The sequence below is a fragment of the Umezawaea endophytica genome (assembly GCF_025061645.1).
Classification (GTDB): Bacteria; Actinomycetota; Actinomycetes; order Mycobacteriales; family Pseudonocardiaceae; genus Umezawaea; species Umezawaea endophytica.
Genome location: NZ_JANYMP010000016.1, coordinates 1 through 57671, shown reverse-complemented (window position 1 = coordinate 57671; position 57671 = coordinate 1). Strand labels below are relative to the sequence as shown.

The window sequence follows — 57671 nt, the reverse complement described above, 5'->3', positions numbered from 1 at the left end:
ATGGAGCGCTTCACGCCCTCGCGCTACACCGGTGCGATGCGGCTGTTCGCGGCCGTGGAGGACCTGACCGAGGCCGAGGTCGGCGAACTGGCCGACGCCTGGGCACCGCACGTGGACGGACCGGTCGAGCTGCACGCGGTCCACTGTGGACATGAGTACATGATGCACCCCGAACCGCAGGCGCTGATCGGCGCGGCAGTCGCGGCGGACCTCCGCCGGGTGCTCGAATCCGAGATCGGAGTTGGGGAGTCGTGAGCACCACCACCGTCGCAGGCAGCGACAGCCGAGCACAGGGGCCCGCGGGCCCGGTCAAGCCCGGCATGCCGTCCGGTCCGCTGGCCACGATCACCGAGGTGCTCGCCATCGGCGGGCGGCGGATGCGCCGCCTCAAGCGCAACCCCGGCAGGCTCGTCGGCATCACGCTCAACCCGCTGATCACGATGATCGCGCTGGGCTACCTGTTCCAGAGCGCCATCGAGATCCCCGGCAGCAACAACTACATGGAGTTCATCTTCGCGGGCGTCGCGGCGCAGGTCGGGCTGGCCAGCATCGGCCCGACCGCCGTCGCGGTGTGCCTCGACCTCCAGGGCGGGCTGATCGACCGGTTCCGGTCGCTGCCGATCTCGCGGTCCGCGGTGTTGGTCGGGCACACGCTGGCGGACCTGGTGATCACCATGATGGGCTTGGCGATCGTGGTGGGCGTCGGCATGCTGTTCGGCTGGCGCGCGCACTCGGACTTCCTGTCGGTGCTCGCCGGGTTCGGCCTGCTCGCGGTGTTCATGTACACGATGCTCTGGGTCGGCGTGCTGCTCGGCATGGTGTCCAAGAACCTGGAGACCATCGAGTCGATCTCCGGCATCGTCGCGGTCGTCTTCTCCTTCATGTCCAACGGCTTCCTGTCGGTGGACAAGCTGCCCGGCTGGATCCGCCCGATCGCCGAGTGGAACCCGGTCAGCGCCGTCATCACCGCCCTGCGCCACCTGTGGGGCAACCCCGTCACGGTCTCGCCCAGCTTCCCGTCCGAGCACCCGACCGCGGTCATCGTCATCTCGCTGGGCCTGCTGTTCGTGGTGACCACCGTGCTCAGCGTCCGCCGCTACCGCACCGCCTCCGCGTGACCTCCCTGCCGAAGGACTGAAGAGATGACCGCACCCGAGCGGACCGTCGACGCACTGGCGCTCGACCTGGCCGACCCGCAGACCTACGTGGACCACGACCCGGTCTGGCTGTGGCGGGAGATCCGCGACCGCAACCCGATGCACTGGAACGAGCCGAAGAACGGGGTGCCCGGCTTCTGGGCCGTCTCCCGCTACGCGGACGTCGTCTCGGTGTACAAGGACACGAAGAACTTCACCTCCGAACGCGGCAACGTGCTGTCGACCCTCTTGCAGGGCCACGACTCCGCCGCGGGCAAGATGCTGGCGGTCACCGACGGCGCGCACCACCGGGCCGTGCGGAACCTGATGCTCAAGTCGTTCTCGCCCCGGCTGCTCGACCACGTGGCCGAGCTGGTCCGGCAGCGCACCCGCGACCTGTTCGCGGGTGTCGTCGGCACAGGTCAGTTCGACTTCGCCTCCGACGTCGCCGACAACATCCCCATCAACACCATCGGCGACCTGATGGACGTGCCCCAGGCCGACCGGCAGCAGCTCGTGGAGTGGAACAACAAGACCCTCGCGCGGCACAGCTCCGAAGACGGCGAGATGGAGGAGTGGCTGGCGCGCAACGAGATCCTGATGTACTTCGGGAGCCTCGCTGAGCAGCGCCGCCGCAACCCCGGTGACGACGTGGTGTCCGCGCTGGCCACCGGGCTGGTCGAGGGCAAGCCGCTGCCCGACGACGAGATCGTCTTCAACTGCTACAGCCTCATCCTCGGCGCCGACGAGTCCAGCCGGATGTCGTCCATCGGCGCGATCCGGGCGCTCGCCGAGAACCCCGAGCAGTGGCGGGCGCTGAAGGACGGCGACGTGAGCATCGAGAGCGCCACCGAGGAGGTGCTGCGCTGGACGACCCCCGCCATGCACTTCGGCCGCCGCGCGGTCGCCGACGTGGAGATCGGCGGCGCGACGATCCGCGAGGGCGACGTCGTGACGCTGTGGAACAGCTCCGCGAACTTCGACGAGGCCGTGTTCCCCGGCGCGGAGAGGTTCGACCTGGCCCGCACGCCGAACAAGCACCTGGCCTTCGGGTTCGGCCCGCACTTCTGCCTCGGCGCCTTCCTCGGCCGGGCGCACGTGGGAGCGGTGCTGGGCTGTTTGCGCGACACCGTGTCGGACATCCGGCTGCCCGCCGAACCGACGCGGCTCTACTCCAACTTCGTCTACGGGTACAGCTCCTTGCCCGTCGAACTGGTCCCGTAGTGCGCTGGTGCGCGCGCGGTGGTGGATCAGGAATCCGTCAGTGCCCGGTCAGCGCCCCCGGACAGCATTGGCCGCGGGGCACCGGGGAAGAAGTTTCGAGCCAACGGGAGTGCCGAAGTGACGAACCCCTTTGACGACCTGAACGGGTCGTTCCTAGTGCTGGTCAACGACGAAGGCCAGCACTGCGTGTGGCCCGCGTTCGCCGCGGTGCCCCCCGGCTGGACCGTGGCGCTCGGCGAGGGCACCAGGGAAGCGGCCCTGTCCTACATCGAGGAGAACTGGACGGACATGCGTCCGAAGAGCCTCCGCGACCAGTCCGCCACCCGCGCGGGCTGACCCGGTTCGGTTGAGTGAGCGAGGAGTGCACGTGGACGTCGCGATCCAGGTCGAAGGCCTGACGAAGCGGTACGACGAGCACCAGGCGCTGGGCGGCATCGACCTGTCGGTGCGCCAGGGTTCGGTGCTGGGGCTGCTCGGCCCGAACGGCGCGGGGAAGACGACCGCCGTGCGCGTCCTCGCGACGCTGCTGGAGCCCGACGGCGGCCGTGCGCTGGTCGCCGGCTACGACGTGGTGAAGCAGCCCGTCGAGGTCCGCAGGCGGATCGGGCTCGCGGGCCAGTACGCCGCCGTGGACGAGCTGCTGACCGGGCGCGAGAACCTGGTGCTGCTGGGCACGCTGCTGCACCTGGGCCGGGCGGGCGCCCGCCGCAGGGCCGTCGAGCTGCTGGAGCGGTTCGACCTGACCGCCGCGGCCGACCGCCCGGTGGAGACCTACTCCGGTGGCATGCGGCGCAGGCTCGACCTGGCGAGCTGCCTCATCGCGGACCCGGCCGTGCTGTTCCTCGACGAGCCGACCACCGGCCTCGACCCGGCCAGCAGGCAGTCGCTGTGGACGACCGTGCGCGGGCTGGTGTCCGACGGCGTCACGGTCCTGCTGACCACGCAGTACCTGGAGGAGGCCGACTACCTCGCCGACCAGATCGTGGTCATCAACTCCGGCAAGGTCATCGCCGACGGCACCCCCGACGAGCTCAAGCGCAAGGTCGGCCAGGAGTGGCTGGAAGTCGTGGTGGCACTGCCGAACACGGTCGAGGCGGCGGTGCGCGTGCTCGCGCCGATCGCCGTCGACCACCCGACGTCCGACCCCGTCAAGGGCGTGATCGCGCTCCAGCTCCGCGATGGCATGGACGGGATCGCCGCGGCCGCGGTGGCGCTCAAGGAGGCGGGCATCGAGGTCGCGGACTTCGCCATGCGCCGCCCGACGCTCGACGACGTGTTCTTCAACCTCGTGGGACACGCCGCCGAATAGGTCCGACACGTTTCGACCGAAGACTGGGGAGTGAGATGTTCGACCACCCGAGGACGACCACACGACGGATCGAGAACTTCTCCGGCAGCAGGGCGCTGTCGATGGTCAGGACAACCCCCCGACGCGCCGACGCGGGTCGGGGGGACGTCTGATGGGCGGCGTGCTCGTGAGCGTGCACGTGGTCGCGGTGCTGGCGGTGGTGCTTGCCGCGGCACTGGTGGGAAGGACGGCGGCGCGCGCGGTGCGCCAGCCGGAAGTGATCGGCGAGATCCTGGCGGGGCTGTTGATCGTCCCCGCCGTGGCCGCCGTCGCCGGGCACGGCGCGTTGGCGGGACTGCTGCCGCCCGACGTGCTCGACGTGTTGAAGCACATCGGCAAGATCGGCCTGGTGCTGTTCCTGGTGGGCGTGGCCCACGAACTGCGACGGGGCAGCGGGAGCCTGGGGTCCCGCACCGTCGGCTGGGTGACCCTCGGCTCGTTCGTCCCGGCGCTGCTCTCGGGGCTCGTCTTCGCGGCCTGGGTGCTGTGGTCGGACGACGAGGCGCTGCGCGGCGGTGCCCCCGCGCTCTCGCTCGTGCTCATGATCGCCGTCGCGCTCAGCGTGACCGCCGTGCCGGTGCTGGCCCGCATCCTGGAGGACCGGGACCTGATGGCGGGCCGCAACGGCAAGCTGTCGATGGCCGCGGCCGTGTTCACCGACTCCACCGCGTGGCTGCTGCTCGTCGTCGCGCTCGGCACCGCGTCCGGCGGCTGGGGCGGGGTGGTCCGCTCGGTCGTCGTACTCGCGATCGGTGTCGCCCTCGCGCTCCTCGGCCGCGTCCTGTTGCGCGGCAGGACTTCCAACACCCTCGCGGCGCGGTTCCCGAGGCTGATGTCCGTGGTCGTGGCCGTCGTCGCGCTGGCACTGGCGATCGAGATGGAGAACTGGGGACTCACCGCCGTGTTCGGCGCGTTCATCGTCGGCCTCTCGATGCCGAACGGCGAGGACGCGCACCTCTGGGAGGGGATCACCCGACCGGTCGCGTCGCTGGGACGCCTGTTCGTCCCGGTCTTCTTCGTCGTCGCGGGCATGGGCCTGTTCTCCACCCCCACCGCCGAACTGCCGTGGGTCGCCGCGGTGCTGGCCACCGTGCTCGCCATCGCGGGCAAGGTCGGCGGCAGCTACCTCGGCGCCCGGCTGGGCGGCGAGAGCAGGCGCGACTCGATCACCATCGGCGTCATGATGAACACCCGCGGCCTCACGGAGATCGTGGTGCTGCAAGCGGGGTACAGCGCCGGACTGCTGTCGGCGGGCCTGTTCCTGGCGCTCGTGATCATGACGCTGATCACCACCGGCCTCACCGGGCCGCTGCTGTCGCTCATCGACCTGCGCGCCCGCCGCACGGCGCCGCGGCCGGTCCTGGAACCGCAAGGTGGTACGCAATGACGCAATCACCGGCCCAAGCGCTGTCCGAGCTCCCCGTGGCGGACTTCCGGTCACTGATGGCGCGGTTCCCCACCGGCGTCGCCGTGGTCACCACCACCGGGGACGACGGCTCCCCGCGCGGCATGACCGTGTCGTCGGTGTGCAGCGTGACCCTGTCCCCGCCCACGCTGCTGGTGTGCCTGCGCTCCGGGAGCCCGACCCTGGAAGCGATCCTGGACAGCTCCAGCTTCACGGTGAACTTCCTGCACGGCCGCGCGCAGACCGTGGCCGAGCTGTTCGCCTCGGGCGACCCGGACCGCTTCGACCTGATCCCGTGGGAGATGCCGCCCGCGGCGGCGGGCCCGCACCTGCACGAGGACGCCCACTCGATGGCGGACTGCCGGGTGAGCCGCACCGAGCACGTCGGCGACCACGTCGTCGTGTTCGGCGAGGTCTTCTCGGTCTCCGAACGCCACGAGCACGGCCCGCTCGTGTACGGCCTGCGCGAGTACCACTCCTGGCCGGGCCGCTGACGGACACCGGTCCGGCGGAACCGCGGAGGCGTCCCCCTCGCCTCCGCGGTTCCGCTTCACCCGACCGGATCGCCGGCGGGTGCGCCGACCGGCCGATCAGCCCTGGCGGAACGCGTCGATCGTGATCTGCTCCACCGTGCCGCCGTTCCGGTCGGAGGCCTTGGCGCGCAACGACACCGGTCCCGTCGAGTGCCGCAGCACGGCCGTGCGCCGGTCTCCCGCGCCGGTCAGCGCCAGTGGCAGCCACGTCCGCCCGCCGTCGTGCGACACGTCCACCTCCAGCGAGCGGAGCGCGGGCACGTGCGCCACCAGCACGGGTCCGCGCACCTCGTGGCGGACCGACGGCAGGCTGCCCACCCACCCGGCGGCCGAGGTGAACGTCCAGATCGCGGACGTCCTCGGCGCCAGGTCGGCGAAGTCCCGTTCCGCCTCCGCGGCGAGCCGGTACGTCGCCGGTTCCGGTGGCACGGCGAAGAACCGCGGACCGAGGTCGGGGGAGTCGCCGATCAGCACCCCGTCGCGGGACAGTTCCAGGTGGGCGCGCCGGTACGCCGACGTGCCCTCGTGACCGGCGTCGTCGCCGTGCAGCGCCGGTTCGACCACGAGCACGTCGTCGAGCCGGACCACCCGCGCGGCGGGCCGGGCAGGTGGGCGGTTCCAGCGCTCGACCGACCGCCGCCCCGGCCGGTGGACCACGGGCGCCGCCGTCTGGGTGGTCGGGTTCGCGCGGTCCTCGGGGCCGTGCTCCTCCAGCACGTTCGCCCACGCCGTGTCGCCCGCGTAGCGCTCGACGCGGGTGAACGGCGTCGACGTGTACTCGACCGGATCACCGCCGAACCGGAACGGCGGCAGGTCGACGACGGTGGTCTTCGTCGCACGCCTGCCCCGCGCGACCGCGTCGTGCTCGGCGCGCACCTCGGCCAGTTCGCCCTCGGCCACGGCGTGCCGGAAGCCGGTGAAGAACGTGCCGTCGCGCCGCCACCCGGTCGCGTAGACGACGGGGCTGTCCGTGCTGCCGCCGGTCGGACCCGGTCGGGCGAACCGCGCGCCCACGACCGCGGCGAACCCGTCGCCCGGCACCGCCGGTCCGGTGTGCGCGGTGTACAGCGCGGTGACGTCCGGCGTGCCCACGACGACCCCCGCCGGGCCGCGGCCGAGGTGGCGGCGGTAGGCGACCGACGCGCTGAGCCCGACTGCCCGCGGATCGGGGACGGTGACCGACACGGGTTTGGCGACACCGGCGTCCACCACCACCTCGCGGTCCTGCGAAACGGCGAGGTCCGGGGTGACCAGCACGCTCGTGGAGGGCACCTCGCGGCCGGGACGAGGAGTGTCCACGATGGAGTCGACGTGGTAGTGGCCCTTCGGCAGCGACGTGGTCACCCTGCCGTCCGGGCCCGGCGCCAGCAGCCGGAACACGTCGTTGTCGACGCCCAGCACCAGCGTCAAGGCCGCGGTGGTGGCCGCCCCGTCGCGGTCGCGGTGGACGAACTCGACCCGCACGTCGTCCGCGGCGGACGTGCGCACGTCGTACGACCGCGCTCCGGCGGTGAGGTCGTACCGCTGCCCGTCCACCTCCAGGTGCCGGTACGCCTGCGACCGGACCTCGTCGGCCCGCTGCTCCGCGACGGCGGGTGCGGCGCCCAGCAGCAGGAGCAGCACGGCCGCGCCCGTCCACGAGGCCCTCACCCGGTGCCCCCGCTGGAGGCGTTGCCGGTGGACGTCGGCTCGGTGGAGCTCGTGTCCGGGTCCTGCAAGGGTTCTCCCGGCTCCGCGACGCGGCCGATCTTGTACCGCACGGCCCCGGTGCTGTCCTCGGAGATGCGCAGCACCAGGGTGCAGTCGGCGGGCCGGACCGCGCAGTCCACGCCCGGCGGGGCCTCCACGTCGCTCGACGACCGGACGGTCCCCCTCCCGCCGCCCCAGCCCTCGATCATCACGCCCACCAGCCTCGGCGAGACCGGCACCAGCGTGATGTCGGCGTCCAGACCGACCGCCCGGAACGCCTTGGCGAACTCGGCCGACTCGGCGAGCGGGTCCTTGATCCGGGCGACGAAGTAGCCGCCCTCCAGCCGCACCTCGATCGCGGAACTGGCGTACGACGTCGCCCCGCCCGGCCCGCCGAGCAGCACGGCACCCGCGGCCAGCGCCACGGTCAGGCCCGCCGCCGCGACCAGCCGAAGGGTCCTGGACCGGCGCGGGACGACCGGTTCCGCCACGATCGCGGTCAGCAGGGAGCGGGCGGCGGCGGTGGAACCCGCGCCCGCCAGGTCGGTGTCGTCGACCCGCGCCAGGCGGGCGACCGGGTCTTCCGGTGTGGTCACTGGATCCTCCTGATCAGCACGGGTTCGCCCGCTCCGGTCGACGCGAGCGCGCGGTTCAAGCGCTTGCGGGCGCGGTGCAGGCGGATGCGGACGGCGTTGCGGGAACACCGGAGCAGCACGGCGATCTCGCCGTGGTCCAGGCCCTCCCACGCGACGAGCGAGAGCAACTCCCGGTCGTCGGCGGGCAGGGTCCGGAAGGCACGCCGGACGGCGTCGTCCTCGGACGGCTGCTCGTAGAAGCCGGTGACCTCGGCGGCCAGCGCGGCAGACAGGTCGGCGCGGCGGGCGGCGCCCCGGCGCTGGTTGGCCAGCACGTTGCGGGCGACGCCGTAGAGCCAGAGCCTGGTCTGGTCGCCGGGCGGCACGGAGTCCAGCCGCCGCCACGCGATGGCGAACGTCTCGGCCACCACGTCCGCGGCGTCCTCCTGGCAGTCGCACCGGCGCAGCGCGTACCCGAGGAGGTGGGCGAACGTCGCGGTGTACACCGCTTCGAAGCGGGCTGTTCGTTCCTCGTCCACTGGGCGGGCTTCTCCTCTCTCCCCCGCAGGGGTCGACATGTCCCCTACATGTCGGGAGAGGGGCGGGCATTTCCGCCGGAGGTCAGCCGTCGCCGTGCACGCGCTGGTGCAGCGACTCCATCCGGTCGTCGAGCTGGGCGGCGATGAGGGCGGTGCTGGTCAGCTCGTCGAGGAAGTCCGACGGCGCCTGGTCGTCGAACTTGTAGAACAGCTTGTGCTCCAGGGTCGCCCAGAAGTCCATCGCGATGGTCCGCACCTGGACCTCGACCTTCACGTGCTCCACCCGGTTGGACAGGAACACCGGGATCCGCACGATCAGGTGGAGGCTGCGGTACCCGTTCGGCTTGGGGTTCGCGATGTAGTCCTTGGACCGCAGGATCTCGACGTCGTGCTGGCGGCGCAGCATCGCCTCGACCCGGTAGACGTCCGAGACGAACGGGCACACGACCCGGACGCCCGCGACGTCGTGCAGGTGCTCGGCGATCAGCGACGGCTCGGCGGGCAGCCCCTTGCGGCGGAGCTTCTCGATGATCGCTTCGGGTCGCTTGATCCGGTTGGTGATGTGCTCGATCGGGTCGTGCTGGTGGACGAAGTCGAACTCCTCGCTCAAAATGCGCAGCTTGGTCATCAGCTCGTCGATCGCGAACTTGTACACCAGCAGGTGCTTCCCGAGGTCGACGGGGACGGGCTCGACCACCCCCACCCGCACACCGTTGTCCATGGGTCAAGGGTACCGGCGCTGTTGGTCCAGACCATCACGTGACCTGCGGCTTACGACCGCGCGACCATGTTGCGAGCCGCAACAAACCCCGTCCGCGTCGTGATCAGCACGTGGCCGCTGGGTGGGGTGGACGTCCTGCCCGCGGACTCCCGCCAACCCGACATGCCGCCGACCCGGACGCGGGCCGTGAGCAGGTGACCGATCACGGCGGTGGTCGGTGCGCGCTGGCCGTGTGATGCGGCCGGTGCCGGCGGTCGATCGCGGCGGTGGTCGGTGAGCACCGGCCCCACGACGTGGCCGGCGTCGGCGTCCACTGCCTCGCGCCGTGCCAGTGCCGGCGGCCGATCGCGACGGCTGACGACGTCCACTGGCCCGCGTCTCGGGGCCTGTGCGGGTGTGGGTGGTGGTGACCTGATCGCCCTCGCGCGGGTCCGGTTCGCGTGCCGGCCCGCCGCTCCCGCCGTCGCCGGGGGAGGTGACCCCTCTTCCGCTTCCGGACCTGGCGCCGCGTGTCATCACACGCGGCGCCAGGGCTCGGGGGAGGGTGCGGGATTCGAACCCGCGTTCGGTTGTTACCGATCCCGCCTTAGCAAGGCGGTGCCTTGAGCCGCTCGGCCAACCCTCCGGGAAAAGAGGTCGACGAATTGGCGGAATGTGATTCCGCGGGTGTTAGTGAAAAGAGCCGCTCGATTCGCGTTGGGCGAACGGCGGCTCCGCGTGGTGGCGGTCAAGCCGTCAGCAGGCGGAACCTTCGCTGGTCAGGGCCTTGCTTGCGCTTCGGCCGGGGAGCTGGCACCCGACCGTCAACGGACGGCGGTCGGGGTTCGAGTGGTCGATGGGGAGACCCGTACCCCATCCGTGCGTGTCCGTCATGTGGTCCTCCAGGAAGCTGTTGACCATCACTATCCCGTGCATTTCGCGGGGGTGTCAATTGTTTTGGCCGGATTCGTGACCCGGATCGGCGCCCCTGTTCCGGTCCCCGTCGTCCCGAGGGGTGCGCGGGGGGTTGTTTCGGACCCCGCCGGGTGGCGGCCGGAACGGGCAGTCGACGTATCCATCCCGACCCCGCGGATCGTTGCCGAAGCGAAGGGGTTCCCACTGGTCGTTCGGTGTGCGAACAGCGACCTGATCCGCCCCGCGCGACTCCGGGGGAAGCACCCGCCTGCCGGGTTGTTCGCGAATCGTGACGTTTCCATTAGGTGACCGGAAACCCGCTGTCGAGGGCGGTGGCGCTCGTGGCCCGCGCTGTCCCCTTGCTCCGAAGAGTCCAGCGACGTTGTTCCACGGGGGTGATCCGGGTCGCATTCAGCCGCCTCGAACGGCCCGTCTTTCGTAGAGTATAAATCTTCTTTTTCGTAACCTTGTTATAGGACTAAGAGGGCAATACCAGCACGTCCGGAGGTCCGCTCGGCACGTAGGGGTCCCTTTGATATATAGCATTTGTCTTAGGGGGAGACCAGGGGGCTTGAGAATCCAAGTGGCGCTGCTACCATTTCGGCGCCGGCCCTGGTTCGGCTTTCACCGCACATTAGGCAATGAGCCCGGCGTTCCGGGTGGTGCACGATCCGAAGGGCAGAGGTCGATGGCTGAAGGAAAAGTGGTCCTGCTCTTCCCTGGGCAGGGCGCTTTCGATGGTGAGCTGCTCCGCGCGGCTCACCGGGAACATCCCGAGGTCGCGCAGGTCTTCACCGCCGTCGACCGGGTCGCCGAGGAGATGTTCGGCCGCCCGCTTTCCCCCGTCGTGTTCGGTCCCCGTCCGGTGGACATCACCGATCTGCTCCGCGACGACGCGTGGGTGTCTCAATTCGCGATCTACGCGAGCGATGTCGCGACGCACCTCGTGCTGGCCGCGCAGGGCCTCCGGCCGGACGTCCTGATGGGCCACAGCCTCGGCGAGATCGCGGCGCTCGTCGCCGCGGGCGCGTACTCGATCGAGGACGGCGCCCGCGTCGTCGCCCACCGGGTGCTGGCCGTGGAAGCCGTCTCGCCGGACGGGTACCTGGTCGCGCTGAGCACCCCGCGCACGCGCGCGCAACTGCTCGTGGACCTCGTCGGTGACCCCTTCGTCGCCGTCGCCGCGGAGAACGACGACCGCCAGGTCGTGGTCAGCGGGGCGGCGTCCGGGATGGACACGCTCCAGGTCGTCGCCCGCCACCTCGGCATCGGCTCGGTGCGGCTCAACTCGCCGTTCCCGTTCCACTCGCCGGTGCTGCGCCCGGCCGTCGCCGAGTTCGCCGACCGCATCCGCGGACTGCCCCGGCACCGCATGGACGTGCGCGTCTACTCCCCGATCCTGCGCCGCTACTACAGCGAGGAGGACGTGCTGGCCGACCTGCTGGCCGGTCACCTCGTCCAGCCGGTGGCGTTCGCCGACGGCCTGCGCCGGGTGCACGCCGACGGCGGCCGGGTGTTCGTGGAGGTCGGCGCGCTGACCACGTTGAGCAAGCTCGTGACGGCCGTGGTGCCCAACGGCACGACCTCGCTGTCGACCCTCGCGCGCGGCCGGGACGAGGTGCTGGCGCTCACCGGCGCGGTCGCGGCGCTGCGCGCCGCGGGCCTGCTGAAGGGCGAGTCGGTGCGGCGCATCGGCGAGACCCTGGCCCCCGGTGTCGACCCCGCGGTGTTCGCCGCGTTCTGGGCCGAGCACCGCGGCGAGATCGCCGACCTCGTGGCCGACCGGCTGGACGCGTTCACGTCCGGGCACGACCCGGTCACCCCGCCCGCGCCCATCCGACTCGTGCCGCTGCCGGTGGAACCGCAGGAGCCCCCGGTGGTCAAACTGGCCGCCGTGCCCAGCGTGAAGATCGACCGCGAGAACCTGCTGGTGGAGGTTCGGTCGGTTTACGCCACGGCGTTGGAATACCCCGAAGAGGTCTTCACCGACGACGTCCTGCTGGAGGCGGAACTCGGTGTCGACTCGGTCAAGCAAATCGAGTTGATGACGCGCGTCGCGTCCCGCTACGGCATTTCCGAGCTGGCTCGGGGAGTTCGACTCGCCGACTACGACACGATGGGCAAGATCGTCGACTTCGTGCTCGCCGCCATCGTCGAAGGCCACCTCGATTACCCAGTTGCCGCCACCAAGTAACGGGATGAGCACTATGCGTGAGCTCACCGGGAAACTCGCCTTGGTGACGGGCGGCGCGCGGGGAGTGGGCAAGGCCATCGCCGCGGAACTCGCATCCCGCGGCGCCCACGTTCTGATCAACTATTTCCACTCGCACGACGCCGCCAAGCGGACCAGGGCGGAACTCGAGGCGACCGGTGCCCGCGTCGACCTCCTGCGCGCTTCGATAGCCAGGGAGGATCAGACCACCAGGCTGTTCGACGAGATCCGCGAAAGATTCGGCCACCTCGACATCCTGGTGAACAACGCGGCCGACGGAGCGCTCGTCCCGGTCGACGAGGTGACCGACGAGCTGCTGGACCGGGCGCTCGACACCAACCTCAAGGGCGGACTGCGGTGCGCCCGGCTGGCCGTGCCCCTGATGGCCGGTCGCGGCGGGTCGATCGTCACGGTGTCCGCGCTCGGTGGTTCCCAAATGGTGATGGCGAACTACCTTGCTTGCGCCCCCGCGAAGGCCGCGGCCGAGGCGGCCATGCGCTACCTCGCGGTCGAGTTCGCCCCGCTGGGCATCCGGGTCAACGCGGCGTCGGCCGCGATGCTCGTGAGCGACGTGGCCGACCAGTTCCCCGACGCGCGGGACATGCAGCGGGTCATCGCGGAGGCCACCCCGTCCGGCAGGCTCGGCACACCGGAGGAGTTCGCCCGCGTGGTGGCGTTCCTCGCCTCCGACGACGCCGCGTGGATCACCGGCCAGGTCATCCTCGCCGACGGCGGTCTCAGCCTCGGCGCCGCGACCCTCGCGCCGCGGCGGACGAGGCCCGTCGCGACACCGGAGCCGCCCGTCGCGGAACCGGACCCCGTCGACGACCACGACGACACGATCGCGATCGTCGGCATGGGCATGGCCGTCTCGGGCGCGAACGGGCCGGACGAGTTCTGGCGGCTGCGGCTGGACGGCGCGGAGCTGTTCACGCCCACCCCCGACGACCGCTGGGAACGGGCGAGCTTCCACTCGCCCGACCACTCCCGCGAGGACAAGGGCTACCAGGACAACGGCGTCTTCATCACCGGCTTCACGCCCGCCGACGGCGCGGGCGTGCCGTCCGGGCACGCCGACGACGAGCTGACGACCCGCTGGCTGCGGCACTCGCTGGTGCAGGCGCTCGACGGCGTCACCACCCGCCGCGACGACCGCTTCTCGTTCCTCGTCGGCTACACCGCCGACGGCAGCCAGCACCTGGAGGAGGCGGGCGTGCTGGCGGCGGCCACCGGGCTGTCCGCCGAGGTGCTGGCCGAGCTGCCGCTGACCGACGTCGAACGGGGCGCACTGCACGACGGTGTCGCGGAGGCGCTGCGCACCCGGTACTGGCGCGGCGTCGAGGAGCCGTCGCGGTTCCTGCCGCACCGGGTCGCCGCGCTCGCGATGAAGGGCCTGCTGCCCGAGGGCACCGAGACCACGATGGTCGACACGGCGTGCTCGTCCTCGTTGTACGCCATCGACATCGGCGTGAAGGGCCTGCTGATGGGCAAGCAGGACGTGGCCGTGTGCGGTGGCGCGTTCGCGCTCGCCCCGCGCGGCACGGTGCTCTTCGCCAAGCTCCAGGGCCTGTCCAGCCGCGGCGACGTGCGGTCGATGGACGCCGACGCCGACGGCGTGGTCTTCGCCGACGGCGCGGCGGTCGTGGTGCTGAAGAAGCTCAGCCGCGCCAAGGCCGACGGTGACCGCGTGCTGGCCGTGGTCGAGGCGGTCGGCTCGTCGTCCGACGGCCGGGGCAAGGCCGTCTACGCGCCCAACGCCGACGGGCAGGACCTGGCTGTGCGCCGCGCCCTCGCTGGCCGCGAGCGCGGCGGTGAGGACGTCGACTGGGTCCTCGCGCACGCCACCGGCACCCCGGCGGGCGACCTGGCCGAGTTCTCCACGCTGCGCAAGCACTTCGGCACCACGGGACCGACGGCGGTCACGTCGAACAAGTCCCTCATCGGCCACACCGGGTGGGCCGCGGGCGTGGTGTCGGTGATCGAGGCCGTGCTGGGGCTGCGGCACGAGACCATCCCGCCGCAGCACCGGTTCTCCGCCGCGCCGGAGGAGTTCCGGATGGCCGAGACCGGCCTGACCGTGCCGCTCGCCGCCCGGCCGTGGCCGCGCGCCGGGGCGACCCCCAGGACGGCGGCGGTGTCCGGCTTCGGGTTCGGCGGCACCAACGCCCACGTGCTGCTCCGCGACCACGTCCCCGGCGCTCCTGCGCGCACGGCGCCCGACACCGACCGGCCGGTCGTCGTGGTCGGCTGGTCCGGCCACCTGCCCGGACTGTCCACTTCGGACGACGTCGTCCGCTGGCTGCACGGGGGCCGCGCGCCGGACGACAGCTTCGGCGAGTTCTACCCGTCACCGCCGTTCGCCGAGGTCCGGCTGCCCGCCTCCACCGTCCGCACGGTCGACCGGTGCCAGCTCATGGCCCTGCACTGCGCCCGCGACCTGCGCGAGCAGCTCGGTGACCTGTGGGAGAAGGGCGCGGAACGCGCGGGCGTGGTCGTCGGCAACCTCGGCCCGACCCGTTCGGCGATGCTCTACGCCACTCGCTGCTACCTCGACGACATCGCCGCCGGACTGGCGGCCGACCCCGCGCTGGGCCTGCCGCCGGAGTTCACCGAAGCCCTGTCCGCGCGGGTCCGCAGGCTGGTGCCACCGTCCAACGAGGACTCGTTCCCCGGCATGATGGCGAACGTGATCTCGGCCAGGACGGCCAACTACTTCGACCTCAACGGCCCCAACATCACCCTGGACTCCGGCCTGTCCTCCGCGCTGAGCGCGCTGGACGTGGCGCACCGCTACCTGGCGGCGGGGGAGCTGGACTTCGCGCTGGTGGGCGGGTTCAACGGCAACGCGCTGCCCGAGTACCGGGCGCTGCTCGGCGACCTGGTGAGCCCCGGCGAAGCACTCGCCGAAGGCGCCTTCCTGTTCGCGCTGACGACCGAGGAGACCGCGGCGGCCCACGGCCTGCCCGTGCTGGCGACGGTGGACGCGCACGGCGACGCCCGCCGCACCGTCGACGCGGCGGAGTACTCCCGCTACACGGGCGCGGCGGGGGCGGTGGCGCTGGCCCGCGCGCTGACCGGGCCCGCCGGTCCGGTGAGCGTGGTGTGCGACGGCGTGCGCGTGGACCTGACGGTGGCGGAGAAGGCCGCCGGTCTGCTGCCGCCGGAGTTCACCGACCCGGACGCCCCGCCCCCGGAGGTCAGCCGGTACGTGCCGGAACTGCGGCCCGCGCCCGCGCGCGACGTCCGCCCCGAGATCCCGTTCTTCCCGCCCGGCGTGGTCGTGCTGACCGACGACCCCGACCTGCTCGCCTCGGTCGACGTGCCGGACCACGCCGTCGTGATCTCCACCCGGCCGCTGCGCGAGGCCCGCGCGGGCTGGCACGAGCTGACCGAACGCACCCCGCTCGCCGTCCGCAGCCTGCTCTCCGGGTCGTCCGCGCGGCACCTGCGGCTGGTCGCCGACCTCGGCGCGGTGTCGACCTCGGCCGCCGTGCTCGCGGGCGACGACCGGCTCACCGCGCTGCACGAGGCGGCGTTCCTGGTGGTGCAGGAGCGCTACGACGTGCTGGCCGCGGGCGACAGCTCGTTCCTCTCGTTGCTGCTCGGCGCCAGGCCTGACGGCCGCGACCACCCGGCGCACGGCCTGTTCGCCGCGCTGGTCAAGTGCACCTTCCACGAGCTGCCGCGCTGCCACACGTTCGGCCTGTTCACCGCGGGCTCGGACCTGGCGGCGGCCGTGCGCCGGACCGAGCGGGAGAGCGCCGCCGAACGGCTGTACCCGGTCGTGGTGCTCGACGCGGACCCCGCGGGCGGCACGGTGCGCAAGACGCTGGTGCTCGTGCCGGAGGCGGTCGACCTGCCCGACCCGGCGGGCGCGCTGCTGTCGGAGGACTCCGTCGTGCTGGCCACCGGCGGCGCGCGCGGCATCACCGCGGAGGTCGTCAAGGAGCTGGCGCGCACGTTCCGGCCGCGGCTGTACCTGTTGGGCAGCAACCCGTTGGACCGCTACGGCCCCGAGGTGTTCGAGGGCACCGACGAGGAGTTCGCCGCCGGGCGCAGCCACTTCATCCGCGCCGAGCTGGCAGGCCGCCGCGGCGCGCTGGTGGCCGGGCTCAACCGCGAGTTCGACCGGATGGTCGACGCCCGCGCCGCGCACCGCAACATCGCCGAGATGGTCGAGCACTGCGGCGCGGACCGGGTCACCTACCTCACCTGCGACGTGACGGACCCGGCGTCGGTGGAGGCCGCCGTCGCCGCCGTGCTCGCCGCGCACGACCGGATCGACCTGGTGATCAACGCGGCGGGCCGCAACCGGTCCGCGCTGATCCCGGACAAGGACCTCGCCGAGTTCCGCGCCATCCGCGACCTCAAGGTCGACGGCTACCGCAACCTCAAGAGCGCGCTGAGGACCCGGCCGCCCGCGCTGTGGTGCAACTTCGGCTCGCTGCTCGGCCACTTCGGCCTCGCGGGCGAGCTGGACTACGGCTCCGGCAACGACTTCCTCGCCTCGGCGGCCGACCACGCGGCCACCCTGTCCGGCACCGACGAGTTCACCGTCGGCTGGACCCTGTGGGACGGCGTCGGCATCGGCGCGGACGCGCTGGCCCGCTCGTACTTCAAGCGCGGCGGCCTGTACACGCACATGGCGATCAGCGAGGGCGTCCGGCACTTCGTCCGCGAGCTGCACGCGGCCAACCGGCACCCGTTCGTGCTGCACATGGGCGACGCGGAGCTGGAACTCGGCCGGAAGCTGTACCCCGGCTACCTCGAATCCGCGGACCTGGGGCCGCCGACCGAGGTCGTGCGCGAGTTCGACCCCGAGTCCGTCCCGGACGTCGCGCACCACCTGGTCCGGGGCACGCCCACCGTGCCCGCGAGCTGGGTCACCGCGCTCGCCGCCGAGGCCGCCGCGCGGCTCGTGCCGGACCAGGAGGTCATCGGCTTCACCGACCTGCGGTTCGACCACTTCGTGCAGGCACGGCCCGCCGGGCCGAAGCGGATCTCCGCGCGCCTGCTGGAGCAGGGCGACGGCGTGACGACGGTGCGGGTGCGGATCACCGTCGACGTCGTGTCGCCCGGCGGTGTCCCGCTGGTCGAGGACCGGCTGCTGAGCAGCGTCGTCGTGCGCCTCGCACGGGAGTTCCCGCGCGCGCCGCACTGGGAGGCGTGGCCGCAGGACGACGAGGTCGCCCTGCCCGACCCGTACCACCTGGCGTCCTCGCCGGTGCTGCTGACCGGACCGTTCGTGGCCACCACGGACACCCGCTGGCACCCGCAGGGCAAGCGCGCGAGGTTCGCGCCCACCGCCACGCGCCCGTCCGGGTACGGCGTCCCCGCCGTGCTGCTCGACGCCATGATCCGCACCGAGGCGCTGGCCCCGGTCGACGGCCTGCTGCCGGTGGCCGTCCCCGTGTCCATCCGCCGCATCGACCTCTACCAGCGGGCCGACGACCACGACCTCGTCGTGCGGCACGGCGGGCTGGAGCTGTACGCCACGCCCGCCGAGTCGACCGTCGGCCGGTCCGCGCCGGTCAACCGGTTCGTCGCCACCACGGCCGACGGCCGCGTGGTGGCCCAGATCCACGACGTCGAGGCGACCGCGCTCGGGCACGTCGACCCGCTCACCGCCGCGCTGACGCAGGCGTGACCGTCCACGAGGAGAACCCCGGTGGCTGACCAGGTAATCGCGCCCGGCCCGAAAGGCAGCCAGCTCGGCCGCTTCGACCGCGACGCCATCGGGTTCGTGACGGCGATGGAGCAGGAGCACGGCGGGATCGTGCGGATCTCGCTCGGCCCGTTCGTGGTGCACCTGGTCAGCGATCCCGACGCGGTCAAGCACATCCTCCAGGACAACGCGAAGAACTACGTGCGGGGCAAGTTCTACGGCAACTTCGACCTGTTCTTCGGCCGCGGGATGCTCACCACCGACGGCGCGGAGTGGCGCGAGCGCAGACAGGTCAGCCAGCCGTTCTTCCACAAGCCCCGGCTGGTGGAGAAGTCGCCCGCCATCACGGAGTGCGCCGAGGACCTGGTCGCCGGGTGGGAAGGCGCGGCCGACCGCGGCGAGGTGGTCGACGTGACCGACGACGTGATGACGCTGTCCATGGGCGTGTTCGGGAAGATGTTCCTCGGCGTCGACCTGAGGCCGTACTCCGCCGAGCTCCAGCCCGCGACCCTGTTCGCCATGCAGGCGGTGTTGCGCAGCGGTTCCGTGTCGCAACTGCTGCCGCGCTGGGTGCCGACCCGCTACCGGCGGACCTCCACCCGCCACCGGGCCACGCTCGACCGCGTGATGGACGAGGTGGTGGAGCGGCACGTGCGCGGTGAGGTCGAGGAGCACACCGTCGTGTCCGCGCTGCTCGCCGCCCGCGATGAGCACGGCGATCCGTGGCCGCGCGAGGCCGTGCTGGCGGAGCTGAAGACCCTGTTCCTCGCGGGCCACGAGACCACCGGGTGCAGCATCGTCTGGACCCTGCACGCCCTGTCCCGGCACCCGGAGGTGCGCAGGCGGCTGGAAGCCGAGGTGGCGGAGGTCCTGGGTGGACGGACGCCGACCGTCGACGACCTGGCGGACCTCCCGTACCTGAAGCAGGTCGTGTCCGAGTCGTTGCGGCTCTACCCGGCGGTGTGGTCCTATCCCCGTGACGTGGTCGCCGACGACACCATCGGCGGCTACCACGTCCCGGCGGGCAGTTCGGTGCTGCTGTCGTCCTACGTGACGCAGCACAGCCGAAGCCTGTGGGAGAACCCGGAAGCGTTCGATCCGCAGCGGTTCTGCCCCGCGCACCAGGTCGCGGACCGGCCGAAGTACGCGTACTACCCGTTCGGGGGCGGAGCCCGCAAGTGCATCGGATTCGAGGCGGCGCTCATGGAGGTCCAGCTCGTCGTCGCCACCGTCGTGGGGCGCGTGCGGGTGGATTCGACGCCCGGCAGGCCGATCGGCATGTGGCCGAAGGCGTCGCTGCGCCCGATGCCGAACGTGCTGATGACCGCGTCCCGCGTGCCGTCGTGAGCACCCGCCGGTTCGCCTGGCATCCGCGCCGGACGTCCACACCGGACCCCTCGCCCGCGGAAGCGCTGGCGGGCAAGCGGATCCTGCTGATCGGCGGCACGGACGAGACGCTGGCGGCGGTCGGGGCCGAACTGGTCTCGCACGGCGTGGTGCTCGTCGGCCAGGGGCACCTGCGCGACGCGGACGACCGGCCGGACGGGATCGTCGACCTCACCCTGGACGCCGGGTTCTCCGCCGACTGGTGGCCCGCCCTGCTGCGCACGATCGGCGCGATCCGCGGCTGCTACGACGCCTGGTCCGAGGAGACCGACGCCGCCAGGACCTGCTACGTCGCCGTCACCTACCTCGGTGGCCGGATGGGGTACCGGGGCGTGAGCGACCGGCCGTGGGGCGGGCTGTGGGCCGGGCTGGCCAAGACGCTGCACCAGGAACTGCCGAACCTGAACACCAAGGTCGTGGACGTCGACCCGGCCGACGTCGCGGACCTGCCGTCGATCCTGGTGCGCGAGCTGTACCGGTGGGGCCTCTACGAGGTCGGCTATTCCGGCGGCGTCCGGTACACCCTCGCGCCCCGCCGTGAGGACGGCGCGGAGCCGACCGTCGACCTCGACGCGTCGGACGTCGTGCTGGTCTCCGGCGGCGGCCGGGGCATCGGGTTCGCCGCCGCGACGACCCTGGCCGCGACGCACGGCTGCCGGGTGGTCGTTACGGGCAGGCACCCGCTGCCCGGCCCGGACGACGCGTGGGGCGCGCTGGACGACGACGGGTTCAAGGCGCACCAGCGGGACCTGTGGATCAGGGCCAGCGCGGAGGGCACGCTGGCCGCGGTCCGCGCGGAGACGACCAGGATGGCCCAGCGGCGGGTGCTCGCCGCCAACGTGGCCGCGGCGCGGGCCGACGGGCTGCGCCTGGACTACGAGGTCTGCGACTTCACCGACCGCGCGCAGGTCGACGCGCTGCTGGCGCGGCTCGGGCCCGCGCTGACCGGCGTGGTGCACAACGCGGGCGTCGATCTGGCCACCCGGCTCCCGAGGATGTCGGACGACGACGTCCTGAAGACCGTGGCCACCAAGGTCGACGGCTTCGCGCACCTGTTCGACGCGCTGCGCGACCGGCCGCTGAAGTTCTTCTGCAACACCGGGTCCATGAGCGGACGGCTCGGCGGGATGGTCGGCCAGATCGCCTACGCGGCGGCCAACGACGGCCTGACCAGGCTCGGGCTCTGGGCCGACGCGCGCGCTCCGTTCCCCGTTACCACGCTGTGCTGGCCGACGTGGGAGCGGATGGGGCTGATCACCAACTACGACGCGGCCGTCCGGTACATGACCGCCATCGGCGCGGAGGAGGGCGTCCGGCGCTGGTCGGCGGAACTGCTCGCCCCCACCCACGGCGAGGTCACGTTCCTCGGCGCGCTCGGCAGCGCGCTGAACCCCGTGCAGGTGCGCGGGTTCCCGCTGCACCGCGAGGTGCCGGAGTTCGCCGCCGTCTACCCGCGGATCTTCCACCTCGGCACGCCCGTCGGCTTCCGGCCGGGCGTCGAGTTCGTCGCCGACGTGCTGTTCGACGCCGCGAGCGCGCCCGTGCTCACCGACTTCACCGTGTCCGGCCACTCGGCCGTGCCGGTGGGCGTGCTGCTGGAGAACGCGCTCGCGTCCGCCGTGTGGGTCCACCCGGCGGGCGACGAGCCGCCGGTGGCCTGGATCGGCGACATCGCGGTGTGCCTGGAGGGCCTCCGGCTGGACGGGGGAGCGCTCGGGCTGCGGCGCACCGCCACGTTGTCCACTGTGGACGGTGGACTGGTGGTGGACGTGCGGTACGACCGGCCGGGACTGGGCCCGGTCGCCGAACTCCGCCTCGGCTACGAGCCGCTGGCGGTCGACGGCCCGCCGGTCGCGGTCCGCGCCGCGCGCGAGGCGGCCGTTCCGGGGCCCGGCCGCTGGCTGGGCGCGGTCATCCCGGTCGCGACCTGGCACGAGGGCCCCGGCCCGGTGGACCGGACCGCCGTGGTGCGCGAGCCGACGCCCGCCGACCTGTGGACCGTCCCGCTGACCCCGCCGCTCGCGCTCCCGTTGGCGGCGCTGGAGAACATCGTCCGGTCGGTGCTGCGCGTGCGACCGGGCCGGGTGCTGCGGATCACCAGGCTGGTGCCGCACGGTCCTCCGCCCACCACCAGCCGGATCGACGGCGACCCGGTGCGGGGGCGCTGGCACGTCGTCGACCCCCAGGACGGTCGACCGGTCCTCACCGCGTCGACACCCACTTCCCCCACCCATCCGGAGGACCTGATGCCCACCACCGTGGACCCCGAAGTCGTGCACCGCGAAGTCGCGGAGATCCTGGTCCGCGTGCTGGGCGACTACGGCGTGCCCGCGGGGTCGATCACCCGCGACACCGACCTGCACACCGACCTCCAGTTCGAGAGCATCGGCACGGACCTGCCGGTGCTGCTGGGGCAGCTCGGCGCGTTCTACGGCGGCCGGGTGGACGTGTTCTCGTTCCTCCGGGGCCTCGACCTGGACCAGCTCATCTCGCTGCGGGTGGGGACGCTGGTGGACGAGGTCGTGGCGCAGTTGCGCGCCAACGCCGACCCGGTCCTCGCGCCGCCGCCGTCGTACCCGCTCGCGGTCCGGCCGCCTGCCCCGTCCGGTGGGGACGGGGTGGCCCGCCGGTTCCTGTTCGTGGTGCCGCCGATGACCGGTCACGTGAACCCGACGATCGGGGTGGCCGCCCGGCTCGTGGAGCGCGGCCACACCGTCGCGTGGGCAGGGTACGAGCCGCTGCTGCGCCCGGCGCTGGGCCCGGACGCGGTGGTGTTCGACTGCGCGGTGCCCCCGGCGGCCGAGCGCTGGACCGAGCGCGGGCCCGAGGTGCGCAGCATGCGGTCGATCAAGGTCATGTGGGAGGAGTTCCTGGAACCGCTGGCGCACGCCATGGTGCCGGGGGTGCGGGCGGCGGTGGAGGAGTTCGCGCCGGACGTCGTGGTGGCCGACCAGCAGGCGCTGGCGGGCGCGCTGGTCGCGGGGGCCGCCGGGCTGCCGTGGGCGACGTCGGCCACGACGCCCGCCGAGCTGATCGACATGGAGGCGGGGCTGCCGAAGGTCCTCGACTGGCTCCAGGGGCTGTTCGCCGGGCTGCGCAAGGCTTACGGCGGACCGTCGGCGGACCTGAGGTACTCGCCGGACCTCGTGCTGGCCTACACGACCGAGGACCTGGTCGGCCCGATCCCCCGACGTGAACCCATCGCCTACGTGGGCCCGTCGCTGCACCCCCGACCGTCCGCCGTGGACTTCCCGTGGGACCGGCTGGACCCGCACCGGTCGCTGGTGCTGATCAGCCTGGGCACGATCAGCGTGGGCGCCGGGTCTCGGTTCCTCAAGGAAGCGGTCGAGGCGGTGCGGGCCCGCTCGTCCCGCGTGCAGGCCGTGGTGGTCGACCCGACCGGCGAGGTGGGCGCGTCCGACGACGACGTGCTGGTCCTGCCCGCGGTCCCGCAGTTGGAGCTGCTGGGGTCGGTGGACGCGGTGATCTGCCACGCGGGCCACAACACCGTCTGCGAGGCGCTGAACCAGGGGCTGCCGCTCGTCGTCGCCCCGATCCGCGACGACCAGCCAATCGTGGCCGCCCAGGTGGAGGGCGTCGGCGCGGGCGTGCAGGTGCGGTTCGGGCTGGCGGAGGCGAGGCACATCGGCGCCGCGCTGGACGCCGTCCTGGACGACCCCGCCTACCGGACGGCGGCGGGCCGCGTCCGGGCCGCGTTCCACGACGCGGGCGGCGCCGCCACGGCCGCCGCCCACCTGGAGTCCTACGCCGCGCGGGGGTGAGAACACACCCGTGCCCGCCCCCGACGAGGTCGGAGACGGGCACGGGTGGGGAGCGGTCTAGTCGGCTTGCCAGCCCTGCGAACCGCCGAGGCCGTAGAGCAGGCGCTCCATGACCTGCGGGTCGACCTCCGTGGCCTCCGGCGGCAGGCCCTCGGCCGCGGGGGAGCGGCGGGGTTCGCGGCGGGGGAGCGGGACGGCCGAGGCGGTCATGCCGGTCGGCAGCGGCATCTCGCACCAGAGGAGCGTGCAGCCGTCGTCCAGTTGCAGGATGCCCGCGTGCCTGCCCTTGAGCGCGTTGGTGGGCGCGGGTTTCGGGGCGTACGGGTCGATCTCGACCTCGAGGATCAGCATGTTGCCGGACAGCCGCAGGCGCAGGGTGATGAACCGGGGCGCCCGGTGGTTGGCGGTGTCCACGACGGACGCGACCAGGTTGCCCAGCACGTGCGCGGCCTCGTCCTGCATGGGGCGCAAGGACCATTCGGCCAGTGAGAACCGCGCGAAGAGTTCAGCGCAGTTCACCGCGCTGGGTAGCGCGACGAGCTGGAGATCGTCGACCTGCTCGGTACGGGCGTTCACCTGGCTCCTTCCGTCATGCGCTGCCGGCGCGAGTGGTGGCCGGAATCGTGCCACAACCGGGTGATGAAGTGGTACGCCGGTGTCTTGGTTAGATACGCAGGGTGGGACTGGTTCGTTCGCACCAGTTTTTCCGGCATGGCCCTGACCTCGGTTGGAGCAGTCGCTAGGTGTTCTTCTACCACCTGTGACCCTCCCTGACCAGGTGCTACCGGTCGCGCGGGCCGACCGGCGGCGTTCCCGGTCGGCCGAGGTGGGCCGTGACCTGGTGAATGGTGACCGGACCGGCCGGGGCGAGTCGAAAATCCGTCCGGTCGTCCCGTCGGTGCGCCAGACCCGCGTCGGGCACCGTTGCCGAAACCGTTCTCCACGTGTTGCCCGACTGATTCGTCACGGTCACCGCGAACTGGTAAGCGCTAACCACGGTGCCGTGCGACCCCGTGTCGGGGAGTGGTACAGCGCGGAGTGGGGCCGACCACCTCCTCGGCTCCGGTCGGGGCGACTGCGCCGGGGAGGTGTGCATCGATCCGACGTGTTGGCCTCCACCGCCGGTGCTAATGAAGGGCTCCACCACGTCGGACGGGTGCGTCGAGAGTTCTGGGCCGGGTTGTGGGACCGCTGGCAAGCCCGGTGTGGCCGCGACGAGTGGGAGTTCGGAGCGCAAGGCTGGAATTCGTGACGGCATGGAAGTCCCAGGAAATGGTGACATCGTTGTCAATAGGCGGCACGACAATGCGTTGGCGCGCTTTCTGTCGAGTCGAATTAGTCCAGTGCCCAGCCTAATCGATCCTGTATAGCGCGTGGTCAGAACCGCGTCAAGCAGTCTGACGACCGGAAATTCCCGATGGAGCAAGGAGTGCTGGGCTGGGTGGACTAGTTCTGGACGTCCGCGGTCGCCGTACGTCCGGCGGCACGCTAATGACTACTCCATTAGTGGGACATGGGGACGTGAACTGTTGCTTGTGCGGGACCGGCTGAGCCTTAATTCACGGGTCGTTACCCGCACGAAATCGGTAGTTGACAAGCATTCGAGTGGCGCGATTCGTTGATCCGACCGACTAACCGGCGGTGACCGTGCACCCTTCCCCAGTCCTCCGATCTCTGGCCTCGGCGCAGCCCGCCGACCAGGCCGCCGTGCGCCGCAGCAACCTCGCGCTGGTGCTGCGGCACCTCGGCGCCCGCGGCTCCCGCTCCCGAGCGGGCATCGCGGCCGACACCGGGCTGAACAAGGCCACCGTGTCGAGCCTGGTCGCCGAACTCGTCGACCGCGGCCTGGTCCGCGAGGGCGAGCCGCACCGGGCGGGCGCGGTCGGCAGGCCGGGCAAGGACGTCGCGCTGGACGGGCGGTGCGTCGGCGGGATCGGCGTCGAGGTCAACGTCGACTACCTGACCGCGGTGGTGCTCGACCTGACCAGCACGGTGCTCTTCGAGCAGCGCGTCGCGCTGGACGTGCCGTCGCTGCCGCCGGAGGACGTGCTGGACGCCGTGGCAGGGCTGACCTCCCGCGCCATCAGGGAGTGCGAGCGCCGCGACGTGCTGCCCGTCGGCGTGACCGTCGCCATCCCGGCGCTGGTCGACGTGGCGGCCGGGGTCGTCGCGTTCGCCCCGAACCTGCGCTGGCGGGACGTGCCCGTGGTGCGCGGGCTGGCCGACCGGCTCACCGGACCGCTCGCCGAGCACCCGATGCCGATCCGGGTCGCCAACGACGCGAACCTCGCGGCGCTGGGCGAGCACGCGATGGGCGGCGTCGCGGGCACCGCCGACCTGGTCCACCTGACCGGCGGGATGGGCGTCGGGGCCGGGGTGATCTCCGGCGGGCGGCTCCTCGGTGGCGCTGAGGGGTTCTCCGGCGAGGTCGGGCACATCCAGCTCGACCCGGCGGGCCACGAGTGCGGCTGCGGCCGTCGGGGCTGCTGGGAGACGCTGGTCGGGATGGCCGGGATGCTCCGGCTCGCCGCGGACGCCGACGACCCGGTCAGCGACCCGGCGCTCGGCCTCGACCAGCGGCTCGACATGATCCGCTGCCGGGCGGAGACCGGTGACCGGCGCACGCTCGACGCGCTGGAGCGGGTCGGCGCCGGGCTCGGCGTCGGCGCCGCGATCCTGATCAACTTCGTCAACCCGCGGGCGGTGGTCCTCGGTGGCTACTTCGCCTGCCTGGGCCCGTACCTGCTCGGCCCGATGAGGGCCGAGCTGCGGGCCCGCGTGATCGCGCCGGACATCGGCGGCTGCCGGGTGGAGCTGTCGACGCTCGGCTTCGCCGCCGCCTCGCGGGGTGGCGCGAACGCGGCGCTGGAGGCGGTCTTCGACGACCCGGCGATCGTGCCGATCCGGTCCGCGGCACGGGTCAGCGCGACCGGCAGCGGGTGACGGGGGAGCGAACCGTCCTGTCCGGACGCTCCGAGGGAGGGGTTGGGTTGTGGTTCGACGGGTACTGGTCCTGGTACTGGCCGCGCTGATCGGTTTCGGCGGCGGCACGGCGTCGGCGCTCGCGCGCTCGTCGGCCAGGCACGCGGAGTTCGGCGCGCTCGTGTTCAGCAAGACGGCCGGGTTCCGGCACGACTCGATCCCCGCGGGCGTCGCGGCGATCCAGGCCCTCGGCGTCGAGCACCACTTCGACGTGGTCGCGACCGAGGACGCGGGGGCGTTCACCGACGAGAACCTGGCGAGGTTCCAGGTGGTCGTGTTCCTGTCCACCACCGGCGACGTGCTGGATCCCGCGCAGCAGGCCGCTTTCGAGCGGTACGTGCGGAACGGCGGCGGGTACGCGGGCGTGCACGCGGCGTCCGACACCGAGTACGACTGGGCCTGGTACGGCCAACTCGTGGGCGCGTACTTCAAGCAGCACCCCGCGCCGCAGCGGGCGACCGTGAAGGTCGAGGACCCGGCGCACCCGTCGACGGCGGGCCTGCCGAGCCGGTGGAGCCGCTCCGACGAGTGGTACGACTTCCGCACGAACCCGCGCGGCACCTCGCACGTGCTGGCGTCGCTGGACGAGAAGACCTACACCGGCGGCACGATGGGCGCGGACCACCCGATCTCCTGGTGTCGCGACCACGACGGCGGCCGGTCCTGGTACACCGGCCTCGGCCACACCGCCGAGTCGTTCTCCGACCCGCTGTTCCTGGCCCACCTGCTCGGCGGCCTGCGCACCGCGGCGGGCGTCGAGCAGGCCGACTGCGCGGCCGACCTGGACAGCGGGTTCGAGAAGGTCACCCTGGACGACAACACCTCCAACCCGATGATGCTGGAGGTCGCGCCGGACGGCCGGGTCTACTACGTCGACCGGCTCGGCGAGATCAAGGTCATCCGCCCCAACGGCGGCGGCCTGGCGACCGTCGGACGCCTGGACGTGTTCACCGCCAACGAGAGCGGCCTGCTCGGGCTCGCGCTCGACCCCGACTTCGCCACCAACCGGTGGGTGTACCTCTACCACTCGCCGCCGGGCGTCGACGTGGACCGGTTGTCCCGCTTCACGATCCGCGCCGACGACACGCTCGACCCGGCCAGCGAGGAGGTCGTGCTGGACGTGCCGGTGCAGCGCGCCGAGTGCTGCCACCACGGCGGCGGCATGGCGTTCGACCGGTCGACCGGTGATCTGTGGCTGGCCAACGGCGACAACACCAACCCGTTCGCCTCCGACGGCTACACGCCGATCGACGAGCGTTCCGGCCGGTCCACGTGGGACGCCCAGCGCACCTCGGGCAACACGAACGACCTGCGCGGCAAGGTGTTGCGCATCCACCCGGAGGACGACGGCACCTACACCGTGCCCGCGGGCAACCTGTTCCCGCCCGGCACGGCGAAGACCCGGCCGGAGATCTACGCGATGGGCTTCCGCAACCCGTTCCGCGTCGGGGTGGACCCGAAGACGCACAAGCTGCTCGTCGCCGACTACGGGCCGGACGCGAGCACCGCCTCGCCGACCCGCGGCCCGGAGAACACCGTGGAGTGGACCATCCTCAACGGGGCGGGCAACTACGGCTGGCCCTACTGCGTGGGGAACAACAAGCCCTACGTGGAACACGACTTCGCCACGGGCGCGTCCGGTGCCGCGTTCGACTGCGCCGCGCCGAAGAACACCTCGCCCAACAACACCGGGCTGACCGACCTGCCGCCAGCGCTCGCCGCGACGGCCTACTACCACTACAACCCCGACCCGGCGTTCCCCGAACTGGCGGGCGGCGCGCCGATGGCGGGCCCGACCTACCGGTACGACCCGGAGCTGGCGTCGGACCGCAAGTGGCCCGCCTACTGGGACGGCAAGGCCGTCTTCGGCGAGTGGACGCAGGACGACCTGTACTCGATGCAGCTCACGCCCGACGGCGGCGAGCTGGTCGACGTCAACCGGATCTTCCCGTCGTTCGGCTTCAAGAAGCCGATGGACTTCGAGTTCGGCCCGGACGGTGCCTTGTACCTGATCGAGTGGGGCTCGGGCTTCGGCGGTGACAACACCGACTCCGGGATCTACCGGATCGACTACGTGCGGGGCAACCGCGAGCCGGTCGCGAAGGCGAGCGCGGACCGGACCAACGGCCCGGCGCCGCTGGAGGTCCGGTTCTCCAGCGACGGCTCGCGCGACCCGGACGGCGGCGAGATCACCTACGCCTGGGACTTCCAGGGCGACGGCGCGGTCGACTCGACCGAGGCGAACCCCGTCCACACCTACCCGGCCGTCGGCAACTTCACCGCCACGCTCACCGTGACCGGCGCGGGCGGCAAGTCCGCCAGTGCCAGCGTGCCGATCACCGTCGGCAACACCGCGCCGACCGTGGAGCTGGTCCTGCCGCCCAACGGCGGGCTGTTCGAGTTCGGCGACCGGATCAGGTACTCGATCACCGCCACCGACCCGGAGGACGGCACGGTCGCGTGCTCCGAGGTGGGGCTCCAGGCGATCCTCGGCCACGACTCGCACGGGCACCCGCTGGACCAGTACACCGGGTGCGAGGGCGAGGTCCAGACGACCCTGTCGTCCGGCCACAGCGACGGCGACGACATCTTCTACGTCCTGGAGGCCTCCTACACCGACCACGGCGGCGCGGACGGCGCCCGGCCGCTGACCGGCCGCGCGCAGGTCGTGCTGCACACCAAGCGCAAGGAGGCCGAGTACTTCACGACCACCGGCCGGGTGACGGGCGGCACGGGCAGCGGGGACGCCGGTTTGGTGCGGGAGGACGCGTCCGACCCGCTGGGCGGCGGGCAGGACATCGGCGGCATCGAGGACGGGGACTACTGGACGTTCGACCCGATCAGCCTGTCCGGCATCGACGGCGTCCGCTTCCGGGCCGCGTCCGGGTCGGGCGGCGGTCGGATCGAGGTCCGGGCCATCTCCGGTGACGGCCCGCTGCTGGGCGCGGTCGACGTGCCCGCCACCGGCGGCTGGCAGAGCTACCGCGACTTCGAGGTGCGGCTCGGCCCGCCGCCCACCCTCAGCGGTCCGCTGTTCTTCGTGGTCCGCAAACCCGACGGCAGCAACGACGGCGGCGGCCTGGTCAACGTGAACTGGGTCGACTTCCTCGGTCGCGGCGTGACGCTCAACCAGCGGCCCGACGTCACCGCGACCGCCACCCCGACCAGCGGCGTGGCACCGTTGGCGGTGGCCTTCCACGCCACGGCGACCGACCCCGAGGGCGACACCCCGCTCACCTACGCGTGGGACTTCGGCGTCGCGGGGGCGCCGAAGCCGACGACGGCCGACGCCGAGCACACCTACCAGCAGCCGGGCGAGTACGACGCCACCGTCACCGTGACCGACTCGAAGGGCGCGGCCCGCACGCGGCACGTGCACGTCGTCGTGGACGGTGCCGGTCCGGGTTGCCTCTCGGGCAAGTCCGACGCGTTCGGCGACGCCCAGCTCGACCGCTCCCGCTGGTCGGTCGTGCGGGAGGACCAGGACCTCCGGCTCGCGGGCGGGGCGCTGCACATCCCGACCGCCACCGGCGAGATCTACGGCGGCGACAACAGCACGCCGGTGCCGAACATCGTCGTGCAGCCCATGCCGTCCGGTCCGTGGCAGGCCACCACGAAGGTCAGCCTGGTCGCCCGGAACGCCTACCAGCAGGCCGGTCTGGTGCTCTACGGCGACGACGACAACTACGCCAAGGTGGTGCTCAGCGCCGCCGGGACGAACGACGCGGCCAACCGGCGGTTCCAGTTCATCCGCGAGGAACGGGGAGTGCCCAACGAGGTCGGGGACTCCAACACCCCGCCGCTCGGCGCGGCCTACCCGGACACCGCGCACGTCCGGTTCACCAGCGACGGCACCAGGCTGACCGCCGCGCACTCCCGCGACGGCGTGACGTGGACGCCCATGCCGCAGGTGGACAAGCTGATCGCGGGCATCCCGAACCCGCGGATCGGGCTGATGTCGTTGGCCAGCACCGGGAACCGGCCCGTGGTCGACGCCGCGTTCGACTGGTTCCAGCTCGAGCAGGGCACGCCGGGCGCCGACGAGTTCGACGGCCCCTCGCTGGACACCTGCCGGTGGGACACCGTCGTGCGGCCGGACCCGACCGCCACGCGGCTGGCGGGCGGGAACCTGGAGATCGACACGAGCCGGGGTGACATCTTCGGCGGGGACAACTCCGCGCCGAGGAACTTCATCCTCCAGACCCCTCCCGCCGGTGACTGGACCCTGGACACGAAGATCGACGGGAGCGCGTTCGACGAGGCCTACCAGCAGGGCGGCCTGATCGCCTACGCCGACGACGGCGACTACGTGAAGCTCGACCTCGTCACCACCAACCAGCCGGGGCAGCCGGTGAGCAGGCGGATCGAGCTGCGCGGCGAGATCGGCGACGTCGTGCAGGACCCGCAGCCGGAGATCGTCGCGGACCAGGGCGTCCGGTGGCTGCGACTGTCCAGGCAGGGCACCGAGTTCCGCGGCTACGCGTCCTCCGACGGTGTGGCGTGGACGGAGGTCGGCGCGGTCGTCAACACCGCCGTCGGCTCGGCGAAGGTGGGCCTCTACGCCTTCGGCGTCGGGCAGACGGCCTCGAAGACGGCGAGGTTCGACTTCTTCCACCCGACGTGGGGCCAGGCCGTGGACACGACCCCGCCGGTCACGGTCGCCGCCACGGATCCGCCCGCGCCCGGTCCGGCGGGCTGGTTCACCGGCCCGGTCTCGGTGGTCCTCACCGCGACCGACGACCGGGCGCTCGACCGCACCGAGTACACGGTGGACGGTGGGCCCTGGTCGCCGTACACCGCTCCCGTCGCGGTCGCGGAGGGCGGCCACACCGTCTGGTACCGGTCCGTCGACCGGGCGGGCAACACCGAGACCGCGAGAACGCTCGACGTGCGGGTCGACACGGTCGCGCCGTCCACCAGGGCCACCTTCGCCGACCCCGGCGACGGCGGGTGGCACCGGGGCGCGGTCCCGGTCGCGCTGACCGCCACCGACGCCGGTTCGGGTGTCGAGTCGGTCGAGTACGCGCTGGACGGCGGCGCCTGGACGGCTTACACCTCACCGGTCGTGGTCACCGGCGAGGGCACGCACACGCTGCTGTACCGGGCGAGGGACCGCGCGGGCGCGGTGGAGGCGGACAGGGCCGCGACGGTGAAGATCGACGGCACGGCACCGGTGCTGCTGGTCTCCGGCATCGCGGACGGCCGGATCCACGGCGACAGCCAGGACCTGCGGATCGGCTGGCAGGCCGTCGACAGCACGTCCGGCGTGCGGACCACCGTCGGCAGGCTCGACGGCGAGGTCTACCGATCCGGTGCGCTGCAACCGCTCTACGAGCTGTCGCTGGGCATCCACCGGCTGGTGGTCGCGGCGACCGACCAGGCGGGCAACCGGACCACGCAGGAGATCACCTTCGGCGTGACCACGTCCAGCCGGGACGTGGCGAACCTGATCACCCGCTTCCAGGTGACCGGGTGGCTGAGCCAGGCCGACGCGGCCGCGCTCCAGACCCGGTTGACCGAGGTGCGCAAGGCCGAGGCGAACGGCGACGACGCCAGGACGATCGCCGAGCTGCGCACGTTCCGCGCGCTCGCGGTCGTCCAGGTGTCCGAGGTCGGTGGTGTGCTCGTGCGCGACACCGACGCGCTCATCGCCGCGCTGTCCGGTCCGCTGCCCGCCCTGCGACAGGAGTAGGGCGCGATGACCGGGACGCGATGCGTCGGAGCGGAGGGGTCGGCGACCGGTCCGGTCGTCGGAAAAGCAGGCGCGTCCCCTCCGGTGCTCGGGGGCGCGTCGCACGGCGGTCGTTCGGCGACCGCCTGCTCGGCGCACCTGGCGGCGGCCCGTGACCCGGTGCCGCGCCAGGTGTCCCGAACGGCGTCCGGGAAGGAGTTACCGCGATGACCGCGCCGTGCTCCGGTGACGGGATCGCCGGACTCGCGGAGGTGCCGGACGTCCTCGCGTGGTCGCGGCCGGCCGACGGGCGCGCGGCGTGGGACTCCCTGGCGTTCCCCAGGGGTGCGACGAGCGGTCCCGGCCCGGCGGACGGGGGCGAGCCGTGAGGTTCCGCCACGCCGACGGCACCGCGGTGCACGTCGCCTACTGCTCCAACGTCCACGCCGCCGAGAACCTGGCGGGGGTGCTCGACCAGCTCAGCCGGTTCGGTGAGCCGGTGCGCGAGCGCCTCGGCGTCGACCGGCTCGGCCTCGGGCTCTGGTTCGCCCGGCCGGTCGCGTCCGAGCTGATCGCCGACCCGCGCGCCGTGGCGAAGCTGCGGGCCGAACTGGACCTCCGAGGCCTGGAGGTGGTGACCCTCAACGGGTTCCCATACCGCGGCTTCCACGCCCCTGGGGCCAAGCACGCCGTGTACCACCCGGACTGGGCCGATCCCCGGCGCACCGGCTACACGCTCGACGTGGCCAGGCTGCTCACCGCGCTGATGCCCGATGACGCGGTGCGCGGCAGCGTCTCGACGCTCCCGCTGGGCTGGCGCGACCCGTGGACGCCCTCCCGGTCCATCCGCGCAGCCCGCCAGCTCGACCTGCTGGCCGACGGGCTGTCCCGGCTCGACCGGCCGGTCAGGGTGGGCTTCGAACCCGAACCCGGCTGCGTCGTGGAGAACACCGGTCAGGCCGTGACGCACTTCCGCGACACCGACACCACCAGGCTCGGGGTCTGCCTGGACACCTGCCACCTCGCGGTCGCGTTCGAGGACCCGGCACGGGCGCTCGACGCGCTGACCGCCGCGGGCCTGCCCGTGGTGAAGGTGCAGGCCTCCGCCGCGCTGCACGTCCGGAACCCGCGCGACCCGGCGACCCGGTACGCGCTGTCGACCCTCGTGGAGCGCAGGTCGTTGCACCAGACCAGGGAAGGCGCGCCGTACGGCGTCGACGACCTGGACGCGGCGCTCTGGGGTGGGCTGCCAGGGCACAGGCCGTGGCGGGTGCACCTCCACGTGCCGCTGCACGCCGACCCGCGCCCGCCGCTGTCGACCACCCGCGACGTGCTGCGGGCGACGTTGCGGGAGCTGTTCGGCGGCGCGCGGGCGTGGACCGACCACGTCGAGGTCGAGACGTACACGTGGCAGGTGCTGCCCGACCGGCCGGTCGGCGAAGCGGGCCTCGTCAAGGGCCTGGCGGCGGAACTGGGCTGGGTGCGCGACGAGCTGCGGTCGCTCGGCCTGGTGGAGGTGGGCGGATGAGCCCGCTCGTCGACTCGCGACACGGGGAACAGCTCGACCAAGTCCTGACCGGCCGCGGACCTGCACCCGCGGACCGCCCCTTCGGCGGTCCGGACGCACCCGGACCCCTCCGCGAACACGGCGTCGAACGGCCACGAGCCCCAGTCGACGTCGCTTGCACGAGCACCGACCCGCACGTTTCCCGGGTACCACCGACGGCCGGGCACCACCCGGTCGCCGGGCGGTTCCCCCTGCCGGAAGAGGAAACCCTGCCATGTCCGGACCCCCACCGGTGTGGGCGCGGGCGCTCGGCGCGTCACTGCTGATCGCCTCCCTGCTGGTCCCCGTCCCCGCCAAGGCCGACATCCCGGCCGCCGACTACCAACAGGTCCAGCTCGCCGTCGGCTCGGCGAAGCTGGGCGAACCGATGTCCTTCACCGTCCTGCCCGACCGGTCGGTGGTGCACACCGCCCGCGACGGCACAGTCCGCGTCACCAACGCCGCGGGCAACTCCACGACGGTGGCGGCGAAGCTGAACGTCTACACCCACGACGAAGAGGGCCTCCAGGGCGTCGTGGCGGACCCGAACTTCGCGTCCAACCGCTACCTCTACCTGTACTACTCGCCACGACTGTCCACACCGGACGGTGACGCGCCGACGGACGGCACGGAGGCGCAGTTCGCGCCGTTCAAGGGCGAGCTGTACCTGTCGAGGATCGTGCTGAAGACCGACAACACCCTCGACCTGGCCAGTGAGAAGATCGTGCTGCGGGTGCCGAACGACCGGGGGCAGTGCTGCCACGTCGGCGGCGACCTCGACTTCGACGCCGCCGGGAACCTGTACCTGACCACGGGTGACGACACGAACCCGTTCGTCTCCGACGGCTACTCGCCGATCGACGAGCGCACGGGCCGCAACCCGCAGTTCGACGCGCAGCGCACCTCGGGCAACACCAACGACCTGCGCGGCAAGGTGTTGAGGATCAAACCGCAGGCCGACGGCACGTACACGATCCCGTCCGGCAACCTGTTCGCGCCGGGCACCGCGCAGACCCGTCCCGAGATCTACGCGATGGGCTTCCGCAACCCGTTCCGGATGAACGTCGACAAGGCCACCGGCGTGGTCTACCTCGGCGACTACGGGCCGGACGCGGGCGTGACGAACGCGAACCGCGGACCGAGCGGGCAGGTGGAGTTCGACCGGATCACCAGCGCGGGCAACTACGGCTGGCCGTACTGCACCGGCTCGAACAGCACCACCGAGACGTACAACCGGTTCACCTTCCCCAGCGGGCCGTCGGGGGCGAAGTACGACTGCGCCACCGGTCCGACCAACACCTCGCCGCGCAACACCGGGCTGGCGAAGCTGCCGGTCCCGCGCGCGGCGTGGATCAAGTACGCCGGGGACGAGGGGTCGCCGCCGGAGTTCGGCAGCGGCTCGGAATCGCCGATGGGCGGTCCGGTCTACCGGTTCAACCCGAACCTCAACTCCACCACGAAGTTCCCGCAGTCCTTGGACGGCAAGTACTTCGCGGGCGAGTACGGCCGCCGCTGGATCAAGGCGATCGGCGTCAACGCCGACGGCTCGCGGGGCGCGATCGAGGCGTTCCCGTGGAGCGGCACGCAGGTCATGGACATGAACTTCGGCCCGGAGGGCGCGCTCTACGTCTTGGACTACGGCACCGGGGCGAACGACCAGGCCCTGTACCGGATCGACTACAAGGGCAACACGCCACGGCCGCCGACCGCGAAGGTGGCCGCGGACAAGGTGTCCGGCGCGATCCCGCTCACCGTGGCGTTCTCCTCGGCGGGCAGCGCCGACCCCGAGGGCGGCGCGCTGACCTACCGGTGGGAGTTCGGCGACGGCGGCACGTCCACCGCCGCGAACCCGTCGCACACCTACACCACGGCCGGGTCGTACTCGCCGAAGCTGACCGTCACCGACCCGACCGGGCTCACCGGTTCGGCGAGCGTGCTGGTCACGGCGGGCAACACCGCCCCGACGGTGAACCTCCAGCTACCGGGCAACGGCGCGCTGTTCTCCTTCGGCGACACCGTCCCGTTCCAGGTGAGCGCCAGCGACCCGGAGGACGGTCCGGTCGACTGCGCACGGGTCAAGGTCACCTACCTGCTCGGCCACGACGCACACCGCCACCAGATCACCCAGAAGACCGGCTGCTCCGGCACGATCCCGGTGCCGGTCGACGGTGAGCACGACGCGGCGGCGAACATCTACGGCGTCTTCGACGCGGAGTACACCGACAACGCGGGGCTGACGTCCCACGGTGTCAGCATCCTCCAGCCCAGGCACCGGCAGGGCGAGCACTTCGGGGCGCAGCAGGGCATCCAGGTCGCCGACCACGCCACCGCCGAAGGCGGCAAGACGATCGGCTACACCGACAACGGCGACTGGATCTCCTTCACGCCCTACGTCCTGGCCAACGCCATCTCGGTCACCGCGCGGGTCTCGTCCGGCGGTCCGGGCGGCACGCTGGAGGTCCGCGCGGGCTCGGCCACCGGCACGCTGCTCGGCTCGATGGCGGTCGGCAACACCGGTAACTGGGACACCTTCGTCAACGTCAGCACCGCGCTGACCAACCGGCCCAGCGGGTCGACGACGTTGTTCCTGGTGTTCAAGGGCGTGACCGGGCAGGGCAACCTGTTCGACGTGGACTCCGTCAGGTTCACCACGAACGGGAGCCGGATCGAGGGCGAGTCGTTCACCTCGACCGGCGGCGTGGAGGCGGCTCCGCACGCCCCGGCCAGCGGCGGCGCGACCGCCGGGTACATCAACACCGGCGACTGGGCCGGGTACTCGTCGGTGACCACGGCGGGCGTCCGGACGTTCAGCGCCTCGGTGTCCTCGGCCGGGACGGGCGGCGCGATCCAGATCAGGTCCGGCTCCCAGACCGGGACGGTCCTCGGTTCGGTCGCGGTGCCGGTCACCGGCGGGTGGGAGACGTTCCAGACGGTTTCCACGACCCTCACCGGAACCGCGACCGGGCCGTTGTTCCTGACCTTCACCGGTCCGGGCGCCGTGGGGGACTCCGCGTTCGACGTCGACTACTTCACCATCTCCGGCTGAAGGGCTGAGGACGATGCGCAGACTCCCCGTGCTCGCGGCGGCGGCACTACTGTCGGCCGGTGTGGTCATGACACCGGCGGCTCAAGCCCAAGCGCCCTACCAGGTCCTGGTCTTCTCGAAGACCGCCGGGTTCCGGCACGACTCCATCCCGGCGGGCATCCAGGCGATCCGGGACCTGGGCTCCGCCAACGGGTTCACCGTCACCGCGACGGAGAACGCGGCGACGTTCACCCCGACCGAGCTGGCGAAGTACGCCGCCGTGGTGTTCCTCAGCACCACCGGTGACGTCCTCGACGGCACCCAGCAGTCGGCGTTCGAGTCCTACGTCAACTCCGGCGGCGGTTTCGTCGGCGTGCACGCGGCGGCGGACACCGAGTACGACTGGCCGTTCTACGGGCAGGTGGTCGGGGCGTACTTCCTCAGCCACCCGAACATCCAGCAGGTCAACGTGAAGGTCGAGGACCGGGCACACGCCGCGACCGCGCACCTCGGCCCGGTGTGGACCCGCACCGACGAGCTGTACAACTACCGCGCCAACCCGCGGCCGAACGTGCACGTGCTGGCGACGCTGGACGAGTCCAGCTACAGCGGCGGCACGATGGGCGCCGACCACCCGATCTCCTGGTGCCGCACGGTGTCCTCGGGCCGGTCGTTCTACACCGGGCTCGGCCACACGATCGAGTCCTACGCCGACCCGGTGTTCCGGGCCCACCTCCTCGGCGGCATCAAGTTCGCCGCGGGGAGGGCGAAAGCGGACTGCCGACCGGAATCCGGGTACACCGGGCTGTTCACCGGCACCACGACCGGCTGGTCGCAGGCGGGTTCCGGGAGCTTCGCCAACGCCGACGGGACGCTGTCGTCACGGGGAGGACCGGGCAACTACTGGTACTCCGCCAAGGAGTTCGGCTCGTACTCGCTCAAGCTCGACTGGCGGCTCACCGGCGACGGCGACTCGGGGATCTTCCTCGGCTTCCCGGCGTCCGGCGCCGCCGACCCCGGCGCGGGCGGGTACGAGGTGGCGATCGACGCCTCCGCCGCGGCCAACGCCACGACCGGCGCCGTCTACGGCGCACAGGCACCGGACGCCACCGCCCGCGACGCGGCGCTGAACCCGCCGGGGCAGTGGAACACCTTCGAGCTGCTGGTCGAGGGTGAACGGCTGCGCGTGCTCCTCAACGGCAGGCAGGTCAACGACTTCACCAACACCGACCCGGCGCGGAGCCTGCGACAGGGCCACATCGGCTTGCAGAACCTCGGCGACGGCACGGTGTCCTTCCGCAACGTGCGGGTCAAGGAACTCGGTGTGGTCACCCCGACGCAGGTGCAGGGCGAGGCGTACACGTCGTCGTCCGGCGTGCAGACGGCCGGTCACGCAGGTGCGGTCGGCGGCCAGACGGTCGGCTACATCGACAACGGCGACTGGGCGGCGTACTCCCAGGCTTCCACGACGGGCGCCCGCTCGTTCACCGCCCGCGTCTCCTCCGGTGGCGCGGGAGGCCGCATCGAGATCCGCTCAGGCTCCTCGACCGGCCCCCTGCTGGGCTCGGTCGCGGTGCCCAACACCGGCAGCTTCGACACCTTCACCACCGTGACGACCACGCTGACCGGCACGGCGACCGGCCAAACGGTCCTCGTGTTCACCGGCGCGACCTCGGGAGGCCTGTTCGACGTCGACCACTTCACCCTCGGGTAACACCACGGTGGGCGCGGACCACGTCCGCGCCCACCGGGGTCGTGGGTGGCCGGAGTCGACCGGCAGGCGTCCCCGATATCTGCGGTCCGGGTGGCGACCTTTCACGGGATGATCACGAGATGCGATGGGAGAACCACGCGTCGGGTGTGGTCGCCGGCCCCGTCACCCAGGTCGGCGAAGTCCACGGCAGCGTCTTCGTCAACAGCGGTCACGCCGTCCGCACCCACTACCACAAGCAGGTCGAGCGCCTGGCGCCGCGCGAACTGGTCGGCCGGTCCGCCGAACTCGCCGAGCTGGCCGATTTCTGCACCTCTCCCACGACGGCGGGCAGGTACGCGTGGTGGCGCGCCGATGCCTGGTCGGGCAAGTCGGCGCTGCTGTCGTGGTTCGTCCTGCACCCACCGCCCGGCACCCGTCTGGTGTCGTTCTTCATCACAAATCGTTTGGCCGGGCAGAACGACCGACACGCGTTCGTGGACAACGTCCTCGATCAACTGCTCGCGTTCCTCGGTGAACCGATGCCCGCCAACCTCACAGCGTCGACCCGCGAAGGCCACCTCCAGAGCCTGTTGTGCGATGTCGCCGAGCGGTGCGCACAGCGAGCTGAGCACTTCGCGCTGGTGGTGGACGGACTGGACGAGGACAGCGGGGTGAACGGTGATCCGGACGCCCACAGCATCGCCGCGCTCCTCCCGTTCGACCCGCCGAACGGCATGCGCGTGATCGTCGCCGGACGACCCAACCCGCCGATTCCGTACGACGTCCCCGACGACCACCCCCTGCGCGATCCGGCGATCATCCGCCCGCTCGCCCCCTCGGCGGAAGCACGGGCGGTGCGCGAAGTCATGGAACGCGATTTGAAGCGCCTGTACGGCGGTGCGCCGAACGACCAAGCCCTGCTGGGGCTGCTGGTGAGCGCCGAAGGAGGCCTCGCCACTTCCGACTTGGCGGAGTTGGCAGGAATCTCCGAGTGGCAGGTGGTCGAGTCGTTGGGCACCGTGACCGGCCGCAACTTCGTGAGCCGGGGTGGTGGGCCGCTCGCCATTCACCAGGTGGCCCACGAAGAACTCCGGGCCACCGCTGCGCGGATGCTGGGACCGAGCGTTGACGCGTACCGGGAGAGCTTGCACGGTTGGGCCGAGGGCTACCGGGACCGTGATTGGCCGCCTGACACACCGGAATACCTCCTGACCGGCTATTTCGCCATGCTCGTCGCCACGGGGGACTTACCGCGCATGATGGCGTGCGCGACCGACCTCCACCGTCGGAACCGAATGCGCTCACTCACCGGGGGTGATGGCGCGGCCATCGCCGAGATCCTCGCGACGCAGGAAGCCGTCGTCGGCCAGGACGAAGTCGACGTGATCGGTCTGGCGCGGTTGGCCGTGCACCGCGCGGACCTCTACCGGAGCACCAATCGGATACCTCGCACACTTCCGACGGGCTGGGCGAGGATCGGCGACTTCGGTCGAGCGGAGTCCATGATCAATGCCATTGAGGATCCAGCGGATCGCGTCGAAGCCCTGACAAGCACCGCAGTGCTGGCTCACGGGCTCGGTGACGAGCAGCGTGCACAGGACCTGCTGGAGCGGGCGTACGAACTGGCCCGAACGCTTAGCCAGTTCTTCGGTGCGTGGCCCTTGCACTCGGTGGCGATGGCTTTCGCGGCCACCGGTCGACATGATCGCGCCGGCGAGGCCGTGGAGGACGTGCTGAACGACTCGGACAGGGCGGAGGTCTTGGCATCACTGGTGATCCGAGCCGCAGCAGGTGGTGATCTCCCGCGTGCGGCTGAACTCCTCGAGGCGGCGAAGGACTTGGCCTACGCGGACGAATACACCACACAGGCCTCCGCGCTCGCAGAAGTGGCCAGGGCGACGGCCAAGACGGGCGATCTCGCTACTGCAAGTTTGCTGCTCGACGATATCGAATCGCAGGTGGAGGCCACCCCTGACGTGCACGTCGACAGCGCTGGGCCGATCGCGAGGCTCGCCGCGACTGTTGGTGATCACGATCGGGCCTTGCGTCTGCTCGATCTGATCGACGAGCCGGACTCGCGAGAATTCTGGACGTTGGTGATCATCACGGTCATCGCCGAGGGCGATCCCGACAGAGCCGAGACTGTCGCTCGGACAACCGATGGCGCGGAAAGCTTGTGCGCGAGGTTATCCGCTGTGGCCCGCGTGGTGGCCAAGGCACCTGGCGGTGCGCTTCACGCGGGCCGGTTGATCGCGCGGATCGAGGACATCGCGCGGCAGGCCGCCGTTGGAGAATCCTCAAGCCGCGCTTACCTGCGGATGGCAGAGATCATGGCGATCACCGGTGACCTGGACGGCGCGGAAACGATCGCGCGCCGACACGGCCCGTCGAGCCGAGACGCCGACGCCGTGCTCAACATCGCTGCCGCGGCGCTGCGCGCGAACGACCTGGAGCGGGGAGCGACGCTCTTGACCCTAGCTGAGCATGTGGCACGAGCCGACCTGAACCCTGATGACGAGAGGCGCTCGGTGCTGTGGGTGAGGACGTTGAGCGATACCGGCCAGTTCGACCGCGCCGAGGTGTGGGCGGGATCGATGCGGGATCGATCGGCACGCTCCGCCGCGTGGGCGGTCGTAGCCGAGGGAGCCACTGTCGCCAATCAGATCGAGCGTGGTGTGGCGGCACTCGGCCGGATCGAGGAAACGAGATTCCAGCGACGACCGAGACTCGAGTTGGTTCGTGTCCTCGCCGCCTCGGGGGACTACGAGCGCGCGGAGTCGCTAGCTCGAGTCGCCCATGATCCGGTCGACGCCGTGGTGGCGTTAATCTTGGTGTCCGAAGCGGCTCGTGCTGGGGAATTGCTCGACTCCGCGGATGAAGTAGTCGATTCGATGACCGCATCCGCTGATCAACTGCACGCGCTGTCGGCACTGCTCATGGCGGCCGCCATGATCGGGGACCGCGCCAGGACGACCGCTCTGTCGGACCGGGTCAGGTCGCTCGCCGAGACCATCATTGAACGAGGGATCGAAGCTGGCGGGGCGCGGAATTCCATGGCTGAGAGCGTCCTGAGAGAGGTTCCGACCCGGACGCGCACCCTGACCGAGGTCGTCGAGGGAATCACGCGATCGCAGGTACTGACCGGTCGTGATCAGGGAGGTGACCACATGACCGTCGTGCCCGGCAGGTGGACGCCCGGTCGGGCGGCAGTCGAACTCCCACCCGAGCAAGCCCATGTCCGCGATCTGGTCGAACTCGCACCCGAGCAAGCCCTCATCCGCGACCTCGTCGAACTCGACTGGTACCACGTCGTCGAAGACCTGGTCGACCTCCACCCCGAGGCCTACCCGGTGATCCTCGCCGAACTGGACCTCCTGGCGGAGCGCTGAGCGGTTCGCCAGGCTCCGCGTAAGGTGCGTCGGGTGCGTGAAGACTACGGTTACTGGCAGCGGATCCCGACGCGGTGGAGCGACAACGACGTGTACGGACACGTCAACAACGTCGTGCACTACGCGTTCATGGACACCCTGATCAACACCTGGCTCATCGAGTCCGGTCTGGACATCCACCACGGCTCGGCCATCGGGCTGTGCGTGGAGTCGCACTGCAACTACCGGTCTTCGCTCTCCTTCCCCGACGCGATGGACGCCGGGCTCCGGATCGGGCACCTCGGTCGGTCCAGCGTTCGCTACGAGGTGGGGTTCCTCGCGGCTGACGGCACGGTGATCGCCGAAGGGCACTTCGTGCACGTGTTCGTGGACCGGACGACCCGCAAACCGGTGGAAGTACCCACTGGACTGCGGGGCGCGATGGCGGGTTTGCTGGTCGCATGACCGTGCGCGCCGCTGTGCTGCTCGAAACCGGCCGTCCAGCGCCCTACGCCGAGTCGCGGCCGATCGAGGTCCAGGACCTGGTCCTCGACCCGCCCGGTCCCGGTGAGCTGCTGATCCGGGTCGGCGCGACCGGCCTGTGCCACTCCGACCTGTCGGTGCTCAACGGGTCACGTCCGCGGCCCCTGCCGATGGTGCTCGGTCACGAGGCCGCGGGTGAGGTCGTCGAACTCGGGCCGGGGCCGAGCGAGTTCAACGTCGGCGACCACGTGGTGATGTCGTTCGTGCCCGCCTGCGGGTCGTGCCGCAAGTGCGTCGCGGGCCGCCAAGCCCTGTGCGAGCCGGGTGCGGCGGCGAACCGGGCGGGCACGCTGCTCTCCGGTGGGAAGCGCTGGCTGGCGCCGGACGGGCAGCGGCCGAACCACCACCTCGGCGTCTCCGGCTTCGCGGAGTACGCCGTGGTGTCCGCGACCTCCGCGACGAAGGTCGACGCCGACCTGCCGCACGAGATCGCCGCGCTGTTCGGCTGCGCCGTGCTCACGGGCGCGGGCGCGGCGTTCTACAGCGCGCGGGTCGAGCCCGGTGACCGCGTGGCCGTGTTCGGCCTCGGCGGCGTCGGGCTGGCGGCGCTGCTCGCGGTGAAGGCGGCCGGGGCGTCGACCGTCGTGGCCGTCGACGTGGTCGCCCACAAGCGTGAACTCGCCCGGAAGCTCGGCGCGACCCACGAGGTCGCTGGCGGCCCGGACGCCGTGGAGGCGGTCCGCGACCTGACCGGCGGAGGGGCCGACAAGGTCATCGACACGACCGGCAGCGAGCACGTCCTCGCGCAGGCCTACGCGGCCACGGGCACGGGCGGCACGACGGTCACCGTCGGCCTCCCGCACCCGGACCGGCAGCTCACCCTGCCCGCGTTGAGCCTGGTCGCGGAGGAGCGCACGCTCAAGGGCAGCTACCTCGGCTCGTGCGTGCCCCGCCGCGACATCCCCCGGTTCATCTCGCTGTACCGGTCGGGCCAGCTCCCGGTGGGGGAGCTGCTGTCCGGCACGCTGACCCTGGACGAGCTGAACACCGGCTTCGACCGCCTCGCGAGCGGCGACGCCATCCGGCAGGTCGTGGTGTTCTAGTTCCCGACCCCGAGGTTCGCCATGTGCGCCGACGGGTACCGGTCGCCCCTCGCCGACCCCGCGGGCACGGCCTCCTCGATCTCGGCGAGGTCGTCCGCCGACAGGCGCAGGTCCACGGCGGGCAACGCCTCGGCCAGCCGTTCCCGCGTGCGCGAGCCGACCAGCGGCACGATGTCCGCGCCCTGTTCGGCCACCCAGGCGATGGCGAGCTGGACGACGGTGCAGCCCTTCGCCTCCGCGACCCGCCGCAGGGCGCCCACCAAGGCCAGGTTGTGCTCGACGTTGCCCGCGGAGAACCGCGGCGTGGCGTTGCGGTGGTCGCCGGGACGGCCGGGGGTCCAGTTCCCGGAGATGAGGCCGCGGCTCAGGACGCCGTACGCGGTCAGGCCGATGCCGAGTTCCCGCAGCGTCGGCAGGACGTCCGCCTCGACCGCGCGGGACAGCAGCGAGTACTCGATCTGGAGGTCGGCGATCGGGTGCACGGCGTGCGCCCGGCGGATCGTCGCCGCGTCGACCTCCGAGAGGCCGATGTGCCGCACGTGCCCGGCGTCGACCATGTCCTTGATCGCGCCGATCGTCTCCTCGATCGGCACCGCCGGGTCCAGCCGGGCCGGGCGGTAGACGTCGACGTGGTCGGTGCCCAGGCGGGTCAGCGAGTACGCCAGGAAGTTCTTCACGGACTCGGGGCGGTTGTCCGGGCCGCCGAACTCGTTGCCCGGTCCGCGCCGCATGCCGAACTTGACGCTCAGCGCGTAGCCGTCGCGGTCCCGGCCGCGCAGCGCCTCGGCGAGCAGCAGTTCGTTGTGGCCCATGGCGTAGAAGTCGCCGGTGTCGATCAGCGTGACGCCCGCCTCCAGCGCGGCGTGCACCGTGGCCACGCTCTCGGCGCGGTCGGTCGGGCCGTAGGCGTCCGACATGCCCATCGCGCCGAGGCCCAGCGCGGAAACGGTCGGACCGGTCTTGCCCAGCGTTCGGGTCTGCATCGTTGTCATGCCACCCACCCTGGGCCCGGACCGGGACGGGCGGGAGCGGAGCGTTCATCGTGGGAGCGCGGCTCCCTGGCTGGGACCGGCGACCGGGGGCAGCATGGGGTCATGCAGCGCGACCAGCTCGCCGACTTCCTGCGCCGACGCCGCGAGACCATCCGCCCGGCCGAGGTGGGCCTCACCGACGGGCCTCGCCGCCGCACCGCAGGCCTGCGCCGGGAGGAGGTGGCGATGCTCGCGGGCATGTCGGTCGACTACGTCGTGCGCTTGGAGCAGGGCCGCAGCAGTCAGCCGTCGACCCAGTTGCTCGGCGCGCTGGCACGGGCGCTGCGGCTGTCCGACGACGAGCGCGACCACCTGTTCCACCTGGCCGGTCACCAGCCGCCGCCCGCCGACGGCGTGGCGCGGCTGGCCCGCGCGGGCCTGCTGCGCGTGCTCGACCTGCTCGGCGACACCCCGGCGCTGGTCCTGTCCGACCTGGGGGAGGTCCTCGCCCAGAACCAGGCGTCCGTCCTGCTGGCGGGCGACCAGACCGGCCTGTCCGGCGACCGGCGCTACGTCGCGCACCGCTGGTTCACCGACCCCGCCGCCCGCGAGATGGCGCCGCCGGGGGAACGGGAGCACCACGGCCGCGGGCTCGTGGCCGACCTGCGCGCCGTCGCGGGCCGCCGGTCGGGCGACCCCGTGGTGACCGGGCTGGTCGAGCGGCTGCTGGCCGCGAGCGCCGAGTTCCGCGGGTTCTGGGACGAGCACGAGGTCGCGGTCCGGCGCTCGGACCGCAAGACGTTCGTCCACCCGCAGGTGGGGGACCTGGTGATGGACTGCGAAACGCTGGTGACCCCGGACCGCGGCCAGCAGTTGCTGGTGCTCACCCCGGCGGACGCCGACAGCCGCGAACGGCTGGACCTGCTGCGGGTGCTCGGCGTCCAGGAGTTCCCCGCGGTCACGTGACGGCGGCTACCAGCGGCCGCGGTGCACGACGTCGTCCAGCGACCTGCGCCGCCGGGTGATCGCCGAGGTGTTCGTGGGCTTCGGCTCGGCCGAGAAGCCGATGGCGATGGCGCCGATGGGCTCGTGGTCCTCGGGCACGCCGAACGCCTCCTGGAACGCGGTGACCAGCTCCGGGTCGAAGCCGAAGAACACCGCCCCCAGCCCTTCGTCCACCACCGTTTGCAGGATCAGCAGCGCGGCCATGCCCGTGTCGATGTGCCAGAACGGCACGGGCCAGTGGGACTCGGCGCGGTCGGTCCACCCCTTGTCGTCCTCGGCGTAGCGGTCGAGGTAGACCCGCTTCGAGGACAGCGGCACGATCACCAGCGGGGCCGTGCGGGCCGAGTCGTTCACCCAGGCGGCGCCCACGGTCCAGAAGGCGTCCAGCTCCGCGCCCTCCAGCACCAGGAACGCCTGGCCCTGCGAGAACCCGGCGGACGGGCCGCGGGTCGCGTTGTGCAGGATCCGATCGAGGCTCTGCGCGGGAACCGGGTCGGGTTCGAACTTCCGGACCATCCGCCTGCGCCGCACCACGTCCTGGAATTCCACGATCCCGACGTTACCGATCACCGGACCGGACGGGTACCCCCGAGGAACCCGTCCGGCGGACGGCTACTGGCCCGGCGCCTGGAACATCACGGCCGGAGCCGAACTGGTCGGCTTCTGCTGCCGCGACGGCGCGTCGGGCAGGCTGAACTGGAGCGTGCTCTCCATCGCCGACGGCGGCTCGACCGCGGGCTTCTTCTCGGCGACCGGGGCGGGCTCGGGCTCGACGACCGGCTCCTCGACGACCGGCGCCGGAGCGACGACGGGTGCCGGGGGAGGGGTCGACAGCTCCTGCTGCGCCTTGCTGATCCACGCGGTCCACATGGCGGCGTCGCGGCTGTCCCTGGTCTGCGCGCGCAGGATGGACAGCGTGCCGCGGACCCGGCCGGCCAGCACCGCGTTGGTGCGGACCTGGGCCCAGACCTGCGTGGTCTGCGGGCCCTGGTTGCGGACGAGGTGTCGGACGTGGTCGGTCAGTTCGCCGTCCGTGAAGGACATCCACTGGTTGACCACTTGGCGCGGGTTGGACAACAGATCCCCGTTTCGTCGTGCTTGACCTGCAACGATCGTCGCACACCCGTTCGAGCCGCCTGCGCTGACCACCCGAATGGGTGTTGACGCGGTCTTGCTCCCGTGTGTCTCTCGGTTGTACGTGACTCACAGTATCCACTACCCCGTGACTCTCCGGTGTGGGACGCGCGCGGGAGAAATATTCACCTAGGCTCACAGTCGTGCTCGGTGACTACCGCGTGGTGAACCTCTCGCACGTCAACGACCCGGCCCGCACCTCCCTCTACCCCGGAGACCCGGAGTTCACCGTGACGACGGTGGCGACGGTCGCCGAGGACGGCTTCCACCTGCGGTTGGTCCAGCAGGGTGAACACACGGGCACCCACTGGGGAGCGCCGTCGCACTTCAACGCCGACCAGCCCGGCGCGGACGAGCTGGACACCGAGGACCTGTTCCTCCCCGCGGTGAAGGTCGACGTCCGGTCGCGGTGCGCCGCCGATCCCGACCACGCCGTCACGGCCGACGACCTGCGGGCGTGGGAGGCGGAGCACGGCCCGATCCCGCCGGAGTGCGCCGTGGTCCTGCACACCGGCTGGGAGGACCGCTGGGGCACGCCCGCGTTCGCGAACGCCGACGCGGGCGGTCGGCTGCACCAGCCGGGGTTCAGCCCGGCGGCGGTCGAGTGGCTGCTGGAGACGGGTGCGCTCGGGCGGCGGGGTGCGCTGGGCACGGACACGTTCGGGCCGGACGTCGGCGTGGACGAGACGTACGCCGTGTCGAAGCTGCTCTACCGGGAGCACCGGATCAGCCTGGAAGTCCTGGCGAACCTCGCCGAGCTGCCGGTCCGCGGGGCCTGGATCCTCGTCGGGGGGACCGTCAACAGGGGTGGGTCCGGGTCTCCTGCCAGCGTGTACGCGCTCATGCCGAAGAACGGGTGACCCCGATACGCCATCCGGTGTAACGGCCCGGCGGCCGTCCGCGACAATGGGGTCAGGTGCTCGTGCACCACCGGGCTCCCCGTCCCCAGCACCCCCCGACTGCGGACGGGGAGCCCGGTCACCCCACCGGGCCTGGATATCTTCACCGCTTTTGTCGGTGCCGTGTGACAGCCTTGACGGTGTGGCTCCTCGCTCGAACGCTCCCTCTTCCCGGTCCCCGGCGTCCGCGTACGCCGACTCCCGCCGCCGGAACTCCCATCCGCGGCTGACGGACTTCCTGTCAGTGCTCTCGTTCGACCTCGACCCGTTCCAGCGCGTCGCCTGCGAGGCGCTGGAGGAGGGGCACGGGGCGCTCGTCTGCGCGCCCACCGGCGCGGGCAAGACGGTGGTCGGCGAGTTCGCCGTCCACCTCGCGCTGGCACAGGGCCTGAAGTGCTTCTACACGACGCCGATCAAGGCGCTGTCGAACCAGAAGTACGCCGACCTGGTGGCCCGCTACGGCGCGAAGTCGGTCGGCCTGCTGACCGGCGACACGTCGGTCAACGGCAACGCGCCCGTGGTGGTCATGACCACCGAGGTGCTGCGCAACATGCTCTACGCGCACTCGCACACCCTTGAAGGCCTCGCGTACGTGGTGATGGACGAGATCCACTACCTCGCGGACCGCTTCCGCGGCGCCGTCTGGGAGGAGGTGATCCTGCACCTGCCGGACGAGGTGCAGCTCATCGGCCTGTCCGCGACGGTCAGCAACGCCGAGGAGTTCGGCGAGTGGCTGGTCGAGGTGCGCGGCGACACGAAGGTCGTCGTGGACGAGCACCGCCCCGTGCCGCTGTGGCAGCACATGATGGCGGGCGGCCGGATGTTCGACCTGTTCATCGGGGAGAACACCGACGGCGAGGCTCGAATCAACCCGCAGCTCCTGCGGCACACCGAGGACCTTGCCCGCTTCCACGTGCCGTGGAGCCGGTCGCGCAACAACAAGGACAGGGGCGGGCGCGGGGCGCCGCGCGGCTCCGGGTTCAAGCCCCCGTCGCGGCTGGAGATCATCGACCGGCTCCAGGCGGCCAACCTGCTGCCCGCGATCGACTTCGTGTTCAGCCGCGCCGGGTGCGACGCGGCCGTGGCGCAGTGCATGCGGTCCGGGCTGCGGTTGAACACGATGGAGGAAGCCGAGGTCATCCGCGGCATCATCGACGAGAAGACCAAGGACCTGCCAGAGCCCGACCTGCGGGTCCTCGGGTACTGGGAGTGGCGCGAGGCGCTCGAACGGGGCGTCGCGAGCCACCACGCCGGCCTGCTGCCCGCGTTCAAGGAGACCGTGGAGGAGCTGTTCGTCCGCGGTCTGGTGAAGGTCGTGTTCGCGACCGAGACGCTGGCGCTGGGCATCAACATGCCCGCGCGGACCGTGGTGCTGGAGAAGCTGGTCAAGTACAACGGCGAGGCGCACGTCGACCTGAACCCCGGTGAGTACACGCAGCTCACGGGGCGCGCGGGGCGGCGGGGGATCGACGTCGAGGGGCACGCCGTCGTGGTGTGGCAGCCCGGCGTCGACCCCAAGCAGGTCGCCGGGCTGGCGTCGACGCGCACGTTCCCGCTGCGGTCGTCATTCCGGCCGGGCTACAACATGGCGGTCAACCTGGTCCACGCGCTCGGCGCGGCCAAGGCCCGTGACCTGCTGGAGCAGTCGTTCGCGCAGTTCCAGGCCGACCGGTCCGTGGTGGGGCTGGCCAGGCGGATCGAGCGGAACCGGGAGGCGCTGGAGGGGTACTCCGAGGCGATGACGTGCCACCTCGGTGACTTCACCGAGTACGCGGCGCTGCGGCGGAGGGTGACGGAGCGGGAGAAGGCGCTCTCGAAGCAGAACAGCTCGTCGAAGCGGGCCGAGGCCGCGGCGTCGTTGGAGCGGTTGCGGAAGGGCGACGTGATCGCCGTGCCTTCGGGGCGGCGGTCGGGGTTGGCCGTGGTGATCGATCCGGGGCACGAGCCGATGGGCGAGGCCCGACCGCTGGTGGTGACGGAGGATCGGTGGGCCGGGCGGCTGTCGTCGGCCGACTTCCCGGTGGCGGTGGAGGTGCTGGGGCACATCAAGCTGCCCAAGCAGGTGGACGTGCGGTCGCCGAAGTCCCGGCGGGACCTGGCGGCGACGGTGCGGAACACCGGTATCCAGGTGCCGACCGTGCGGCGGCGGAAGACGACGGCCGACGACGACGCCGAGTTGGCGACGTTGCGGCGGGCTCTTCGGGCGCACCCCTGCAACGCCTGTGAGAAGCGGGAGGACCACGCCCGGTGGGGGGAGCGGTACCACCGGTTGCTCCAGGAGACGGAGCTGGTGGAACGGAAGGTCGCCGCCACCACGCACTCGCTGGCTCGGGAGTTCGACCGGATCCGGGCCCTGCTGCGGGAGCGCGGGTACCTGGAGGCGCACGAGAACGGGCCTGGTGAGGAGGTCACGGAGCACGGGAAGCGGATCACCCGGATCTACGGGGAGTCCGACCTGCTGGCTGCGGAGTGCTTGCGTCACGGGGTGTGGAAGGGGCTCGGGGCGCCTGAGTTGGCGGCTGTGGTGTCTTCGCTGGTGTACGAGGCTCGGCGGGATGGGCCGGTGGAGACGAGTCTGCCCGGTGGGCCTGTGGCGGATGCGATGTTGGCCACGGCGCGGTTGTGGGCGGAGATCGAGGATGACGAGCGGCGGCATCGGTTGGATCGGACTCGGCAGCCTGATCCCGGGTTTGCCTGGCCGGTTTATCGGTGGGCTCGGGGGGAGTCGTTGGAGAAGGTGCTCGATTCCGGGGATACGGGGGGGACGGAGTTGGGGGCTGGGGATTTCGTGCGGTGGTGTCGGCAGGTGATCGATCTGTTGGATCAGATTCGGAATGTGATGGGGGGTGGGGATCCGGTGGGGGCGGCGGCTGGGAAGGCTGTGGAGGCGCTTCGGCGGGGTGTGGTGGCTATGGCGACTGTGTAGGTCGTGGGGTGCGGGTGGCTGCGGGTCCGGGTGGCTGCGGGTTTGGTGTGGGTCCGGTTTGGGCTGCGGGTTCGGCGTGGTCGGGTGGGGGCGCGGCTTGGGTGGTGGTGTGGCCGATTTGACTTGGGGACCCCTCTTTTGCCCCTTTGATCGGGCTAAAAGGGCAGGTTGAAGACCTACCCGATCTTCAATTTTAAGGGGCAAAACCCCAAGTCAAATCGGCCACGGTTGGGTGGGGCCGTCGCGTTTGGTGGTGGTTGGGGACTGCTCGTTGAGGATGGGCGGGTGTTGGCTGCCTGTTGGGGATGGGCGGGTGTTGGGGCTGCTCGTTGGGGGGCGGGTGTGGGGGTGCCTGTGGGGGCGGTGGTGGGTTGGTTTTGTGGTGGTCGTGGTGGTTTGTGGCTCGCTGGGCTGGCTGCCACCGAACAGGGCAGCCTGTTGGGTCTGGTCTGGCGTCTGTGGGCAGTCGGTGGTCGAATGGGTGGGCACTCGTTGTCTGCGGGCGCGGTGGTGGTTTCGTCAGGGTTGGTGGACCGGTGGTTGGAGTGGTTGCGGCCGTGTGGTGGTTGTCTCGGCCACGGTCTGGGCAAGCTTGGCGGGGCGGATGGGTCTGAGGGCTTGTCCTGTGGTTTGATCGCGCCCGTTACCTGTAGCGCGTCACGCGTGTGCGTGAAACCGATCTCCGGAGGCCGAGCATGACCAGTCCGTACGGACCGTCCGGAGGGAACGACCCGCAGCAGCAGCCGCAGTGGGGCCAGCAGCCCCCGCAGCAGCAGGGTGGTGGGTACTCCGGGACTCCGTCGGGCGGGTTCCCCGCTCAGAACCCCTACGGGCAGCCCGACCCGAGCCAGCAGCAGCCGCAGTGGGGGCAGTTGCCTCCGCACGAGCAAGCCACTCAGATGCACCCGCAGGGCAACTACGACCCCAGCGCGCAGCAGCAGCCGAATCCGTACGCGGCGCCGCAGCAGCCGCAGGGTGGTTACGACCCGACCCAGCAGGTGCAGAACCCGTACGCGGCGCCGCAGCAGCCACAAGGCGGGTACGACCCGACCCAGCAGGTGCAGAGCAACCCGTACGGCATGCCCCAGCAGGGCCAGCAGTTCGGGCAGCAGCAGAACCCGTACGGCACGCCGCCGCAGGGCGGTCAGTACGGCCAGCAGCAGAACCCGTACGGGCAGCAGAACCCCTACGGCCAGCAGCAGAACCCGTACGGCCAGGCGGACCCGTACGGCCAGCAGCCCAAGAAGTCGGGCGCGGTCCTGTGGGTCGTGGTGGCGCTGGTCGTGCTCGTGGCGGCGGCGGTCGGCATCACCGGGTTCGTGGCGCCGGGCTTCTTCGTCACCAAGGTGTTCGACAACGCCGAGGTGCAGAAGGGTGTCGTCACGATCCTGAAGGACGAGTACAAGATCCCGGACGTCGAGAGCGCGACCTGCACCGGCGAGAACCAGGTGAAGGTGGGTGCGACGTTCACCTGCACCGTGCAGGTCGGCGGGAACGAGAAGAAGGTCAAGGTCACGGTCAAGACCGCTGACGGCGAGTACGAGGTCGGCCAGCCGACCGGCTGACCCACTGACAGCGTGACGAGGGCCACCGGGGCGATGCTCCGGTGGCCCTTCCGCCTCGAATACTCGGTCGCGATCACGCGAACCACCAGGCAGGATCGCCGGTGTGGCCGACCATGAGATCCGCGTCCTCGACGAGTCGAACTTCCGCGCGGCGCACACGCTGTTCCGCGGTGCGCTGCACAGCGGCCCCGCCACGGACGAGCGGTGGGAGCAGATCAAGGCCTCGTACGACCCCGGTCGGGCGTTCGGGGCCTTCCAGGGCGACGAGATGGTCGGCACCGCCCAGTCGTGGCCCGCGCTGCTGGCCGTGCCCGGTGGGGCCGAGGTGCCTGCGGCGGCGGTGAGCCGGGTCGGCGTGCGCGCGGACTGGACGCGCCGGGGCGTGCTCAGCGCCCTGATGCGCAGGCAGTTCCAGAGCTGTCGCGAGGCGGGTGAGGTCGTGTCGGTCCTGCGCGCCTCGGAGGCCGTGATCTACGGGCGGTTCGGGTACGGCGTCGCGTCGCGCGGCAGGCAGCTCAAGGTCGACCGGCACCGCGTCGCGCTGGCGCCGTCGGACGGCACGGGCGGTCGGATCCGCCTGGTGGACCTGGACACCGCGACGGCGGTGGCACCCGAGGTGTACGCCAAGGCCGGCCTGTCGCGGCCGGGCATGACGTCCCGCTGGCCCGCGTGGTGGCTGATGAACCTGGACCGGGGGCTGCGGTACGACAACGCCCGGATGGCCGTGCACAGCGGCGCGGACGGCGACGACGGGTTCGTCGTGTACGTCGTCAAGGGCGGCATGGAGGAACCGCACGGCAAGTCCGTGCTCACCGTCGAGGACCTCGTCGCCACCACCCCCGAGGTGTGGGCGGAGCTGTGGCGCTTCGTGTTCCGGGTCGACGTCGTGGACGAGGTCATCGGCGAGCTGAGGCCGCTGGACGAGCCCCTCGAGTGGCTGGTCGCGGACCGGCGCGTGGTCAAGGTGACCGACGTCGAGGACGAGACGTGGCTGCGGCTGCTCGACGTGCCCGCCGCGCTGGCGGCCCGCCGGTACGCCGCGGCCGAGCCCGTGGTGCTCCAGGTCCGCGACCGGTACCTGCCGGACAACGACGGCTCCTACCGGATCACGCCGGACGGCGTCGAGCGCACGACCGCGGCGGCCGACCTGGTCCTGGACGTGGACCTGCTGGCCGCGACCTACCTCGGGGACGTGTCGTTCACCGAGCTGGCCCAGGCCGGTCGCGTGGACGTGGTCGACGGCGCGGCGCTCGCCCGCGCGGACGCGCTGTTCGCGACCGGGCGCGCACCCTGGTCCGGCACGTACTTCTAGCGCAGCCCGGCCTCGTGGGCGAGGATCGCGGCCTGGACGCGGTTCGCGCAGTCGAGCTTGGTGAGGATGCGGCTGATGTGGGCCTTCACCGTGCCCGCCGCCATGAACAGCGCGGCGGCGATCTCCGCGTTGGACGCGCCGGTGGCGACCGCGCGCAGCACGTCCCGCTCGGTGTCGGTGAGCCCCTCCAGCCGCTTCCCGGCGATCTCGGCGGTGTCCGGGGCCAGGTAGCGGTCGACGAGCCTGCGGACGATCGTCGGCGCGAGCACGGACTCACCGCGCGCGGCGACCCGGATGGCCTGGATCAGGTCGGCCGGGCCGGTGTCCTTGAGCAGGAACCCGACGGCACCGGCCCTGAGCGCCTCGGCGACGTAGCGGTCCTCGCCGAACGTCGTCAGCACCACCACGTTCGTCGCCGGGTGGTGCCGGGCGATGTCCGCCGCCGCGGTCAGCCCGTCGCCGCCGGGCATCCGGATGTCCAGCAGCGCCACGTCGACCCGGTGCTCGCGGCAGCCCGCCACGGCGGCGCGCCCGTCCGCGACCTCGGCGACGACCTCGATGTCGGGCGCGTGCTCCACGATCATCGAGATGCCCGCGCGCATCAGCGCCTCGTCGTCGGCGATGAGCAGTCGGATCACCGCGTCACCTTACGACGAGCGAGATCACCACTCCCACCAGAGCGATCACGAACGGGGAGGCGAGCAGCACCGCCAGGCAGCCCGTGCCGATCAGCCGGGGCATGGTGAGCACCTGCGCGGTGATGACCTCCGGGGGTTCGGCGCCCAGCACCGGCACCACGTCGTCCGGCGCCTGCCCGGCGGGCCGCACCGGCAGCTCCACGGCCAGGCGAAACCCCCGGTCGGGCATGGCGCGGGCGGAGAACGAGCCGCCCAGCAGCGTCGACCGCTCCTCCACGCCCGCGAGCCCGCGGCGGGAGCCCGGCGGGGTGCGCCGGGCCTCCGTCTCCGGGGTGTTCACGACGGTCGCCAGCACCCGGTCCGGCGTGCGCCGCACCTCGACGGTCGCCCGCGCGGTCGGCGCGTGCCGGTGGACGTTCGTCAGGCCTTCGCGCACGGCTCGGTGCACCGCGTAGCGGGTCCGCGCGTCCACGTCGTCCAAGTCGCCGCCCGACCACACGAGGTCCACGTCCACCCCGGCGTGCCGAGACTCCTGCACCAGCTCGGTCAGGTCGGCGCGGGTGCCGGTGTGCTCGTCCAGCCCGTCCGACGACACGCCCAGCACGGTCAGGATCTGCCGCAGCTCCGCCAGCGCCGTGGCGGCGGTGGTCCGCAGCAGGACGGCCTGCCCGCTGATCTTCGGCGACGCGTCGGCGGTGCCGAGTTCGAGCGCGCCCGCGTGCATCGAGATCAGGCTGAGCCGGTGGCCCAGCAGGTCGTGCATCTCGCCCGCGATGCGCGTCCGCTCGTCCACCCGAGCCTGCGCGGCGGTCAGCTCCCGCGCGCGTTCCAGGTACTCGTTGCGCTCCTTGAGCAGCCGGACCATCGGCCGCCGGTACCCCAGGAGCGTGCCCGCCAGCGCCGGGATGCCGATCAGGAACACGAAGGACCCCACGGCGACCGCGAGCAGCTCGCCGGTGCGCTCCTCCTCGGTGAGCAGCGACAGCGACAGCCCGGCCGCCCCGGTGGCCGCCACGGCCAGCCAGAACCGCCACAGGGGCCGTGACCGCCTGCCCGCCGTGAACGCGATGACGGCCGTGCACAGCATCGGGACCAGCGTCGGCAGCGCGTACAGCGGGATCGTGCCCAGCAGGCACGCCAGCGGCCAGCGGGTGCGCAGCACCACGAGCGCGCTGCCGACGACGGCCAGGATCACGACCGTCCACAGCGGCACGAGTTCGCCGAAGATCCCCGGAACCGCGCCGACGGCGAGGACACCCACCACCAACGCCGTTTCGCGCCACCCGATCCACCACGGCGGGTTCTGCCGCACCAGTCCTCCACGAACGCTCGCCGGACGTCGATCCTCGCACGGCGGGGCCTGGCCGATCGGCCGTCCGCGGTGGCCGATCGGCCATGAAGGGCGGTCTAACGGCGGACGTGGTGGCACCCCGGCGATTCCTACCGTGAGGTCATGCACCCAGGCGAGCACACCACCGACGCGATCAAGCTCCTGTCCCGCGCCCAGTCCCGCGCGGCACGGCTCGACCACGGGGCGACCGGCACCGAACACCTGCTGTTCGCCATGCTGGACGCCGGGACGCCCACCGCTCGGGCTCTCGCGCCCGGTGCGCGCGACGCGGGGAGGCTGATGGGGGTCATCGCCTCGCTGGACCCGCCGCACTGGGTGAGCGAGGACGACGAGACCGCGTCGCCGGACGTGGAGGCCGACGCGATGGTCACCGCGGCGCTCCGCGAGGCCCACTTCTGCACCCGGAAGCGCGGCCGGATCCCCGGCGAGCCGCCGCCCGCCACTCCCGCGTTGCGGGCGTGCCTGCGCGGGGCGCTGGTGCACGCCGGACCGGCCCCCGTCCTGCCGTCGCACCTCCTGCTCGGCCTGCTGGACCTGCGGGGGAGCCGCGCGGTGGACGCGCTGCGGTTGCGGCGGATCGACCGCGACGCGGTGGCCGCGGCCGTCGACCCGGCACGGGAGGAACCCGCGGCGCACCCGTCCGTCGCCCTGCTGCGCAAGTCCGGCGTGTTCGGTGGCCGCACGAGGTTCTGGATGCGCTGGCTGTCCTCGGGCTTCGGGTCGCCGGTCCTGATGGGGGTCGTCGCCGAGGCCACGCGGCAGGCCGTTCGACGCGGTGGCGCGGAGGTGGAGCCCGTCGACCTGCTGCTGGGGGTGCTGTCGCTGGACGGGCTCGTCGAGTGGTCCGGTGATCGCCTGCCGGACCGCGTGGCGGCGGAGGTGCTGAAGGCCCACGGGGTCGACCTGCCCGGTCTGCTGCCCGTGGTGCGGGTTCCGGCCGTGCCGCTGGGGGAGTCCGTGCCGCTGGGGGAGCAGGCCCGGCGGAGCTTGACCGCCGCTCGGCTGCGGGTGGCCGACCGGGGGTCGGAGGCGGTGGGCACCGGCGACCTCGTGGTGACCCTGCTGGACGAGATCGGTCCGCTGCTGGCGGGCGCGGGTCACGACGTGCGTGCGCTGCGTGCCGCCCTGGCCGGGTGATCGTCGTCGTGCGGGGGTGGTGAGGGGCGGTTAGCGTCGGCCCATGGTGCGAGTCGTGGTCGTGGGTGCGGGGTTGGCCGGTCTCAGCGCCGCGGAGGTGTTGTCCCGCAACGGGGTGTCGGTGTCGGTGCTGGAGGCCGGTGACGACGTCGGTGGGCGGGTGCGGACGGACGTCGTGGACGGTGTTCGGATGGATCGCGGGTTCCAGATCCTGCTGCCCGCCTATCCGGAGGTGGTGCGGAGGTTCGACCTCGACGCGTTGGATCTTCGGCCGTTTCGGTCTGGGGCGTTCGTGCACCAAGGGGGTCGGCACGATCTGCTGGCTGATCCGCGGGGTGGTGCGGCTGCCTGGCAGGGGGTGTTGGCGCAGCGGGTGGTGGGGGTGCGGGATTTGTTGGCGTTGGGGGCTTTGTCGGCTCGGGACTGGGTGGGGTCTGGGCGGGGGATCGTGGAGTCCGTGGATCGGACGACCGCTGAGGAGTTGGCGCGGTGGGGGGTGTCGGATCGGGCTGTTGACGCTGTGTTGCGGCCGTTTTTGTCCGGGGTGTTCCTGGAGTCGTCGTTGAGTACGTCTTCGCGGTTCTTCCATCTGGTGTGGCGGTGTTTTGCGCGTGGGGGTGCGGCTTTGCCCGCTTTGGGGATGGGGGAGTTGCCTCGGCAGTTGGCTGCTCGGTTGCCTGATGGGGCTGTGCGGTGCGGGGTTGAGGTGGTGGGGGTGCGGGATGACGGGGTGGATCTGGAGGGTGGGGAGAGGGTGGCGGCTGACTTCGTCGTGGTCGCTACCGATGGGAGTGTGGCTGCGCGGTTGTTGCCAGGGGTGCGGGAGCCGGTGTGGAGGGGGGTGACCACGTGGTACTTCCGGCCGTCGGAGTCGCCGTTGCGGGATCCGTCTTTGGTGGTGGATGGGGATGGGGGGTTGGTGGTGAACACGGCGGTGATTTCGGAGGTGATTTCAGGGGTGGGGTCGGGGGCGGGATCTGGCGGTGGGGTGTTGGTGCAGGCGTCTGTGTTGGACGCGTCTGTGGGGGAGGTTGATGTGCGGGCTGAGGTGGGGAAGTTGTACGGGGTGGACGCTGGGGGGTGGGAGGTGGTGGGGCGGTACTCGATTCCTCGGGCGTTGCCTGGGATGGCTGCGCCGCATGGGTTTCGGAAGCCGGTGAGGGTTGGGGGGCGTCGGTACGTGTGTGGGGATCATCGGGACACCAGTTCGATCCAGGGGGCGTTGGTGTCCGGGCGGCGGGCGGCGGAGGCTGTGCTGGCGGATCTTGGATCGGTCAGAATGGTGGGGTGACTGATGAAGCTGGGTTGCGTGCTGCTGCTGAGGCCGGGGATGTTCGGGCGATGGTCGATCTGGCTGATCTGCTGATTCCGCAGTATGAAGAAGATGATGAGCGGTTGGCTGAGGCTGAGATGTGGTTCGGTAGGGCAGCCGAGACCGGTGATGTTGAGGCTATGACGGCTTTTGGGCAGTTTCTGTATTACCACGATGAGCATGATGAGGCTGCTGAGTGGTATCGGAAGGCTGCTGATTTGGGGCATGCCGAGGCTATGGGGGGATTGGGGGATTACTACGACTTCATGGGGGATGAGGAGGAGTCGGAGCGGTGGTATCGGAAGGGTGCTGAGCTTGGGGATGAGGGGTCTCAGGGGAATTTGGAGGCGTTGGTGAAGATGAAGGAGAGGTGAGGGGGGTTCGGTTGGGTGCCAGCGGGGTCCGATTGGGGTGCCGGGGTGCCGTTGGTGGGGTGGCCGA

39 protein-coding genes and 1 tRNA gene (1 of these 40 running past the window's edge) are annotated in these 57671 nt (G+C 71.6%); 29 read left to right on the top strand and 11 right to left on the bottom strand.

The window, feature by feature from the left end; translation table 11 throughout:
- The 7 genes from NZH93_RS29470 to NZH93_RS29440 all read left to right on the top strand — a co-directional run.
- Positions 1-255, top strand: the final stretch of a protein-coding gene (locus NZH93_RS29470) for a non-ribosomal peptide synthetase (RefSeq protein WP_259626497.1). 14628 nt of this gene lie to the left of the window's left edge; 255 of the gene's 14883 nt are visible here — the last part of the coding sequence; its start codon lies beyond the left edge, outside the window; its stop codon occupies positions 253-255.
- On the top strand, positions 252-1118 hold the full coding sequence (locus NZH93_RS29465) for an ABC transporter permease (RefSeq protein WP_259626496.1): 867 nt from the start codon (positions 252-254) through the stop codon (positions 1116-1118). Before NZH93_RS29470 ends, NZH93_RS29465 begins: the two co-directional genes overlap by 4 nt.
- A gap of 24 nt (positions 1119-1142) precedes the next feature.
- Complete coding sequence (locus NZH93_RS29460; RefSeq protein WP_259626495.1) at positions 1143-2360, top strand: cytochrome P450; 1218 nt, start codon at positions 1143-1145, stop codon at positions 2358-2360.
- A 117-nt stretch (positions 2361-2477) separates the two neighbouring features.
- Entirely contained in the window at positions 2478-2696 is a 219-nt protein-coding gene (locus tag NZH93_RS29455; RefSeq protein ID WP_259626494.1) for an MbtH family protein, read from the top strand.
- A gap of 31 nt (positions 2697-2727) precedes the next feature.
- Positions 2728-3669 carry an ATP-binding cassette domain-containing protein gene (locus tag NZH93_RS29450; protein ID WP_259626493.1) on the top strand — a complete coding sequence of 314 codons (942 nt, stop codon included), beginning with the start codon at positions 2728-2730 and terminating at the stop codon, positions 3667-3669.
- Positions 3670-3820: 151 nt separating this feature from the next.
- On the top strand, positions 3821-5095 hold the full coding sequence (locus tag NZH93_RS29445) for a cation:proton antiporter (protein WP_259626492.1): 1275 nt from the start codon (positions 3821-3823) through the stop codon (positions 5093-5095).
- Positions 5092-5607 (top strand): flavin reductase family protein, encoded by a 516-nt coding sequence (locus NZH93_RS29440; RefSeq protein ID WP_259626491.1) that lies wholly within the window; start codon positions 5092-5094, stop codon positions 5605-5607. Before NZH93_RS29445 ends, NZH93_RS29440 begins: the two co-directional genes overlap by 4 nt.
- A gap of 96 nt (positions 5608-5703) precedes the next feature.
- Here NZH93_RS29440 and NZH93_RS29435 read toward each other — a convergent pair whose 3' ends face one another.
- From NZH93_RS29435 to NZH93_RS29415, 5 genes are all read right to left on the bottom strand, one after another.
- A complete protein-coding gene (locus NZH93_RS29435) occupies positions 5704-7296 on the bottom strand; it encodes a hypothetical protein (RefSeq protein ID WP_259626490.1) in 1593 nt (530 codons plus the stop codon).
- Complete coding sequence (locus NZH93_RS29430; protein WP_259626489.1) at positions 7293-7931, bottom strand: hypothetical protein; 639 nt, start codon at positions 7929-7931, stop codon at positions 7293-7295. Before NZH93_RS29430 ends, NZH93_RS29435 begins: the two co-directional genes overlap by 4 nt.
- Positions 7928-8449, bottom strand: a complete 522-nt coding sequence (locus tag NZH93_RS29425; RefSeq protein WP_259626488.1) for an RNA polymerase sigma factor — start codon at positions 8447-8449, stop codon at positions 7928-7930. The genes NZH93_RS29430 and NZH93_RS29425 overlap by 4 nt, the downstream gene beginning before the upstream one ends.
- A gap of 82 nt (positions 8450-8531) precedes the next feature.
- A complete protein-coding gene (locus NZH93_RS29420) occupies positions 8532-9170 on the bottom strand; it encodes a GTP pyrophosphokinase (RefSeq protein WP_259626487.1) in 639 nt (212 codons plus the stop codon).
- A 538-nt stretch (positions 9171-9708) separates the two neighbouring features.
- Positions 9709-9795: transfer RNA gene (locus NZH93_RS29415), tRNA-Ser, on the bottom strand.
- Between the two features lie 957 nt (positions 9796-10752).
- Here NZH93_RS29415 and NZH93_RS29410 point away from each other — a divergent pair.
- From NZH93_RS29410 to NZH93_RS50860, 4 genes are read left to right on the top strand one after another with little or no spacing between them, the layout of a single operon-like run.
- Complete coding sequence (locus NZH93_RS29410; protein WP_259626486.1) at positions 10753-12258, top strand: acyltransferase domain-containing protein; 1506 nt, start codon at positions 10753-10755, stop codon at positions 12256-12258.
- Between the two features lie 13 nt (positions 12259-12271).
- A complete protein-coding gene (locus tag NZH93_RS29405) occupies positions 12272-17923 on the top strand; it encodes an SDR family oxidoreductase (RefSeq protein WP_259626485.1) in 5652 nt (1883 codons plus the stop codon).
- 21 nt (positions 17924-17944) lie between these two features.
- A complete protein-coding gene (locus NZH93_RS29400; RefSeq protein WP_259626484.1) occupies positions 17945-19288 on the top strand; it encodes a cytochrome P450 in 1344 nt (447 codons plus the stop codon).
- Positions 19285-23109, top strand: coding sequence for a KR domain-containing protein (locus NZH93_RS50860; RefSeq protein ID WP_308214253.1), 3825 nt, complete (start codon positions 19285-19287; stop codon positions 23107-23109). The genes NZH93_RS29400 and NZH93_RS50860 overlap by 4 nt, the downstream gene beginning before the upstream one ends.
- Positions 23110-23166: 57 nt before the next feature.
- Here the strand turns inward: NZH93_RS50860 and NZH93_RS29385 are convergent, their stop codons facing one another.
- Complete coding sequence (locus tag NZH93_RS29385; protein WP_259626483.1) at positions 23167-23685, bottom strand: ATP-binding protein; 519 nt, start codon at positions 23683-23685, stop codon at positions 23167-23169.
- A gap of 1065 nt (positions 23686-24750) precedes the next feature.
- Between NZH93_RS29385 and NZH93_RS29380 the strand changes: the two genes are divergently transcribed.
- The 10 genes from NZH93_RS29380 to NZH93_RS29330 all read left to right on the top strand — a co-directional run bounded on the left by NZH93_RS29380 (position 24751) and on the right by NZH93_RS29330 (position 42980).
- Positions 24751-26052 carry an ROK family transcriptional regulator gene (locus NZH93_RS29380; protein ID WP_259626482.1) on the top strand — a complete coding sequence of 434 codons (1302 nt, stop codon included), beginning with the start codon at positions 24751-24753 and terminating at the stop codon, positions 26050-26052.
- Between the two features lie 49 nt (positions 26053-26101).
- Positions 26102-31783, top strand: coding sequence for a ThuA domain-containing protein (locus NZH93_RS29375; protein WP_259626481.1), 5682 nt, complete (start codon positions 26102-26104; stop codon positions 31781-31783).
- A 6-nt stretch (positions 31784-31789) separates the two neighbouring features.
- A complete protein-coding gene (locus NZH93_RS29370; protein ID WP_259626480.1) occupies positions 31790-31993 on the top strand; it encodes a hypothetical protein in 204 nt (67 codons plus the stop codon).
- The gene (locus tag NZH93_RS29365) at positions 31990-32151 is read left to right on the top strand and encodes a hypothetical protein (protein ID WP_259626479.1); all 162 of its coding nucleotides are present in this window, start codon (positions 31990-31992) and stop codon (positions 32149-32151) included. The genes NZH93_RS29370 and NZH93_RS29365 overlap by 4 nt, the downstream gene beginning before the upstream one ends.
- Positions 32148-33290 carry a metabolite traffic protein EboE gene (eboE, locus tag NZH93_RS29360; protein WP_259626478.1) on the top strand — a complete coding sequence of 381 codons (1143 nt, stop codon included), beginning with the start codon at positions 32148-32150 and terminating at the stop codon, positions 33288-33290. The genes NZH93_RS29365 and eboE overlap by 4 nt, the downstream gene beginning before the upstream one ends.
- Positions 33291-33543: 253 nt before the next feature.
- Entirely contained in the window at positions 33544-36354 is a 2811-nt protein-coding gene (locus NZH93_RS29355; RefSeq protein ID WP_259626477.1) for a carbohydrate-binding protein, read from the top strand.
- Between the two features lie 13 nt (positions 36355-36367).
- The gene (locus NZH93_RS50855; protein ID WP_372506910.1) at positions 36368-38047 is read left to right on the top strand and encodes a ThuA domain-containing protein; all 1680 of its coding nucleotides are present in this window, start codon (positions 36368-36370) and stop codon (positions 38045-38047) included.
- A gap of 119 nt (positions 38048-38166) precedes the next feature.
- A complete protein-coding gene (locus NZH93_RS29340; RefSeq protein ID WP_259626476.1) occupies positions 38167-41415 on the top strand; it encodes a tetratricopeptide repeat protein in 3249 nt (1082 codons plus the stop codon).
- A gap of 33 nt (positions 41416-41448) precedes the next feature.
- Entirely contained in the window at positions 41449-41859 is a 411-nt protein-coding gene (locus tag NZH93_RS29335) for an acyl-CoA thioesterase (protein WP_259626475.1), read from the top strand.
- On the top strand, positions 41856-42980 hold the full coding sequence (locus NZH93_RS29330) for a zinc-dependent alcohol dehydrogenase family protein (protein WP_259626474.1): 1125 nt from the start codon (positions 41856-41858) through the stop codon (positions 42978-42980). Before NZH93_RS29335 ends, NZH93_RS29330 begins: the two co-directional genes overlap by 4 nt.
- On the opposite strand, the gene NZH93_RS29325 is transcribed toward NZH93_RS29330, so the two are convergent.
- Entirely contained in the window at positions 42977-43963 is a 987-nt protein-coding gene (locus tag NZH93_RS29325; RefSeq protein WP_259626639.1) for an aldo/keto reductase, read from the bottom strand. The two genes, NZH93_RS29330 and NZH93_RS29325, sit on opposite strands and share 4 nt — an antisense overlap.
- Before the next feature lie 111 nt (positions 43964-44074).
- On the opposite strand from NZH93_RS29325, the gene NZH93_RS29320 reads away from it, so the two are divergent.
- Complete coding sequence (locus NZH93_RS29320) at positions 44075-44917, top strand: helix-turn-helix transcriptional regulator (protein WP_259626473.1); 843 nt, start codon at positions 44075-44077, stop codon at positions 44915-44917.
- A 6-nt stretch (positions 44918-44923) separates the two neighbouring features.
- On the opposite strand, the gene NZH93_RS29315 is transcribed toward NZH93_RS29320, so the two are convergent.
- On the bottom strand, positions 44924-45505 hold the full coding sequence (locus NZH93_RS29315) for a nitroreductase family protein (protein WP_259626472.1): 582 nt from the start codon (positions 45503-45505) through the stop codon (positions 44924-44926).
- Between the two features lie 63 nt (positions 45506-45568).
- Positions 45569-46000, bottom strand: coding sequence for a hypothetical protein (locus tag NZH93_RS29310; protein ID WP_259626471.1), 432 nt, complete (start codon positions 45998-46000; stop codon positions 45569-45571).
- A gap of 233 nt (positions 46001-46233) precedes the next feature.
- Between NZH93_RS29310 and NZH93_RS29305 the strand changes: the two genes are divergently transcribed.
- The 4 genes from NZH93_RS29305 to NZH93_RS29290 all read left to right on the top strand — a co-directional run bounded on the left by NZH93_RS29305 (position 46234) and on the right by NZH93_RS29290 (position 52792).
- Positions 46234-46950: a cyclase family protein gene (locus tag NZH93_RS29305; protein WP_259626470.1), complete on the top strand. Its 717-nt coding sequence runs from the start codon at positions 46234-46236 to the stop codon at positions 46948-46950.
- A 181-nt stretch (positions 46951-47131) separates the two neighbouring features.
- Positions 47132-49915, top strand: coding sequence for a DEAD/DEAH box helicase (locus NZH93_RS29300; protein WP_259626469.1), 2784 nt, complete (start codon positions 47132-47134; stop codon positions 49913-49915).
- Between the two features lie 695 nt (positions 49916-50610).
- A complete protein-coding gene (locus NZH93_RS29295; protein WP_259626468.1) occupies positions 50611-51480 on the top strand; it encodes a DUF4333 domain-containing protein in 870 nt (289 codons plus the stop codon).
- Between the two features lie 103 nt (positions 51481-51583).
- Entirely contained in the window at positions 51584-52792 is a 1209-nt protein-coding gene (locus NZH93_RS29290) for a GNAT family N-acetyltransferase (RefSeq protein ID WP_259626467.1), read from the top strand.
- Here NZH93_RS29290 and NZH93_RS29285 read toward each other — a convergent pair.
- Positions 52789-53430, bottom strand: a complete 642-nt coding sequence (locus NZH93_RS29285; RefSeq protein ID WP_259626466.1) for a response regulator transcription factor — start codon at positions 53428-53430, stop codon at positions 52789-52791. The two genes, NZH93_RS29290 and NZH93_RS29285, sit on opposite strands and share 4 nt — an antisense overlap.
- Before the next feature lie 4 nt (positions 53431-53434).
- Complete coding sequence (locus NZH93_RS29280) at positions 53435-54742, bottom strand: sensor histidine kinase (RefSeq protein WP_259626465.1); 1308 nt, start codon at positions 54740-54742, stop codon at positions 53435-53437.
- 141 nt (positions 54743-54883) lie between these two features.
- On the opposite strand from NZH93_RS29280, the gene NZH93_RS29275 reads away from it, so the two are divergent.
- The 3 genes from NZH93_RS29275 to NZH93_RS29265 are packed head-to-tail and all read left to right on the top strand — an operon-like array spanning position 54884 to position 57604.
- On the top strand, positions 54884-55918 hold the full coding sequence (locus tag NZH93_RS29275; RefSeq protein ID WP_259626464.1) for a Clp protease N-terminal domain-containing protein: 1035 nt from the start codon (positions 54884-54886) through the stop codon (positions 55916-55918).
- A gap of 43 nt (positions 55919-55961) precedes the next feature.
- A complete protein-coding gene (locus NZH93_RS29270) occupies positions 55962-57209 on the top strand; it encodes an NAD(P)/FAD-dependent oxidoreductase (RefSeq protein WP_259626463.1) in 1248 nt (415 codons plus the stop codon).
- Positions 57206-57604 (top strand): tetratricopeptide repeat protein, encoded by a 399-nt coding sequence (locus NZH93_RS29265; protein WP_259626462.1) that lies wholly within the window; start codon positions 57206-57208, stop codon positions 57602-57604. The genes NZH93_RS29270 and NZH93_RS29265 overlap by 4 nt, the downstream gene beginning before the upstream one ends.
- Positions 57605-57671: the final 67 nt, after the last annotated feature.

Excerpts from the sequence above, each read along its gene's own strand:
- NZH93_RS29270 (WP_259626463.1), top strand. The coding sequence starts at position 55,962 with ATGGTGCGAGTCGTGGTCGTGGGTGCGGGGTTGGCCGGTCTCAGCGCC.
- NZH93_RS29405 (WP_259626485.1), top strand. The coding sequence starts at position 12,272 with ATGCGTGAGCTCACCGGGAAACTCGCCTTGGTGACGGGCGGCGCGCGG.
- NZH93_RS29325 (WP_259626639.1), bottom strand. The coding sequence starts at position 43,963 with ATGCAGACCCGAACGCTGGGCAAGACCGGTCCGACCGTTTCCGCGCTG.
- NZH93_RS29295 (WP_259626468.1), top strand. The coding sequence starts at position 50,611 with ATGACCAGTCCGTACGGACCGTCCGGAGGGAACGACCCGCAGCAGCAG.
- NZH93_RS29410 (WP_259626486.1), top strand. The coding sequence starts at position 10,753 with ATGGCTGAAGGAAAAGTGGTCCTGCTCTTCCCTGGGCAGGGCGCTTTC.
- NZH93_RS29440 (WP_259626491.1), top strand. The coding sequence starts at position 5,092 with ATGACGCAATCACCGGCCCAAGCGCTGTCCGAGCTCCCCGTGGCGGAC.
- NZH93_RS29460 (WP_259626495.1), top strand. The coding sequence starts at position 1,143 with ATGACCGCACCCGAGCGGACCGTCGACGCACTGGCGCTCGACCTGGCC.
- NZH93_RS50855 (WP_372506910.1), top strand. The coding sequence starts at position 36,368 with ATGCGCAGACTCCCCGTGCTCGCGGCGGCGGCACTACTGTCGGCCGGT.
- NZH93_RS29370 (WP_259626480.1), top strand. The coding sequence starts at position 31,790 with ATGACCGGGACGCGATGCGTCGGAGCGGAGGGGTCGGCGACCGGTCCG.
- NZH93_RS29420 (WP_259626487.1), bottom strand. The coding sequence starts at position 9,170 with ATGGACAACGGTGTGCGGGTGGGGGTGGTCGAGCCCGTCCCCGTCGAC.
- NZH93_RS29445 (WP_259626492.1), top strand. The coding sequence starts at position 3,821 with ATGGGCGGCGTGCTCGTGAGCGTGCACGTGGTCGCGGTGCTGGCGGTG.
- NZH93_RS29340 (WP_259626476.1), top strand. The coding sequence starts at position 38,167 with ATGCGATGGGAGAACCACGCGTCGGGTGTGGTCGCCGGCCCCGTCACC.
- NZH93_RS29365 (WP_259626479.1), top strand. The coding sequence starts at position 31,990 with ATGACCGCGCCGTGCTCCGGTGACGGGATCGCCGGACTCGCGGAGGTG.
- NZH93_RS29320 (WP_259626473.1), top strand. The coding sequence starts at position 44,075 with ATGCAGCGCGACCAGCTCGCCGACTTCCTGCGCCGACGCCGCGAGACC.
- NZH93_RS29355 (WP_259626477.1), top strand. The coding sequence starts at position 33,544 with ATGTCCGGACCCCCACCGGTGTGGGCGCGGGCGCTCGGCGCGTCACTG.
- NZH93_RS29310 (WP_259626471.1), bottom strand. The coding sequence starts at position 46,000 with ATGTCCTTCACGGACGGCGAACTGACCGACCACGTCCGACACCTCGTC.
- NZH93_RS29330 (WP_259626474.1), top strand. The coding sequence starts at position 41,856 with ATGACCGTGCGCGCCGCTGTGCTGCTCGAAACCGGCCGTCCAGCGCCC.
- NZH93_RS29275 (WP_259626464.1), top strand. The coding sequence starts at position 54,884 with ATGCACCCAGGCGAGCACACCACCGACGCGATCAAGCTCCTGTCCCGC.